Source organism: Bradyrhizobium neotropicale (assembly GCF_001641695.1).
In the GTDB taxonomy this organism is placed as follows: Bacteria; Pseudomonadota; Alphaproteobacteria; order Rhizobiales; family Xanthobacteraceae; genus Bradyrhizobium; species Bradyrhizobium neotropicale.
This window is the reverse complement of record NZ_LSEF01000042.1, coordinates 1-54,463: the sequence shown is the minus strand read 5'-3', so window position 1 is coordinate 54,463 and position 54,463 is coordinate 1. Positions and strand designations below refer to the sequence as shown.

Here is a 54,463-nt window from a genome sequence, read left to right as displayed (position 1 = left end):
CGGTGTCATAGCCGATCTGCCATGTGATGGCGCCGATCCACATCACGATGGCGCCGGGCGGGATGTGACCGGCCGCCTCGGCCCAAACCATCAGCATTCCCCAATTGAAGGCCGCGCCCAGCACGGCCTGCGGCCAGTAGGTGAAGCGCTTGCAGAGCGGATAGATGAACACGAGCGGCAGCACGCCTATTGCCATCTGGCGCGTGTAGGAGTTCAAGAAGATCAGGAGTGACGCCGCAAGCCCGAGTTCGGCAATCAGGAAAGCGATGGCTTGATGGAGTTCGAGCTGACTGCTGGCGAGCGGTCGAAAGCGCGTCCGCTCGACATGCGCATCAAACTTGCGATCCGCGATATCGTTGACAGTCGAACCCGCGCTCCTCATCAAAAGCGCACCGAGCGAGAAGACGATCAATTGCCAGACCGCAGGAAATCCATGCGAGGCCTGGATCAGCGCGGCGAGGCACGGAAACAGCGTGAGCCATATCCCGACGGGCCGGTCGAGGCGCGCAAGCCTTGCGTAGGGGCGCCATGCCAGTGGTAAGCGCCGGTCCACCCAGTCGCCGGGATGGATGTCACTGAGATCGGGGCGGCTCAATGCGGTCATGGGACGAATTCCGTAATACGGACGCAAATCAGGGCGCATGCGATGCCCGCCATGCCGACGTGACACGGCGCTTGGTCTCGGGGACGAGCTTACAGCGCAGCAGCACGATCGCCAAACGCTCGGCATGACGCCAGACAGGCATGCACAGTGGCCGTCGCGCGGCGGTGCACGGTAATGGGTTGCGGGTGGAGATTGGGGAGCGCATCGCCGCTAACAATGCGCTGTCCCTGAAGCTTTCAAGGGCGTTTGGCACGCAAGCACTCGATCCGTATCAACGATCAATGGCAGATCGCGTTCAGATGGACCGACGCAGGTGCCGACGTTGAGATCGTGGATTACCCACTAGCGAGGCGCCACCTTTGGCCAGCAAATAAGGAGTTCGCAGAAGGCAAGGAAACTTCCGCCGTTTCATCCCGGCGCAAGCCTGAGTTGACTGCGCCGTCAACGTAATTTCACCTCTGCCGAATGCCAGGTAGAAAGACGTCTTGAAATCGCTATAAGGTAGTGGCCAGGGCAGGTCGCGCTCGCTATTGATGGAAAGCACTTGCTGCTCCTGTGCCATGTTGACCAGGTCGCCCATCGGCCAGTTTTTGGTGGACACATCACCATTGTCGTAATCATTGGCTAGATGTCGCGCGAGGGGACGAAAATGTTTGCAGCTTCAACTCCAAGCTTACGCCGCGGCTGCAAAGCGATCCTTACAACCGCCTCTGTCGTCCTCTCGACGGTGGGCGCCTCCGCGGTCGATCCGCAAGACTTAAGAACCTGTCAAGATAGCGCCGACGTACCGCGGATGATCGCTGCCTGCACCAATCTCTCGCAGGACGCTGGATTGCCGCCCGGTGCGCGATCCATGGCTTTGCTGAAACGTGGCTTTGGAAACTATGCGCTTGGTAATATCGATGCGGCCCAAGCCGACCTCTCGGACGCAGTCAGACTCAACCCAAAGAACAATTACGCTCATCACGAACTGGGGCTTACCTTTTTCAAGAAGGGCGACCTTACCCGCGCAATTGCGTCGTTGACCGAAGCCATCAATCTCGATCCTTCCAGTGCCGCAAGCCGGTTCAGTCGCGGACAAATCTATTTGTCCGAGAACAGGCTGGACGAAGCGATCCAGGATTTCTCCGACGCCATCAAGCTCGGTGCCGACAAGAACACCGCCTTCACCAAAGACCAAGGCGTAGATCGTCCAGAGGCAAATCGCGTCGCGGCGGACTATTACGCTGCCCGGGCAGATGCTTACTATCTGAGAGGCAATTTCAAAGATGCTGCCTCGGGCTATGACCGGGCGGCGGGATTCTCCGATCCGGAGGGCTACACTCTGATTTGGGGATCGGTGGCCCGGACTCAGGGAGGATCTGCCGACGCTGACATTGTGCTGTCCGCTGCGCTCGACAAAGGTCAACTCAAGGATTGGCCCAAATCCATTGGAGAGCTGCTTGTCGGTCGGATCACTCCCGCCGCAGCCTTGGCTGTGGCCAAAAATGCAGATCAAATCTGCGAGGCGCACTATTACAGTGGAATAGTTCAGCTCAAGGCCAAGGACTCAATCTCGGCCCAAAAAGAACTTGCGGCTGCCCGTGATGGATGCCCAAGCTCGTTTCGGGAGTCTCGTGCCGCCGTTGCCGACCTGAAGCGACTACAATCGCAGTAATCGTATGAACGATACGGCGGCGAGTAACGACCAATTGCCGTGCGAGCTCGATCCCTCCGGTGGGACTTCACGCTCTTCGCGGTTTGCCGGGTCAAGGCAAAACACGGGCGCCATCAGACTGATTGCGAGCCGCTGGCGCGCCATTCGGAACAAAACTGCGAACTCCTACGTCATTGAAATTCCTACATAGTTTCAAGAAAAACTTCGCGCTTATCGGCATTAGGACCGTTTGGACGAAGCCGTCCTGGCAGGCGCAGTTCAGCCCTTCGATCAGCGTGCATCTGCCAGGACCTGCGGCTCAACCAGCAGACCCTGTCGTTCGTAGCGGCGGCGGGTGCGGCTGAAGCGCACGACGACCGCATAGCGCGCGCTGGCCGCCTTGACGCGCCGCGTCAGCGTGGCATCGCCCGTCGGCAGGAAGGCGAGATCATCAAGGCCAACGCAGCGCAGGCACGTCGGCCCCGGAGTCTCCATCATCAAGAGATCGCCGGCGCCGCCGCAACGATGGCATTTCCATTCGGCATTCAGGGACTGGACCACCACCAGTTCCGGGGCGCGGCTTGTCTTTTCCGTCAGGCGTTCGCGCTTCTTCTCAGAAAGCTCAGGCGATACCCAGTGCGTCCGGTATGACGTCTCGATCGCGGGATTTCCGCTTCGGCTGAAGCGCAGTGTCTGGCGTCGCGGCGTACGAGCGACATACGCGGTCTCGCTTGCAAGCAATCCTCGCGCGGACGCCCAAGACCGGAATAGCCGCATGGCTTCCGAGATGCGCGGCAGATTGGTCCGGACGACTGCCTCAAGGCATTCGATCTGCCCGCGGTGCCAGCGCGCCAGCTCTGTGGCGTCAAGCCACCCAATCCCGACGAGGACGTCGATAGCGCTCACATAGTGCCGGGCGGCAAGTGCCGCCTCAGCCGCTTTGGCGACGCGATCGGCAAGTGGGACGCGATTTTTCCGGCTCATTTCGTCGATCCCGCTGTTCCGTGCGGTGCAGGGCCAACATCATCCGCCCAGCACCGATACATGCTCCAGATCCTGCTGCCGCTGTTTTGCGCATCGTTCGTAGCTGGCCTGGTTCTTGGTGGCGATCAGCGTGTGGGGGCTGCCGCGTCTTTCTGTCGTCAGGTCAAGGTCACACCCTGCGCTCCGAACACTTTGCTCGACATGGGTCCTCCGATCCTGGACCGCCTTCAGGCGCCATTGCTGTTGATCAGAGGCAACCAGGAACGCGCCCAGTCCACGGCAATCGGCACAGGTGCATTTGAGCGGGTTGATCCTGGTCCAGTCTCGCGGCGCTTCCAGCGGGAGCGCGATGCGCCTGCGCAGGTGATCGAGACACGCTTCTCGGAGCCGCCCCACCGCCAGCCAAGCCCTGCTCTCCGCCAGCTTGGCAATCGCGAGAGCAGCGGGGACCAGAACGTCGTCCGGCTGGTATGTCTTCGGCCAGGAGAGCAGGTGCTCGATCGCACGCGCCGCAAGCGCCGAATCGATCCGGCTCGTCGCTGTCAAAAGGTCGACGACGAAGCCAGACTTGACGGGCTTTGGCCGCTGCCAAGCGTCGACCTGCCAGGTATCGACCTGCTTCGGCCGCGCCGGATCGCCCGGCAAGACGTCGATCAAAGCTGAGCCGATCTGTATGAGATCGCAGCTCGTTTCGGCCAGCGCCGCGATGCAGCGCAGCAGCAGATCGCCGCAGGCGCTGAGATGGGCAGCCGCGTTTCGTCTGACAATTCTGACGAGGAGCTCGGTCGCGCGCGAGGCCGGAAGCAAGGCGACCGCAGACAGGATCGCGGCGTTGTCGCGCGCGACATAGTGGCCTTGGGCGGACAGTTCGGCGAGAAACGCATCGATGTGAGCGACGTTACCAAGACGGACCTGCACATCGAGCATCCGGCCGACTTCGGCGTCGTCGTCACTTCGCCAAGACGAACGGGGCCACGAGCGCAGCATATGCCCCGAAAGCTCATCGGCCTCATCCCACAATGGCGACTGCATCGATGCCTTGCTTGCCACCCAACGCGCCGTCACTTCTTCGAGGTAGGGCAGTGTCGTGCGGAGGCCGGCCTGGTTCAGCACCGCGAGCCTGCGCGCGGTCGGCCACAGCACGAAGCCGGCACGGCGGTAGGTGCGCTCGAAGGACGCGCCTTCATTGCCCGTCGCCTCGTGAAAGTGCTGCTCGTCCGGCGTCAGATCCTCGAAAGCGTCGGGCGGGCACAGCTCGTCCTCGGCGAACGGAAATTCGTCGAATCCCGCCTCGCCGCCGTCGGGACGCCGCCACTCGGACAGGATCAGCGCCCGGTCGATAACCTCGGCGACCTCGAACTCCTCGTCTTCGTCCTCTTCGTCGTCTCGGCTCCAACGGCGACGACGGCCGTAATAGGGGATATGTTCGGCGCTGCCGCTCTCCTCGATCGACACCAGCGCGAGGTGAAGATCGCAATCCGCCTCTGCGGCGGCCTTGACCAGCACGGACGCCACGCCCGCATCGGCCCCTTTGAGCGCACTGAACGACAGCTCCGCCGGCGTGTAGGCATGCTCCAAAGACACAATCAGCTTGTCAGGCTCGTCCTCAGCGCTGGCCCAGCTGCGCAGCAATTCCACCACGCGCCCTTGCACTGCGCGATAATCCGGCGCCTTCAGCGAGCGCCTCTTGCCGGAAAAACGCAGATTATAGACGAGGGCCAGGCGACATCCCGTCTTAACAGGACGCACCTCATGCACACAGTCGGCATAGAAGCCCGCGAAGCCGATCTCCGACGATTCCTCCGGACGCAGGTCGAGCACCATCTCCCGGCCGAGATGCTTTACGACCAACTCGCCGCCACTATGGGCCGAGGGCAGTACGAGCACCAATGTCGCGAACATCCCCGGGACCTTCTCGGTATCGCGGTGGTCGACGAAAAAGCTGCCGGTGTCGTAGACAAGAAGCTTATAGAAGTCGGCCGCCACCGGCTCGCTCACACCGAGCCCGAGGGCTACGTCGGCCACGAGTCCGGCAAGGGTCTTGTTACAGTGACGTCCTCCGATCCGAACCTTGGCCGAATCGACCTGCCAAGTTCTCCGGACTTCGCGATCGACCACCGTCTCCTCGCCCCCTCCATAGGGGGCTGCCTCGGCGATTGCGACGAGCTGCTCGGCCTGGACGGGCAGGATCGGAAAGGCGATCCTGCCCACGCCGTCGACATCGATCGTCGGCATGAAGATCTCCCGAATTCCGCTGACGCAAAAGTCGCCCGGACGCTCAACCGAACGAAGGCTGTTGAGCAGTGAGACACCGATCGACGACATGGCAACTCCCGGCAATGATAGCGGAACAACGAGTCGCTGGGCCTTTCAGGAAATTATACGCAGCGAACGCACGCGTGAGAAATCACGGTCATGCGTCACGAGTGCGGCCGCGTTGATCGCCAATGCGCTAGCCGCTTGAACGGCGTCTGCCAGCTTGAGACGGAGCGACGCCCGCAGTCTCGCAGCGCTTTCCGCAATGTCGACGTCAAGCGCGACCGGTTGCCACGACTCCAGGATCGCCCGGTAACGTCGCGCAAGCACGTCGTCACCGGCCTGCAGAGGCCCGGTCAGCACCTCGGCAATGGTGATGGTCGTCACGGCAAAGCGCAGGCGCCCTGTTTCGTGAGCTTCGAACAGCGGCTTGAAGCGCGGTCCGAATTTCGGATGCCCCTCAAGAAAATAGATGACGGGTGCCGAGTCGATCAAAACCAGCGCGTCCTGCGGCAGATCCGAAAGAGCTAGCGGCTCCATTCGTCACGCAGCTTTCGAAGCGTGCGGGCACTGTTCTTTCCCCAGAGCCCACGACCGGATCCTGCAACGGGCGTCAACGGCTGCTGGCGAACGGCCGCGCCATACGCCTCGATCGGCACCAACGCGGCAACGGGGCGGCCATGCCTGGTAATGATCGTCGAACGGCCCTTCTCAGCGGCCTCAAGAAGATCCGGGAGCTGATTGCGAGCTTCTTCCGCGCCTTTACGCAAGATGAGGTCCACCATTTTGCCTCCGAGAGAACCGTACAGTACCGTACAGTTCAAGTCAACGGCGTCCGGCTGCCGCGCCTCTCGACCCCTCATGCCGACCGGAGGACGACGGCGAAGGGCGGCATCGACGGCAGCGATCAAACCGGCACGATCTCGATGATTGGGCAGAAGACAAAAGGCCGGCTGGCTTTCGCCGCCAAAGCACCATCCCGAGCGGAAGGTCGTCAGTCTTCGGCCGGCGCCCGCAGAGTTCGCAGTTTTGTTCTGACCGGTGGCAAAATGGCGCTCCCTAGGGGAATCGAACCCCTGTTTCAGCCTTGAGAGGGCCGCGTCCTAACCGCTAGACGAAGGGAGCGTGAGGGCTAGCCAATAGCCTCGAAATTTGTCCGCCGCAAGGACCGAACCAGCCTTTTATGGCTCATTGGCAAATTTCAGCTTGCCGGCCGGTTTCAACGTGTGGGCGTCGAAGGTGCGGATCTCGGTTGCCCCGCCGACGTCGAGGGTCACCACGAGGCGGTCGCCCGCGACCGCGGTCGAGACGATCCTCGCGCCCCTCGGCAGGGTGGCGGTGACGTCGCTCAGGGCCTCGGCCGCCCTTCCCTCCGACTTGAAAAGGCGGTAGCCCACCGCGATCAGGACGGCGCAGATTGCCAGCGCCGTGGTCAACCCCGCGATCAGCATCATCCGCCGCACCCGCGCGAACAGCGCGGCCTGCTCGGGGGTCGGTTCGGGAACAGCGGTTTCGGTCGTCATGCAGGGCTCTGGGTCAGCGCAAAGGTTGGAGGTTGTCGTTGCCGGCGACGAGGGCTCGGCCCGGCTCGACCGGGTGCTGGCCGCGCGCCTGCCGGACCTGTCGCGATCAAGGCTGAAAGCCCTGATTCTGGCGGGCGCGGTGAGCCTGAAGGGCGCCGCGGTCCGCGACCCCGCTTATCACGTCGCCGCCGGCGATACGATCATAATCGACGTGCCGGAGGCAGCCCCGGCGGAGCCGAAGGGCGAGGACATCGCCCTCGATATCGTGTTCGAGGACGACGACATCATCGTCATCAACAAGCCGAAGGGGCTGGTCGTGCACCCGGCGGCCGGCCACGAGACCGGCACGCTGGTGAATGCGCTGATCGCTCATTGCGGCTCTTCGCTGTCGGGCATTGGCGGGGTGCGCCGGCCCGGCATCGTGCACCGGCTGGACAAGGACACGACGGGGCTGATGGTGGTCGCCAAGAACGACCTCGCCCACCAATCGCTGACCGCGCAATTCGCCGATCACGGCCGGACGGGCGCGATGCGGCGCGGCTACATGGCCTTCGCTTGGGGGCTGCCGAACCGCCAGCGCGGGACGGTCGACGCGCCGATCGACCGCCATCCGCACGCGAGGGAGAAGATGGCGGTGCGCCAGACCGGCCGCGAGGCGGTGACGCATTGGGAGATCCTTCAGAGCTTTGCCGGGCGCGACGGCAAGGGCGTCGCGGCGCTGCTCGCCTGCGAGCTCGAGACCGGACGCACCCACCAGATCCGCGTCCACCTCGCCCATATCGGCCACCCCCTGATGGGAGACGCCGTCTATGGCCCGCATTTCAAGACCAAGGCAAACCAGCTCGGCCTCCAGTCGCAGGCGGCTTTGGCCGCCCTTGGACGGCAGGCCCTGCATGCCTATCTGCTGGTATTGGAGCACCCGAGGACGGGAGAATTACTCCACTGGGAGGCGCCCCTGCCGGAGGATTTGCTTCTCCTTGAAGGTGCTCTGAAAGCGGCGCTATGACGCAGGGTCCTTCAGAAAAGCCTTACCTTACAAAAAGTTATAGCTGCCACACGGGGACGTGACGTCAGCAATCCTTCCCTAAACGACCCTCGATGGGGTATATTGCGCCTGCGTTGAAAGACCAACGCGGAACATCGCAGTCCGGCCGGCTTTAACCAAGCGGTCGTCTGCCTGGCCCGCCGCTATCGGGGGCCTGAACCTTTGGAGGGCGCACTATGGCCCGTACCGCTGCTTTGCCGGTCCTCAATGGAGAATCCGGCCTTTCCCGCTACCTCGCCGAGATCCGCAAGTTTCCGATGCTGGAACCCCAGCAGGAATACATGCTCGCCAAGCGTTGGCGCGAGCACGACGATCGCGACGCGGCACATCAACTCGTCACCAGCCACCTCCGGCTCGTGGCCAAGATCGCCATGGGCTATCGCGGCTACGGCCTGCCGATCTCCGAGGTCGTCTCGGAAGGCAACGTCGGCTTGATGCAGGCGGTGAAGCGCTTCGAGCCCGAGAAGGGCTTCCGTCTTGCCACCTACGCCATGTGGTGGATCAAGGCGTCGATTCAAGAGTACATCCTGCGTTCCTGGTCGCTCGTGAAGATGGGCACCACCGCGAACCAGAAGAAGCTGTTCTTCAACCTGCGCAAGGCGAAGAGCAAGATCAACGCTCTGGACGAGGGTGATCTCCGCCCCGACCAGGTAAAGATCATTGCGAAGCGCCTCGGCGTCACCGATCAGGACGTGATCGACATGAATCGCCGCCTCGGTGGCGACGCGTCGCTCAACGCGCCGATCCGCGACGACGGCGAGGCCGGCGAATGGCAGGACTGGCTGGTCGACAATACGCCCAACCAGGAAGCCATGATGGCCGAGCACGAGGAGTATGATCACCGCCGTGACGCCCTGAACGGCGCCATGGGCGTGCTCAACCCGCGCGAGCGCCGCATTTTCGAGGCGCGCCGCCTCGCCGATGAGCCGATGACGCTGGAAGACCTTGCCGCCGAGTTCGGCGTGTCGCGCGAGCGCGTCCGCCAGATCGAAGTCCGCGCCTTCGAGAAGGTGCAGGCCGCGGTCAAGGGCACGATCGCAAGGCAGGAACAGGCTGCGCTGGAAGCCGCGCACTAAGCGCAACTTCCCTGCGCCAGAGATTGGCGGATCGAAAAGACGGAAAAGCCGGCGGCAACGCCGGCTTTTTTTGTTGGTGGCCCTCCCCCTGCGCCAAACCGGCCGAGCTTGCCTTGAACCGCGTTCGCCGCTCAACCGACCAAAAAGGCGTCAGCATCAAGCGGACCGAGCTCGCGCCGTGTCGATCATCCTGCAGTCCACCGTCGGCGGCTTCTCCGCCCAGTTCATGCGCAAGCTGCCGCTGGTCGAGCAGGCGATGCGCGAGCACGGGCTGGATCCGGCGGAGTTCGTGGTCTCGAAGGACTATGCCAGCACCGCGACGATTCCGTTCGTCGGGCCGTTCTTCTACGATTACAGCGTCTTCTTCGGCGACGATCAGTTCACCGTCACCGAGCCGAACGACATGGTGTTCCTGGACTATTTCTTCAAGCGAGTGCTCGCCGCCGACGGGCCGCCAGAATTGCCCGAGCGGCCGGGGCTGATGCGGCGCTTGTTCGGGTGGATGACGGCGGCGACATAACCTCCTTCGTCATTCCGGGGCGCGACGAAGTCGCGAGCCCGGAATCCATTCATCCACCAACTCTGCGGCGCGATGGATTCCGGGCTCGCGCTACGCGCGCCCCGGAATGACGAGAGGCCCTCACTCCCCCCACGTCCGCGCCAGCGTCGCGAGCCAGCAGCCTTCGCAATAGCGCGCGTCCTTGTAGTCGATCCAGTTGTGCGCATAGACGTGGTCGAGCGGGATGTCGTAGCGCGCGCGCAGCACGCGGACGAGGATCCGCCACGCCGCGACCTGCGCCTCGGTCGGTCCCGCTGTGACGTCCGGATAGTTGCCGGCGAACTCGACGCCGATCGAATTGTCGCGCACGACCTGGCGATAGGTCGTCTTGTTGTCGATGTACTTGTTGTCGTTGCGGTTGGCGCCGTCGCCATGGGTCGGCACCAGATTTTCCGCAACCGCCCAATAGACCGTGCCGTCAGTCTCGACCCAGACCGTGACGCCGCGGCGGGTCGGGTTCTTCGACTGCTCCTGCGCGCCGCCCCGCGCCGAGCCCGCCGGCCCTTCGGTCTGATGCACGATGATGTTGCGCCAGGCATGAGCCTGAGCGACATCGCCCCACGGTGCGAGCCAGACGATCTTCAAGCCGGGAATGTCGGGCGTGCCGGAGCCGCGCGCGACCTTGGCAAGGTCGGCCTCCATTGCAGCGGCGGGAGCGATCAGGGCATAGGCGGCGAGAACAGCCGCGAGCAGGCGAGACATCATCATGCGGGTCCAATGCGGACTCGAGCCTAGCATCTTACGCGAATTTGCGCGCGGCCGCGGCCAGATCAGTCAGCTCGGGCGAGAGCGACGGCGCCGGATCATAGACAGCAAAATCGTTCTTGCCGTTCTTCTTGGCCGCGTAGAGCGCGTCGTCGGCATGGGCCATCAGGCGGTCCGGAAATTGGCCGATGGCCCGATCCCATTGCGCCACGCCGATCGAGATCGCGATCGGGATGTCGTTGCCGGTGCAGGCGGCGGCGTCCTGGCGGCAGACCTCGAGCACGCGGCGGGCGATCAACGCGCCTTCGTGGAGCGACGAGGACGGCAGCACGACGCAGAACTCGTCGCCGCCGGTGCGGGCCAGCATGTCGCCCGGCCGAAGCCGCGTCTGCGCCATCAGGGTGAAGTGCTGCAGGCAGGCGTCGCCCGCAGCATGTCCATGGGTGTCGTTGATGGTCTTGAAACCGTCGAGATCGATCACCAGCAGCGAGAACGGCTCGCCGCTGCGCTCCGAGCGGGCGCACTCCTCGGTAAGCCGCTGCAACAGATGCCGCCGGTTGGCGACGCCGGTGAGGTCGTCGAGCAGCGCGAGGTCGGCGACCTCGTTGCGCAACCGGTCCATCGCCATCAACAGGAAGCCGAAGTTGAGCGTCATCGACAGGAACAGGAGTCCGAGCACCATGACGGCATGGGCCTGGCTTCCGGCGACCGCCGAAAAATCGCCGCCCAGCACATTGCCCGCCGTACGGGCCACGAAGATGGCGATGATCGTGATGATGACGATGCTGGACAGCCAGGCGCCGGGGCTGACGCGGCCTTCCTGCGGCGACAGCAGGAGACGCAACGCCGACAGCAGGGGAAGAGCCTGACCGACCGTGTAGCAGAGCATACGCAGCTGCATGTGGTCGAAGACGATCCTGAAGAACACGACGCCGGCGAAGCTCAGGACGCCCGTCACGGCCATGGCGCGCCAGGACACCGGCCGGTCGTAGAAGCGCTGTATGCCCATGGCGGCGAGGCAACTCGCCGCCATGATGCCAGCAGCTCCAGCCAGAAGCGGCACGGGAGAGGTGACGAACAGGTGGACCAACGCCGCCATCGCGCCTGCCGCGCCGACGAAGGCCGATGCCATCCAGAACCGCGCGGCCTCGAATTTCGGATAGGAGCGCGTCACATAGGCCCAGATCAGGCCGAGCGCCAGGAAGTTGATGACGAAGACCGTCCAAAGTGTCGGTACGTTCAGCATGGCGGCCGCAGCACGCGCAGCGTCCCGCCTCCCGCCTTAGGCAACCGTCCGTCCATAACCGCCCCCGTGTTCTTGCGGACGACAATGCGCGTGGCGCGCTTAATGGAGTCTCACCGCGATCCTGCAAACACGGGCTTTGGTTTTGGATTGATGAATCCCGCAAACGGACTCCGGCATCGTTAAGCAAGACTTGATGCGCGAGAGCCGGCCACGTCCGGGCGAACCGGAGGCGGATTCGCGGGCAAAAATCACCCGAAAATGCGTCTGAGCTGTGGATAACGTGATGACGGAGATATGACAGCACGGGGCAGTTGCCCGCGAATCTGCTGAGTTTGTCATCGAGGATGTTGCGAGGCTGGCCCTCCGCCGAGCATCCCTCGTGTCGCGTTTCACCATTAACCCTTGAGAGGATACTATGGCTAAGAAAGCGAAGAAGGCGGCGAAGAAGAAGGCGAAAAAGGCCAAGAAGGCGAAGAAGAAGTAACGCGGCTTCTTTTTCTTTGCCCGGGTGGAGCCTCGCTCCGCCCGGGTGTCAGGTAAGGTTGAAACAGTTTGAAGATGGCGGGCGCGAGGCCCGCTTTTTTTTATTTGTCGCGTTATTGCTATCCGCTCCGCTCTCTCGCTCCCTCGCCCCGCTCTTCGCGGGGAGAGGGGGGTGAGGGGCGCTTCCACAAAGACGATAGCAGACGGACTAGCGGAGATTCCCCCTCACCCGGATCGCACATCTTTCGATGTAAATCCGGCCTCTCCCCGCGCGCGGGGAGAGGCGAAGAAAGCACCCTACCTCTCCGCGAACGCCAGCTTCGCTCCAAGCAACGCAAAGCCGGCGGCAAAGCTGCGGCGCAGCCAGGACATGACGCCCGGGCGGGAGATGATGCGCGCTCGCACCGAGGCGGCGCACAGGCCGTAGACGACGAACACCGCAAACGTCATCGCCATGAAGACGCCGCTCAATTCCAGCATCCGCGCCAGCACATGAGGCTCGTCCACCGCGATGAACTGCGGCAGGAAGGCGAGGAAGAAGATCGACAGTTTTGGATTGAGGATGTTGATCAGGAAGCCGGTCACGATGACGCGGCCGCTCGAGCGCTCCTTGATCTCACCCTCGACCGCCAGCGCCCCGGTCTCGCGCAGCGCCTGCCAGGACATGTAGAGCAAATAGGCCACGCCGCACCATTTCAGCGCGGCGAAGGCGAGCGCGCTGGTGTGCAGCACGGCGGCAAGGCCGAGCATCGCCGCCGTCATGTGCGGCACGATCCCGAGCGTGCAGCCGAAAGCTGCTGCGATGCTGGCGCGCGAGCCGCGCGTCAGCGCCGCGGCCAGCGTGTAGAGCACGCCGGTACCGGGCGAAGCGACGACGATGAGCGAGGTGAGCAGGAAGGACAGGGTCATGGACAGACCTTATCACCGCCTCTCGCGGCAAGAAAGCAAGCTGCCAGGACGGTCCCTCAGGACAATTGCGCGAGCTCGGCCTCGCGCAGCACGTCGAGTGGCGCCCAGGGCTTGGCCCAGAATTTCGCGCCGTCAGGCAAAGGCTGCGCCAGCGGACGGCCCGAGGTGACGACGACGTCGAGCCTCGGATTGCGGTCCTTGGCAACATAGGCGAGCTCGACCCCGTTCATGCGGCCGGCGAGCTGCACGTCGGTCAGCATCAGGCATAGCGCGCCGGCATTGTTGTCCAGGACGCGTTCGGCCGCCTCGGCACTTTCGCACTGGATGACTTCGTAGCCGCTCTCCTCCAGGAGGAGACACAGCATCTCGCGCTGCATGGCGTCGTCCTCGACAATCAGCGCGGTCGCCCGATATGGCATAGCCTGTCGCATGTGGCCGCTCCAAAAATGATCGTCTTCACTGAACTAACGTATGTTAAGGGCGCGCCCGCGATATGGTTCGGTTCCAAACTGAAAAAATGTACATCCAAGTTCCCAAGGCCGGCGTGGCTGCAGCGGAAGCTGGAGAAGATAGCGAGGGACGGCGAACGTGATGCGAAAGCGCCGCCCGCCCTCAACCGTCGTCCTGGCGAGAGCCAGGACGACGATCGGGTGAGCTTCCGTAATCAATATCTCCGCTCTCATGCTGCGGCTTGACCGGGGCATCCAGTACTTCGCGGCTCCTCCGTATGACGTTACTGCCTCCGGAATACCGGATCACCCGCCTTCGCGGGTGATGACACGGAGTGTGTGGCGGGAGCGCTCCGTCTCTGAGCCGCGCGAACTCACTGCCCCATCAGCCGATCGGCGAAATAGCCGATCGTCTTGCGGTAGATCAGCGCCCTGTTCCACTCGCGCATGGCCTCGAAATTGGCGGTGCCTTCGCCATAGGGCTGGCCCATCTTGAAGCCGTTGGTGTGGAGCAGGTTCGCGGTCGAGGCGAGCACGTCGGCGGCGCTGTGGCGAAGGTCGACGCGGCCGTCGCCGTCGAAGTCGACGCCGTATTTGATGTAGGACGACGGCAGGAACTGGGTCTGGCCGATCTCGCCGGCATAGGCGCCGATGAGGTCGCGCAGCGGCAGGTCGCCGCGCTGGACGATCTTGAGCGCGGCGAGCAGCTCGCCCTGGAACAGCTCGGTACGGCGGCAGTCATGCGCCAGCGTTGCGAGGGTGCGGATCACCGGCAGCTTGCCCATGTCGCCCTTGCCGAAATCGCTCTCCAGGCCCCAGATCGCGACCAGGATCTGGCGGGGCACGCCGAACTGCTGCTCGATGCGCGACAGCAGCGCGGCGTGACGCTGGAGCAGCGCGCGGCCGCCGTTGATGCGGCCGGGCCCGACGCGCGTCGAGACGTACTGCTCAAAGCTCCTGTTGAAGGTGTAGCGCTGCCGGCGGTCGAAGGCGAGCACGGCGCCATCCTGGGTCACGCCACCGAACGCCGCGCTGGTCACGCTCGCCGAGACGCCGGCCGCCTGCGCCTCCGAGGTCATGCCGGCGACAAAACTGTTGAAGTCGCCGCCGCAGCGCGCGGCCTCAGCCGAGCCGCCGGCCAGACACACCATGGAAGCGACGGCCAGAACAAATCTCAGCATGTGGAATGATCCCCAAAATCCTTGCGCGAAGCGGCCGGCGATCATGCCCGGGAACCGGACTCCCGTCAAAGCGGCGAAACCCCGCCAGAGCCGATCGCAACGTGAGCGCGACTAACGAGTCGCGCTCCATCCCCATCCTCAACCGCATCGCGCAGCCAAGGCTGCGGACCGCCGGCGTAGGGCTGCTTGCTCCCGTCGGCTCCAACGCAACGGATGCCGGCCGCGCGCTCAACCGGCGGGTGGAGCTGGTCGCGCCGTGAGGGTCGCGCGCGCTGGATTTGATGCGCATCAAGGCCAGCGCGTCGGCGGCGTGAGATGAATTGGCTCGTGCGCTGCGCCTTGTCATTCCGGGGCGCGACGAAGTCGCGAGCCCGGAATCCATTGCGCCACCAATAATGCGGTTAAATGGATTCCGGGTTAGCGCTTGCGCGCCCCCCGGAATGACGAGCGGAAGAGTCACAACGATAAGATCGGGCTCCTGCGGCGCAGCCAGGCAAGAGACGTCCGGCAAATCCCAGGACGATCAGTCATGGCCGACGACAAGCCCACATCGAAACCCGTCGCTCTTCTGCGCCTACCGCTCTTCCGCCTGCTCGCCATTAACCTCGCGATCGGGGCCTGCGCCGCCGCGCTGCTCGTCGGCGGCCTGCTCTGGCTCAACCCCGGACATCTGCGCGAGCTGATCTTCGCCGATCACGCGCCTGGCGTAGCGCTCCTCCTTCTGCTCGGCTCCTTCCTCATCACCCTCGGCTCCGCAGCGATGGGCAGCGCGATCATGGCGCAAGGGCGCAACGCAGACGAATTCCACGATGGCGGCGGGCACGGCTCGCTTGTTGTTGAGAAGCTGGCTGCGCGATCATCCGACGTGATGCGCGCGCCGCGAGATGGAACTCGCCGTACGAGTTGATCCGGACGTCACCGTCGCTCGGGAAGACGTGCAGCTCTGCGCACTCCGGTACAGAGCGCACATCTCTCGTCGCGTTGCGAGAGTGGACAGCATGAATAGATTACTTCGAACATCCAAACATTTGATTCCGGAACTCGTTGGAACCAAAGCTCGCCATCGACGCATTTCTGATGCGCTTGATGCGACATCAACGCTGCAACGATTTGCCTTGCCATCGTATGGAGCTGGTTATAGCCTTCTATTCTAGGTTGTTGCCCCGCCAGCCCCGGGCGACGCTGAAGACCAAAAATAAACGGCGGGCTTTTGCGGCCCGCCGTTTATTGAGGGAAGGAGCGCAGCAAGCGCTTCGGGCCTCTCCGCGGCAAGCGAACTTTCATCATTAGTCGCGCAGCGAATTCGACAGCCTCCGGCGCAACCAGCGCCGCTGTTGACGAATGTCGAGGCCATTTGACTGCGGCGCGCTGATCGACGACAAGCGCGCCATGGCCAAAAAACCTGGAACCAATCCCAAGGGCGAGTTCGCCTTTTTCAACGTCGTCTATGAAGACGGCTCCCAACGCTCCAACCGGCGCGTGCCTGCCGAGCTCCTTGGCGGGCTCGACGGCGACGAGCCTGCGCGCAGCTTCATCATGGATCAGGACCGGGAGATCGCCGAGAAGTCCGGCCGTCCGCCGCTCGCGATCAAGAGCCTCGACCGGGTCGGCGCGAAGAAGAAATAGGCGAGCGCCCTCGCGACACGTGGAGCGTCAGCACAAACAAAAACGGCGGGCTTTCGGCCCGCCGTTTTCGTTTGGACGAGAGCCGGGTCGAATCCGGCACAACGTCAAATTAATTGTCGAGGAACGACCGCAGCTTCCGCGACCGTGACGGATGCTTCAGCTTGCGCAGCGCCTTGGCTTCGATCTGACGGATGCGCTCGCGGGTGACCGAGAACTGCTGGCCGACTTCTTCCAGCGTGTGGTCGGTGTTCATGCCGATGCCGAAGCGCATGCGCAGCACGCGCTCTTCGCGCGGCGTGAGCGAGGCGAGCACGCGCGTGGTGGTCTCGCGCAGGTTCGACTGGATCGCCGCATCGATCGGCAGGATCGCGTTCTTGTCCTCGATGAAATCGCCGAGGTGTGAGTCCTCTTCGTCGCCGACCGGCGTCTCGAGCGACAGCGGCTCCTTGGCGATCTTGAGAACCTTGCGCACCTTCTCGAGCGGCATGCCGAGCTTCTCGGCGAGCTCTTCGGGAGTCGGCTCGCGGCCGATCTCGTTGAGCATCTGACGCGAGGTGCGCACGATCTTGTTGATCGTCTCGATCATGTGCACGGGGATGCGGATGGTGCGCGCCTGGTCGGCGATCGAGCGGGTGATCGCCTGCCGGATCCACCAGGTGGCGTAGGTCGAGAACTTGTAGCCGCGGCGGTACTCGAACTTGTCGACCGCCTTCATCAGGCCGATGTTGCCTTCCTGGATCAGGTCGAGGAACTGCAGGCCGCGGTTGGTGTACTTCTTGGCGATCGAGATCACGAGGCGGAGGTTGGCTTCCACCATCTCCTTCTTGGCCTGGCGCGCTTCGCGCTCGCCCTTCTGCACGGAGTGCACGATCTTGCGGAACTCGCCGATCTCGAGACCGGTGAGGGCTGCGAGCTGATGCACCTCGTGGCGGAGGTCCTTGATGCGGTCCTTCTCGTGGTGGACGAAGTTCTTCCAGCCCTTGGCCGAAAGCTTCGACACCCGGTTGAGCCAGCGCGGATCGAGCTCCGAGCCGGTGTAGTTGCGCAGGAAGTCGTCGCGGGCGACGCCGTGGCTGTCGGCAAGACGCATCAGGCGGCCCTCGTGCGAGACGAGGCGCTTATTGATGTCGTAGAGCTGCTCGACCAGCGAGTCGATGCGGGCCTGGTTGAGGCGCAGCGACTTCACCTCGACGATGATCTCGTCCTTCAGCTTCTTGTACTTGCGCTCCTGGTGCGGCGAGAGCGACTCGTTCTGGAGCTGGTTGGCGATGTCCTGCTCCTGAAGCTTGCGCAGCTTCTTGTAGTTGTCGGCGATCTTGTCGAAGATCTCGACGACCTTCGGCTTGAGCTCGGCCTCGATCGCGGCGAGCGACATCTGGTTTTCGAACTCGTCGTCGTCCATGTCGGCTTCGGCGGCGGCCTCGCCCGGATCCTTCTCCTCGCCGCCTTCGCCATTACCGGCGGCAGGCGCGGGGCGGAACGGGGTCGGCGAAGGCGGCGCAGCGGGCGGCGCCATATGCGCGGGCGCGGCAGCAGCCGGCGCGGCCTCGCCACCCTCGGCCGGCGCTTCGCCGTTCTCCCCAGTGGGACCGCCGATCATCGCGGTGTTCATGCCGCCCTTGGCGTCGGGACCGGCATAGGTCGCTTCGAGATCGATGATGTCGCGGAGGAAGATCTTTCCTTCGTTGAGCTCGTCGCGCCAGATGATGATGGCCTGGAAGGTCAGCGGGCTTTCGCAGAGGCCCGCGATCATCGCCTCGCGGCCGGCCTCGATGCGCTTGGCGATCGCGATTTCGCCTTCGCGGGAGAGCAGCTCGACCGTGCCCATCTCGCGCAGGTACATGCGCACGGGATCATCGGTGCGCTCGCCCGGCTCGCTCTTCTTGACCTCGGTGACGGCCTTCTGGGTGACCTCGACGAGCTCGTTGTCGGTGTCGTCGTCACCGCCCTCGTCCTTCTCGTCCTCGCCTTCGCTGTCGTCGGCTTCGGTGACGTTGATGCCCATGTCCGAGAGCATCGACATGATGTCCTCGATCTGCTCGGGCGAGGTCTGGTCGGACGGCAAAACTTCGTTGAGCTGATCGAAGGTCACGAAGCCGCGCTTCTTGGCCTGCTTGATCATCTTCTTCACTGCCGCGTCGGACAGGTCGAGCAACGGCGAGGGCGCATCCTGGGAATCCTTCTCCGGAGCGTCCGCTGCCTTGTCGTCTTTTTCCTTGTCCTTCGCCTGCAGCGTCTTTGCCTTGGTGGCCATCCATTGCTCCTAAACGCGCTTCACACAGACGGTCGCCGCGCCTGCCTGAATTCACTTGAACCTGTTGCCCGACGCTCTCGCTTCGGCAGCTCTCGACACGGAAAGGGCGGCGCAATCCTCTCTCGCCACCCCAAGCTTTCTCTCGCCGGAATTGCCTAACGCTTCGTGAGCCTCTTTGTCGCAGCGGATGCAGGTGTAGTGCCAACAGCGATTGCGCGGATTCATTCCTGACGCGTCTGTTCTGCCTGCGGCCGCCTGGTGGCCAAAGTGCTACAAGACCGTTAAGCCTCGATTAACCCTGTTTTTGCCGCCAAACCTTGGATTTGGCGAGTCTTTTAGCGGTTCCGGCCCCGGCCGTCCGCATGTTTCTTCATCAAACGCTCTTCTGGAACCGGCCCGACAGCTCGCCAAAGCCCTCGATCAGGGCCTCGATGCCGTCGACCCCTCCCATCCGGGCCTTGACGTCACGCAGCCACGCCAAATTGGCCTCGCTGGGGTCTTTCCCCAAGGCCAGCTCGGCGTCTTTCAACTCCCTAAGTAGTGAATGCCACTGCCGATGCAAGGCAACGAGCTGGTGCCAGGTGGCAAGAACGTCATCCCGTGCCGCGCCCTCCCTTGCGCCCCACACCGCCTGGGTCGTGATGGCCCGTTCAACCCTTTGAAGTAATGGAATAAATCCGCCCTTCTCCAGGTCAGCCCGCATCTTCTCGGCCTGCTCACCAGGGTCCGGGCTGTGGTGATGGTCGTTGGCGAAGGCGGCGATGATGCCGGCCCGGAGCTTGTGGGCCTCGGGGTGGGCCAGCTCCAGGGCCGCCACCTCCTCGAGGTGCTCATGCAGCAGCCAGGGGTGGTTGATCAGGCATTGCAGGATCAGGGCCTCGCGGCGGGAGATGGCGCTGCGCTGGCCCCGCATGATCGGGCTTGCGGCGAGCTGCGGGCTCGCCGCCTGGTAGGGGCCGGAGGGGAGCAAGGTGGGACCGGGCGCGCCGCGCCGGCCGCCCCCGGCGAATCGATTCGCGCCCGCCGCCCCTCGCGGCTGGAATGGACGGCCCTGCCCACCCCGGAAATTGCCCCGGCCGGCGAAGCCGCCACCGCCGCCCTCGGGCGCAAAGGCGCGCTGCAGCCGCTGGACAAAATCGTCGCGATAGTACCGCCGCACCACCTCGTCGCGGATGCCGTTGGAGAGCTCCTTGATGCGCGCCTCCAGCGCGGCGCGGCGCTCGGGCGTGACGAAGCTGCCGCCTTCGAGCTCGCGCGACCAGATCATGTCGGCGAGCGGCTTCGCCGCGGCGATCACCTCCTCGATCGCGCCACGACCGCCGGAGCGGGCGAGATCATCGGGGTCCTGCCCCTCCGGCAGCAACGCGAAGCGCAGGCTCTTGCCCGGCGCGAGAAACGGCAAGGCAAGGTCGGCGGCACGATAGGCGGCCTTCTGTCCGGCACGGTCGCCGTCGAAGCAGAGGATCGGCTCGTCCGCCATCTTCCAGAGCAGCGCGAGCTGGCTTTCGGTGAGCGCGGTGCCGAGCGGCGCGACCGTGCCGGCAAAACCGGCGGTCACCATCGCGATGACGTCGACATAGCCTTCGACCACGATCAGCGGCGCGCCGTTATGGGACGCGGCGCGCGCGGTCTGGTGGTTGTAGAGATTGTCGCCCTTGTGGAAGAGCGGCGTCTCTGGAGAGTTCAGGTATTTTGCCGGAACGTCCTTCTCCAGCGCACGTCCGCCGAAGGCGATGACGCGGCCGCGCAAATCCGTGATCGGAAACATCACGCGGTCGCGGAAGCGGTCGTAGGGCACGGGAATGTCGTTGCCGGCAATCAAGAGACCGGTCTCGACCATGTCGTCGACGGAGACGCCCAGCTTGCCCAGATGCTCCTTCAGCGCAAAACGGTCAGGCGACGCATAGCCGAGGCGGAACTGCAATTGCGTCGCCGGCGAGATCGCACGATCGGCAAGATAGCCGCGCGCCTTCGCGCCGACGCGCGAGGCCAGCGTCTCCGCAAAGAATTTTGCGGCGAGGTCCATGACGTCATGCAGCGACTTGCGCCGCTGCTCGTGCCGCGCCGCATCGGGCGTCACCGTCGGCAGCGGCAGCCCCGCCATGTTGGCAAGCCGCTCCACCGCCTCGCCGAACGGCACGCCGTCGGTCTCCATCACGAAGGTGATGATGTCGCCGTGCTTGCCGGAGGAGAAATCGTGATAAAAACCCTTCTGGTCGTTGACGTAGAAGGACGGCGTCTTCTCCTGCTGGAATGGCGACAGCCCCTTCCACTCCTTGCCCGCCTTCTTCAGCTTGACGCGCTTGCCCACGACTTCGGAGACCGAAAGCCGGGCACGCAGTTCGTCGAGGAATTGGGGCGTGAAGCGCATGGCCTGTGTTTAGCGCGAAACCGTCTGAGTCGGGCGAAGGGTTAGGGATATAGGTGCGACTTGCCGAAAAGTCAGGATTGTCGGGCTTTTCCGAGTTATTCGACCTATTCACAGCCCCTTCCGTCATCTCCCTGTCATTCCGGGGCGATGCGAAGCATCGAGCCCGGAATCCATCGCGCCACAGGAAGGCTGGGAAAAACGGATTCCGGGCTCGCCCTTCGGGCGCCCCGGAATGACGTGGCGGAAAACCCCGAATGACGGCTGCGGAAAAAGCGCCTTGAACCCGGGCCAGTTCCACGCTTCCATAGCGCCATGTTCAGGACGTTTCGAGGCGGTCATAGCGGCGGTTGGCGCGTCACCTCGATGTCATCAGTGACGGGCGAGCCCCTGCCCTTCGTGCCGGCGCTGTCGGTGACGGACAGCGACGCCGTTTCATTGCCGCTGGTGCCCTCGCGCAATGCGTGGCGGCTGGTCGGGATCGCCAGCTACCCGCGCTACACGACGCGCGCCGAAAAGGAGCAGCTCACCGCCGTCCAGGCCGAGCTCGGCCGCCCCGAGGCCACCAGCGCGGCCTTGATCCCGATCCGCAAGTCGCAGGCCTGGTGGGAGCTTGCGCCCGAGGAGCGGCGCAAGATTTTTGAAGACAAGTCGCACCACATCGCGAGCAGCCTGCGCTTCCTCCCCGCGATCGCGCGGCAGCTCTATCACTGTCGCGACCTCGGCGAGCCCTTCGACTTCCTCACCTGGTTCGAATACACGCCCGCGGATGCCGCGCTGTTCGAGGAGCTGGTCGCGATGCTGCGGCAGACCGAGGAGTGGACCTACGTCGAGCACGAGATCGACATGCGCCTGGTGCGGGAGGTGCTCTCGGCCTAGTGATCCAGGAAGCGGCCGGACTCGATCAGCGGCAAGCCCGTGACGGGCCAATTGTAGATGTAGGTCCAGGCTTGCATGACCGCGCCATCTGCCGTCAGCACGGAGACCAGCTTGCGCAGATACTCGGTCGGCTCCGGAAAGCCCTCGCCGCAGGCCTCATACATGTCGAGCTCGCGCAGCAGCTCGTCTGGGGCGCGCATGCGAAACAGCTCGCCATGAACGAGATCGGACGGCGTATCCGACAGCAGCAGCCCCGGATAATGCTTCACGAGAACGAGCCGGCCGCGGCAGGTCGCCTCCCCCAGGAAATCGGCATGCATCGACAACAGCCGCGCCATCGGATGGTCGAAGCCGCGCATCAAGGTGCCGTAGACGAAGAGAAGATCGGAGGTCATCCGCGCTTGTTATCCTGCGAGCACGCGCCGATTCAAGTCGTCTTGCAAACGGCCCTGTAGTCCGTCTTCGCGGGTGGTGCTTTGAGCCCGCCTCCTCTATAGCCTTGTATGGTCACGACCACAGTGCTGCTTCGATAGGCAATCCGAATGGCTTCAGACGCGATAAGCGCGCCAGCTCAACTGCTGGGCACGGACGACGTTGATCCGGTTCATGAGGCCAATAGTGCGGGGCGATCGCCGTTCCTGCTCACGTCCGACCACTACGGGCGGCTTCTGCCGCGCGCGCTCGGCGATCTCGGCGTCGCCAACAGCGAGCTGACGCGGCACATCGCCTGGGACATCGGCATTGCCGGCGTTTCCGACCGCCTCGCAGAAATGCTCGACGCGCATCTGATCGCGCAGCGCTATTCGCGGCTCGTGATCGACTGCAACCGCCCGCCGAGCGTCGCAAGCTCGATCCCGGCAATCTCGGAGGCCACCGCAATCCCGCGCAATGACGGGATCTCGGCGGAGGAGCGCGAGACGCGGCGGCGCGAGATCTTCGATCCCTATCACGGCCGCATCAATGCCGTGATCGACGGCCGCATGCACGCGAAGCGGCCGACTGTGCTGGTGTCGCTGCACAGTTTCACGCCGGTCTATGCCGGCGTGACGCGACCCTTGCACATCGGCACGCTCTATCATCGCGACACGGTGCTGCCGCGCCTCTTGTTGAAGCATCTGCGCAGCGAGAGCGATCTCGTCGTCGGTGACAACCAGCCCTATGCGGTGAGCGACATCACCGACTACACCATCCCCGTGCACGGCGAAGCCCGCGGCCTGATCAACACCGGCATCGAAATCCGCCAGGACCTGATCGCGGATCAATCCGGCCAGCAGCAATGGGCCGAACGGCTGGCGCGCATCTTTGGCAAGATCGAAGCGGAGCTAAAGGTGGAGGCGCTGGTGTAACGCTTTGCGCCCCATCGCACACTGCATTCCCTCTCCCCTTGCGGGGGAGGGTTAGGGAGGGGGGTGCCACACGGCACACTCTCTCGATTGTACGAGAATTGTACTCGACGACGTCTAGACCTTTTCCTGGGCTACCCCCCTCCCCGGCCCTCCCCCGCAAGGGGGGAGGGAGCAGAGCGGCGCCAATGGAGAGGACGACAACCTATCGCGAACAGTTCTTCGACCAACCGTTCACTTCGCCCTGGTCAGCGCCAGCCAGATACCGCCGCCGATCATGAAGCCGCCGGAGACGCGCGACATCATCCGCGTCCGGCGCGCAGAGAAGAATTTTCGCGCGCGCCCGGCGGCTGTGGCGTAGAGCGCGTCGGTCATCGCTGCGGTGACCATGAAGGTCGCGCCGAGCAGCGCGACCTGCGGGAAGTGATCGCGGTTCATGTCCATGAACTGCGGAATGAAGGCGCCGAAGAACACCAGCACCTTCGGGTTCGACAGCAGCACGAGAAAACCCTGCAGGAAGAATCCGCCGCGCGGCGGTGCCGGCGGCTCGTCGACATTGACGCCCTCGACCGGCGCCCAGATCAGCTTGATGCCGAGCCAGATCAGATAGGCCGCACCGGCAAAGCGCACCCAGTCGAACCAGTAGCCCATCGTCGCCATCAGCGAGGTCAGGCCGATCGCGACGACGCCGATTACGATCGCAAGACCGGCCTGCGCGCCGGCGACATTGGTCAGCGCAGCGCGCGTCCCGTGGCGCAAGCCGTTGGCGATGACGAGGGTGACGATCGGACCAGGCAGCAGCGCCAGCGCGATACAGGCGGCGACGAAGGCGAGATAGGCTTGCATGGACATCATGGGGAGGACTCGCTGAGGGCGTTTTGCTGCATTAATGCATGGCGGAGGCGGAAACGGAAGCTCTTCTCCCTCTCCCCGTTCTTACGGGGAGAGGGCTGGGGTGAGGGGCCGCATACGCAATCACGGTAGCAGACGGACTCGGGGAGACTCCCCTCACCCGGATCCCCGCGCGCGGGGAGAGGCGAAGCCGCCATCACCTGCCATCCAGCGCAGCCGTCACCCATCGCTTCATCTCCTGCGTCTTCAGGAACTCCAACGCCGCGCGCTGCATCACATGCGCCTCGCCCGCCCCTTGCACGACCGCAACCAGCAGATCGCAGCGGCGCGAGAGGGCGATGCCGGTGGCTGCGTGGCGCGCGCCGTCGGCCAAGTCGAGATCGTATTGCCTGGCACGACCGTCAAGCCCGCCGAAGCTCACTGTCTCGCCCGCCGCCACCGGCGTGAAGCGCGGACTGATCAGATCAAGATCGGTGACGCGATCGACCTCATCGTCATCGGCGACGCCGCGGTCGCAATTGCAGAAGCCGAGTTTTGCGCGGACGTAAAGCCGCGCCCCTTCGCAAGCTCCATCGCAACGGAACGCGCGGCCCGCGGGCCAGCCGTCGCGCGGGTACGGCCAGGCGATCTCGCGCCAATGTGCGGGCCCATCCGCCGGCGACGGCGCAAGCTGATAGGCGCCGACACCCGAGGCACCGAGCGCGAGCACCGCGGCCATGATCGTCGCCGCGCGCCGCATCGTCAGTTCTTCGGCAGGCCGGCGACGGCGCGCGCGGGTCCGGTCAGCTCGAGGATATGCAGCCCCGTGTTGGCGCGATCGACGATGTAGATGTAGCCACGGTCATCGGTCTCGACATTGTTGGTCTGGATCGCGACCTTGCAGCGCTCGCCACCCTCGACCGGAATGCAGCGCTTGTCGGTCGCACTCGTGATCGATGGAATGAAGTACCCGACCTCCTTGGGGTGATAGGGATCGCGGATGTCGAGCGCCCGCACGCCGGCATTGAAGAAGGCGATGAAGGCCATCTTCTGGTAATAGACCGGCGCCATGCTCTCGTTCGAGGAATGCGAGCCGAAGCGGCCGCCGCGCTGGCAGAACTGCCCGCTCGCCTCCGGCACGGTGTAGCTCGAAATCATCATCGGCCGCGTCTCAGTGGTGACGTCGGCGAACCACACCATCTGCCGCGCCTCGCCGCACTCGTTCAGGATCGCCTCGTCCACGATCATGACGATGTCGCGGGTCTTGCCGTCCTTGTCCTCGGCGAACTCGGCGATGGGCATGTCGAGCATCGGGAACGTCGTGTGCGCGCCGTTGAAGGCCGACATCGGCATCCGCGCAATCTCGGGATAGCGCAGATTGTCCGGCGTCGGCTCCTTTGGCCCGTTCAAAAGTTTCTCGCGATCGACGATTTGCAATATGCCGCCCTTGTTGGTGCCGTAGCCGAAATAGACGCGGTTGCCGGTGGGCCCGGTCGAGATCGGCCCGTGCAATTCGGTCGGCACCGCACCGGTCGCGCCGGGCTCCTGACCGGGCAAGCCGAAGTCGCGGATCTTCTGCGGATGCGCGGGATCGGAGAGGTCATAGACCTGCGTCATGCGCCGCGTGCGCCAGTCCGGCGCGCCCGAGACGAGATAGGCAATGCCGGTGTCGCATTCCCACCAGTTCTTGTGCGTGTCCTTCAGTCCGGCAATGCGGGTGACGAGCACGGGATTGGCGGGATCGGCCACGTTCCAGATCTCGTGCGCCTCGCCGCCGAAGGTGCGGAGCATGTAGACCGCGTTGGGATCGCCCTTCGGCAGCGTCTTGCCGTCGCAGACCCGCACCATCTGCGCGCCGCCGGATTCATATTTGCCCTCCTGCCCCGGCAGGTGCCGCAGATATTTGGGATGCGCAGGGTCCGTGACGTCGACGATCGAGGTACCGTTCGGCTCGGCCTGTCCCGTCATCGGATTGACGGGGCTCGGCACGGCGTCGGTGCCGCCGTGATGGCCGATATAGGCGATCCAGCGATCGCCCTGGTGATGGATGGTCGGCTGATAGGCGCTGCGCGCCTGCAGGTCGCTGGTGCCGACCAGCTTCATGTTGGAAGCTTCCGGCGGCGCGCCGATCACCTGCTGCTTCTGCGCGTGAACGCATGTGCTGCCGGCAAAAAGGACGAGGCAGACAGCAAGTTGAGCGCGGCTGATCATTGATCCTCCCGGAACCAATCTGTGTTGGCTGAGATGTAAGGCTAGCACAGGCATTCGCGTGCGCCAAAAACACCATCTTGACATGCAACCATTTGGTTGCCTATTATCCCTGCCATGGATGAAGTCTTCAAAGCGCTGGCCGATGCATCGAGACGGTCGCTCCTGGACAGGCTTCACGCCAGAAACGGGCAGACGCTGAACGAACTCTGCGAGGGCCTGGAGATGACGCGCCAGGCCGTCACCAAGCACCTTGCCATTCTCGAAGAGGCCAATCTGGTCACGACCTTCAAGCATGGCCGCGAGAAGCTGCACTACCTCAACCCGGTGCCGATCCATCAGATCGGCGAGCGCTGGATCAAGAAATTCGAGCGCGGCAAGCTCGCCGCGCTCAGCGAGTTGAAACGTCAGTTGGAGAAACGCGATGAGTAAACCGGAATTCGTCTATGTCACCTACATCGAGACCACACCGGAAAAGCTGTGGGAGGCGCTCACCAACAGCGAGTTCACACGACGATACTGGTTCGACACCGAGGTCGAATCCGACTGGAAGGTCGGCTCCCCCTTCGCGCTGGTCATGAAAGGTGTGACCACCGATACCGGCGAGATCCTGGAAGCCGACCAACCGCGGCGGCTGTCATACACCTTCAAGCACGAAGTGAACGAGGACATGCGGAACGAACGGCCGACCAGGGTCGTTTTCACGCTCGAGCCCTGGGGCAACCTCGTGAAGCTGAGCGTGACCCACGAGGGCTTCGCCGCAGGCAGCAAGCTGCTCGACGGCATCTCCAAGGGCTGGCCGGCGATCCTGTCCGGGCTCAAGAGCCTCCTTGAAACCGGCAAGGCACCGACGATCCCGCCGGCTGCGCTTGGCATCGAAGGATTTGAATGATGAACGTCGATCAGTTCAAGCCGCTGACGGTCTACACCATCTACATCGCCTCCACGCCCGAAAGGGTGTGGCAGGCGCTGACCACGGCCGAGTTCAGCCGGATGTATTTCTTCGGCAATACGATCGAGGTCGAGCCGCGGCTCGGCGGCGCCTTCACGGTGCGCACGCCGGACGGCGCGCTGCACATCAGCGGCGAGGTCCTCGCCTACGACCCGCCGCGAAGACTCTCCGTCACCTTCAACGTCAACTGGCCCGAGCTGATCGAGAAGCTCGGACCGACGCGCGTGACCTACGAGATCGAACAGGTCGGCGACGCGGTCCGACTCACCATGAGCGAAGGCCACGATCGGCCGCTCAGCGACGACATCCTGGCCGGCGGCCGCTCGGGTTGGCCTGCGATCCTCTCAAGCCTCAAGAGTGTGCTCGAAACCGGCAAGCCGCTGGTCGTCAAGCTCAGCCCGCCGCAGCGGATGCTGGACGCGCTCAAGGCGATGGGGATCAGGACGCCCTGACGAGCATCCGGCTCGGATCGACGGGGCGCGCCTTGCGCCCCGTTGACAAGTGCCGCGCGATCCCTCATCGATTCAGTGTCGATTTCCGTCCCGCTTTCCTATGCTCGCCGTCTTCATGCAGATCGCCATGCTTGTGCTGGCCATCCGTTTCGGATGGCTGGCATTCGTGGGGTTGCAGTCAGGTGTGGTGAGCTCCCGTCCACGATACGGCGGCCCCACGCGGCAATTTTCGCGCGCAACAAAGCCCGGCGCCTTCTGGATCACGGTCGTCAGCTATCTGGTGTTCGCCGCTGCAGTCGTGGCAGGCGACATCATCCGACTGGCGATGATTTTCTAGGCCGGCACCGGCACCACCAAGCGCCGATAGAGATGCCAGGTCGCATGCCCGAGCACCGGCAGCGTCACGATCAGCCCGAGGAAGTACGGCAGCGCCGAAACGATCAGCAGCATCACGATCACGGCCGCCCAGCCGATCATCGGCAGGGGGCTCATCACGACCGCGCGCACGCTCGTCACCATCGCGGTGACGAAATCGACCTCGCGGTCGAGCAGGAGCGGAAACGACACCACGGTCAGCGAGAACAGGATCAGCGACAGCGCTGCGCCCATCGCGTTGCCGATGGCGAGGAACAGCAAGCCCTCATTCGTGGTCAGCACCACCGTCATGAATTCCTGCAGGCTCGAGAACGACGCGTGCAGGCCGAGCAGGAGCGCAATCAGGAGCCGCACCTGGTACATCCAGATCACGAACATGAACAGCGTGACGAACGCCATCCAGCCGATCTCGCTGCGTGAACGCACCGTCGCCCAGATCGCGCCGAATGAGACCGGCTCGCCGCGCTCGCGGCGGCGGCTGACCTCGTAAAGGCCGATCGCCACGAACGGCCCGATCAGCGCGAAACCGGCGGCGAGCGGATAGACGAGATAGACCATGCCGAAGGCAGTGAGGCACAGCATGATCGCGATGCCGCCGGCGGCATAGAGCGCGCCGAAGCAAAGACCATAGAGCGGCAGCGCCTGAAAGTCGCGCAGGCCCTCGACCAGCGCCTCGGCGATATCGGTCGCCGCCACGGGGCGTACCACCGGATCGACTTTGCCCGAGATGGACATCGGCTCCTCCTCATCTGCCGGCGCGATCTTGGTCGCGCGCGGCACTGTTGACGCCGATGTTAGCTTGCTCTCGCAATCCTTGCACGAAAGAGATGAGCGGTCAGCGGATACCGCGATTGCCTTCGCCTGATGCGCCGCGCTTAGCGCGACGTGAGCAGAAGGGCCACGCCGAGATTGGCCGCGAACAGAGCCGCGTCGATGACGAAGATCCTGAGCATCGGGCCCTTCAACACCGGCCAGTAAGCCACCCCGACACGTCCACCGCGCATCAGCACCGGAAGGTTGTATGCGAACTGGCTGAAGTGACAGGCGGCAAAGAACAGGAACAGCACGAGCTGCGCCTCGATCGGCTGGAAGAAGGGCGGACGAACGGCCAGCAGATAGAGCGACAGAAGCCCGATCGGCAGATTGATCCCGCCCAGGAACGCCACACTGGCCGCCAGGGTCGGCGCGATCGGATTGCTGCGCTCTTCCCGCGGCAGCAAGATCTTCAGCGTGTTGCGCTGGGCAATGCTGAACTGAATGAATGCGCCGCCGAACCAGAGCGCGTTGAGGAGCAGGACGAAATCCGAAAGGTGCATGTCTATTTTCCGTAAAAGGCCTCGCTGCGCACAACGCGGCCGGCATCATCAAAGTCCATGAATTCGCTGGCGCGCGTGTCGCCCAGTTGCCACCACACCGTCAGCCGCGCGATTACCTCGTCCCAGCTCCAGTTCAGGATCTTCAGGTCGGCGCTTTCGATATGGCCATAGGCCTTCCGCTAGTAGGCGCGGATGTTCTCGGCCCCAGTGACGATGGGGGAATCGGTCAGCTCCAGCGCCAGAGGGCTGCGCATCTCGGCATTGTCCGCAAAATGCGCGACGACCGCGTCGATGTCGACCCTGCACCAGTTGGCGCACCATGCCGCGACGAACCGTTCGGCCGCCGCGCGATTCATTGCCTGTCCGCTCATGACGCGGCCCTCCCCTGGCTCGTTGCCGGGAGAGTGGCAAAGTTCATTTCTCATGTCAACTATATTGACTTTAGAAAGTCAGTTGTTGTCGGCGATTGTCTCCATGACAGCCATCCATGCGGCTGCACCCGGCTCCCCGACACGATCAAATGCCGCGCGCAGGACCTTGCGCTCGTGATCCGATGCATTTTTCTCAATGCGTTGCCCCGCATCCGTCAGGCGCAGCAGTTTGGAGCGATGCTGCTCGGGCGACCGCTTCGACGTCAGGAGTTTGCGCTCCAGCAGCAGATTGAGCGGCCGGTTCAAGGCCTGCTTGGAAATGCCGAGGATCTCGAGCAGCGAGCCGATCGCGATGTCGGGCCGGCGCGCCACCACGTAGAGGATACGATGGTGCGGGCGCGACAGGCCGAGCTTCGCAAGATACTCGTCGGCCTCGAGCGTCATCCCGCGCCAGCCGTAATACATGAGCTCCAGCGCCGCATCGAGGTCGTGCAGCTTCTTGAGTGAGGCGCGGTGAAGCCCCGCGGCTTGAGACGTCTTTGGCATGACCTGACTGTATCGGATTGAAAGAACCTAGCCCCGCGCGCGCAGCTCGCGCCGCAGCACCTTGCCGGTGGCGGTCATCGGCAGCGTCTCCGCGAACTCGACGAAGCGCGGATATTCGTGGGCGGCGAGCTGCACCTTGACGAACTCCTGGATCTCGCGCGCGAGCGCATCACTTCCCGCAAAGCCGGGGCGCAGCACGATCCAGGCCTTGATCGATTCGGTACGGATCGGATCGGGAATGCCGACCACCGCCGCCATCGCCACCGAAGGATGCTTCATCAGCGTGTGCTCGATCTCCGAGGGACCGACGCGATAGCCCGCGGTGGTGATGACGTCGTCCTCGCGGCTGACGTACCAGAAATAGCCGTCCTCATCCTGCACTCCGAGATCGCCCGTGAGCAGGAATTCGCCGGCATATTTCTTCTTCGTCGCGTCCGGATTGCCCCAATATTCGATCATCGTGCACGGACACGGCTGTCGCACGCCGATGATGCCGCGCTGGCCGCGCGGCAATTCCTCGCCCTTGTCGTTGATGATGCGGACATCGAATCCTGGCGTCGCCTTGCCCATCGAGCCGGGCCGGATCGGAAACAGGTTCGAGTTGCTGCCGATCACGAGATTGCACTCGGTCTGGCCGAACACCTCATGGGCATCGATGCCGAAGGTTTCGCGCACCCAGCCCAGAAGCTCGCCGCCGAGCGATTCACCGCCGGTGAAGATGCTGCGCAGCTTCACGCCGGGATGCTTCACGCCGGCCTGCCGCATCAGCTTCAGCGCCGTCGGCGGCAGGAAGACGTTGCGTACACCAAGGTCAGCCATCATCTGCATCGCCGCCTGCGGCTCGAATTTGCGCGCGCGGTGACCGACCAGAGGAATACTGTGATACCAGAATGCGAACAGGCCGTTGATGAGGCCGCCGATCCAGGCCCAGTCCGCCGGCGTCCACATCAGGTCGCCGGGGCGCGGCAGGAAGTTGTGGCACATCTCCACATTCGGCAGATGGCCGAGCACGACGCGATGTGCATGCAGCGCGCCCTTCGGATTGCCGGTCGTGCCTGACGTATAGATGATCAGTGCGGGATCGTCGGCCGAGGTGTCGACGGTCGGAAAATCCTCGGACGCGGTTTCGATCGCTGACCAGAACGGTTTTGCGCCGGCGTGGACGGCGCCGCTCGTGACATAGATGTCCTGCAAATAGGGCAGCCGATCGCGGATCTTCGTAAGCTTCTCCCAGCCCGCCTCATCGGTGATGATGGCTCTTGCTTGCGAGTTCGACAGGCGGAATTCCAGCGCGTCCTCGCCGAACAGCGCGAACAGCGGGATCGAGATCAGCCCGGAGCGGAACGCGGCGATATGCGCGATCGGCAGTTCCAGCGACTGCGACAGAAACACCGCGACCCGGTCGCCACGCACAAGTCCGTCGGCCTTCAGCACGTTGGCGAAGCGGCGCGACATGTCCGCGACCTCGTCGAAGGAGGTGCGGCTCGTCACGCCGTTCTCGTCGACATAGATCAGCGCGAGCCGCCCCGTGCCGTCGGCGTGGCGATCGCAACAGGCCTCCGCCATGTTGAAGCGCGCCGGGATGTCCCAGCGGAAGTTGCGGTAGAGCTCGTCGTAGGTTGCGGCTTCGGTCAGCATGGCTGCGGGCGTATCCTTGTTGCGGCATGGCCGGGCAGAAGCGCGTCTTCGCGAAGAGCGGCCCGGCCATCCACGTTCTTCTTGCTTGGCCGCCAGTTTAAGCGCGTGGATGCCCGGGACAAGCCCGGACATGACGATGGGAAAGCATCTCGCCATTAGGCGTCATTCCGGGTTCGATGCCTCGCATCGCCCCGGAACGACAGCGAGAGTTACCGCACCGTCCGAAAGAACTCCCTGACCTCGCCGACGAACAGCTCCGGCTGCTCGAATGCGGCGAAATGGCCGCCCTTCTCCATCTCGCGCCAATGGGTGATGTTGTGAAAGTTGGGCTCCATCCAGCGCCTGACCGGCGTGATGATCTCCTTGGGGAACACGGCGACACCGGTCGGCACCTTCACGATCGGCCTCGTACGGCGCTTGCCAAAGCTTTCCCAATAGAGCCGCGCCGAGGAGGTCGCCGTCTCCGTCACCCAGTAGAGCATGACGTTGTCGAGCAGCTCGTCCCTGGTGAAGATGTTCTCGGGATGGCCATTGCAATCGGTCCAGGCCCAGAATTTTTCCAGGATCCACGCCGCCTGCCCGCTCGGCGAATCCGTCAGGCCGTAGCCGAGGGTCTGCGGCCGCGTCGATTGCTGCCTGGAGTAGCCGGAGTCGAGATCGACATAATGCTTGAGGCCGGCAAGCGCGCGCTTCTCCTCCGCCGTCGGTTCGCCCTCGACCTTCGGCACCGCGTTGAAGGCGAGCGTGATGTGGATGCCGGCGCAATGTTCAACGTCCTGCGCGCCGAGCGAGGTCGTCACCGCCGAGCCCCAATCGCCGCCTTGCGCGCCGTAACGCGCGTAGCCGAGCCGGTCCATCAGCCTGGCCCAGGTCGCGGCGATGCGATCCACGCCCCAGCCGGTGGTCTTCGGCTTGGCGGAGAAGCCGAAGCCGGGCAGCGACGGACACACGATGTGAAATGCATCGGCGGGATTGCCGCCATGGGCGGCGGGATCGACCAGCGGTGCGATCACTTTCTGGAATTCGACGATCGAGCCGGGCCAGCCATGGGTGATGATCAGCGGCAGCGCGGACGGCTCCTTCGAGCATGCATGCAGGAAGTGGATGTCGAGCCCGTCGATCTCGGTCGTGAACTGATCGAAGCGGTTCAGCTTCGCCTCGCGCGCCCGCCAGTCGTAGTCGTTCGCCCAATAGCGGCAGATGTCCTGGATCCATTGCAGCGGCGCGCCCTGGCTCCAGTCATCGACCAGTTCCGCCTCGGGCCAGCGCGTGCGCGCAAGGCGCGCCTTGAGGTCGGTGAGGATGTCGTCGCCGACCTCGATGCGAAACGGTTTTATGGCGCCGGTCATCGGTTGCCTCCCCCAGTTTCTTCGTCATTCCGGGGCGCGCGAAGCGCGAGCCCGGAATCCATTTCGCAACAGAGCTGGCGGCCCAATGGATTCTATGATGCGCAATTGCGCATCATAGCTCGACGCTGACGCGTCGCCCCGGAATGACGGCCTAGCCCGTCAGCGCGGCCTTCACTAATCCGCTGGCCTTGCCGAAATCCATCTGGCCGGCGTACTTCGCCCTCAAGACTGCGATCACCTTGCCCATGTCCTTCATGCCGGCCGCGCCGGTCTCGGCGATGGCGCCCGAGATCGCCTTGTTCACCTCGTCATCCGACATCTGCTTCGGCAGGTAAGCCGAGATCACCGCGATCTCCTCGCGCTCCTGCGCAGCGAGCTCGGCGCGGCCGCCCTTGTCGTAGAGCTCGACCGCCTCCTGGCGCTGCTTGATCATCTTCTGCAGCACGCTGAGGAGGTCGGCGTCGGACAGCGGCGGCTTGCCATTGCCGCGGGCCTCGATGTCGGCGTTCTTGATGGTCGAGTTGACCATGCGCAGCGTCGAGAGCTTGCGCTCGTCCTTGGCCTTCATGGCCTCCTTGACCGCATTGTTGATGTCGTCGCGCAGCATGGCCGTGATCCTCTCAATCTATCGCGCCTGATCTAAGCCGTTCGCGGGCAAGAGGCCATACCGGACCCCTGGCCGGCCCCGGTTCATTGTTTCCCCGTCGGCCGCGGAAATTGCTCAAAATTACCAGTTCCAGCCTAAGTGCCTGAGGGGGCCTGTCAAATATGCAAAAACGCATGTGAATCCGCTCTCTCCCGCTTTGACGGGCGCCACTTGCCAGACTATGAAGCGGGCTCATGACACAACATGACAACGATCCCGCCTGGCCGGACCACAAACCGACCGCGCTCCTCGTGCTCGCCGACGGCACGGTGCTCGAAGGCTTTGGTCTCGGCGCCGAAGGCCAAGCCGTCGGTGAAGTCTGCTTCAACACCGCGATGACCGGCTATGAGGAGATTTTGACCGATCCCTCCTATGCCGGGCAGATCATCACCTTCACCTTCCCGCATATCGGCAACGTCGGCACCAACGACGAAGACATCGAGACGGTGAACATGGCCGCGACGCCCGGCGCGCGCGGCGTGATCCTGCGCACCGCGATCACCGATCCCTCGAACTACCGCGCGACCCGGCACCTCGACCAGTGGCTGAAGGCGCGCGGCATCATCGGCCTCTCCGGCATCGACACCCGCGCGCTGACCGCGCTGATCCGCAGCAAGGGCATGCCCAACGCCGTGATCGCGCATGCGAAGAACGGCCAGTTCGACCTGCACGGCCTGAAGGAAGAGGCGCGCGAATGGCCGGGCCTCGAAGGCATGGACCTCGTGCCGATGGTCACCTCCGGCCAGCGCTTCACCTGGGACGAAACGCCCTGGGCATGGAACAACGGCTTCGGCCGGCAGGAGAATCCGGAGTTCAACGTCGTCGCCATCGACTACGGCATCAAGCGCAACATCCTCCGTCTGCTCGCGGGCGTCGGCTGCAGGGTGACGGTGGTGCCGGCGACGACCTCGGCCGAAGACATTCTGGCGCTGAAGCCGGACGGCGTATTCCTGTCCAACGGCCCGGGCGATCCGGCCGCGACCGGCAAATATGCGGTGCCGGTGATCCAGCAAGTGATCAAGTCGGGCACGCCGACCTTCGGCATCTGCCTCGGCCACCAGATGCTGGGCCTCGCCGTCGGCGCCAAGACCAAGAAGATGCATCAGGGCCATCACGGCGCCAACCATCCCGTGAAGGACGAGACCACCGGCAAGGTCGAGATCACCTCGATGAACCACGGCTTCGCCGTGGATCAGGCGACGCTGCCGAAGGGCGCGACGCAGACCCACATCTCGCTGTTCGACGGCTCCAATTGCGGCATCCAGCTCGACGGCAAGCCGGTGTTCTCGGTGCAGTATCACCCCGAGGCCTCGCCCGGTCCGCGCGACTCGCACTATCTGTTCCAGCGCTTCGCGGACCTGATGCGGCAGAAGAAGAGCGCGTAAGCGCTCTTCCGCAATTCCACGACATCATGCCCGGGCCTCGGCCCGGGCTTTTTGTCATTCCGGGGCGCGCGAAGCGCGAGCCCGGAGTCCATTGCGCAACGAACTCTGCGGCACGATGGATTCCGGGCTCGACGCTACGCGTCGCCCCGGATTGACGGGGAAGCAACGGAAGGAACGTCATCTCTCGCGATCGGTTGATCCCTGCTACTCTCGACGCAGGAGTCCCGCCATGTCCGTCGTCCGCAACAATGCCGAACCGCTCGCCATCGTCTTCGAGGACGACGGGCTCGTGCCGAACAGCATCCTTCCCTTCCTGGTCTACCAGGGTGCAGTCGCGCTCGACCCGAAGAACCCTGAGGAAACCATCGAGACTCTGTTCGGCGCCAACCGCTGGGGCGGCACGTGGCGCAACGGCGTCTACGACTATCTGCACTATCATTCGACCGTGCATGAGGCGCTCGGCGTTGCGCGCGGCCACGCCCGCGTTCGCTTCGGCGGCGATCACGGCCAGGAGCTCCAGATCAGGGCCGGCGACGTCGCGATCCTTCCCGCTGGCACCGGACATCAATGCATCAAGGCCAGCGACGATTTCTGCGTAATCGGCGCCTATCCGCCGGGCTCGAGGATGGAGATCACCCGCGCAACGCCGGAGAACCACGCCAAGGCGCTGAAGACGATTCCCAAGGTGAAGCTGCCGCCGGCCGATCCGGTGACCGGCGGGGATGGTGCGCTGATGCGGCTGTGGCGATAGCCGTCAACGCAGTGCTGTAGGTGGGCAAAGCGTAGCGTGCCCATCATCCGTCCGCGAGTGACGGCAGCAAATGGTGGGTACAGCGCGCAAAGCGCGCGCCTTTGCCCACCCTACGCCTACGGCTGTGCGCCTACGCCGCGTTGCTGCCTTCCTGGCGCGTAGCCTCGAACAGGAACCAGGTGCGGCGCTCGGTTTCGTCGATGAAGACTTCGAGGATGCTGGCGCTCGCGACATCGCCGGCCTCGTCGCAGACCTCGTGCGCCTTGCGCATCGCGCTGGCGACGTGCTTGTTGTCCTGCATCAGCTCGCGCAGCATCTCGCGCGGCGGGACGTAATCCTCGTTGTTGTCCTTGATGGTCTGGAGCTTGGCGACCTGGCCGATCGACTTCAGCGTCGTGCCACCGATCTTGCGGACGCGCTCGGCGAGCTGGTCGGTGGTGGCGAAGATCTGGTCCGACTGCTCATCGAGCAGCAGGTGGTAGTCGCGGAAGTGCCGCCCGCTGATGTGCCAGTGGAAGTTCTTGGTCTTGAGATAGAGCGCGAAAGCGTCGGCCAGAAGCACGTTGAGCGCCTCCGAAACCTTGTTGACTGCCTGTGACGACAGATCGGTGGGGGTGTCGAGGTCGGGCGAGACCTTGTTGTTGGCTTTGCTCACGGGAAACCTTCCTGTTAGGACGCGGACATTGACGGCGCGCCGTCGCACCCCTAACGCAAGGCGGGCTGCGCCGGTTCCTGCGCAGGAACCGCTTGGCCGGGACCCTCGAAAACCATGGACGATTGGATCGATTATTACGACTCCACGCATACGATCTATGTCAGCAAGCTGCATCGCGACTTGCATTTCCAGATCATCGCGCGGGACATCATTGCCTACATCTCGTCGCCCGACGCGACGGTACTGGACTATGCCTGCGGCGAGGCGCTGTCGGCGAGTCAGGTCGCAGCGGCCTGCGGCAAGCTGATCCTCGCCGAGCCCGCGCCCGGGGTCCGCGGCCGGCTGATTGCGCGGTTTGCCCCGAACACGAAAATCCGCGTCCGCTCGCTCGAGGACGTCAGGAAAATGCAGGAGCAGTCCGTCGATCTCGTCGTCATGAATTCGGTTGCGCAATACATGACGCCGGAGGAGCTCGATTCCGCGCTCCTCAACATTCGCCGGCTGCTCAAGCCGTCCGGCAAGCTGGTGCTCGGTGATGTCCTGCAGCCGAACGTCGGCATGGGCCGCGACGTGATGGCCCTGCTCAGCTTCGGCCTGCGTCACGGCTTCCTCAAGGACGCGCTGATCGGGCTGATCAGCACGGCGCTGTCGGACTACCGCCAGCTGCGCTCGCGCATCGGGCTGCAGCGCTACAGCGAGGATGACATCACTGCCAAGCTGACCGCGGCCGGGTTCGCGGTGCAGCGGGCCCACACCAATATCGGCCACAACCGCTGGCGCATGACCTTCATCGCGCGGCCGCCGTTAGCGCACGGTTAGGGTTAAAATTTAGCTGAGCTGGCTTGCGGTATCCGGATGAGCCATGATCGCGATGGCCCGGTGGCGGAAGCGTCTACGCGAGAGCAGTGCATCGCTCTTTATCCTGGTTCAAATCCAGGCCGGGTCTCCACGCTTCGCCCCGACGGGGCTACGCGTGGCGCAGCCACGCTAGGCCGGCTGGGCAAAGCGCGTCCCGCGTAGCTTAAGCGAAGCGAAAGCGTAGACGGACTGGATCCCACCTTAATCGTTGGCCGGACGCACGCACGCGTCTCATCTTCAATCCGCATCGACCACATCACACTCGGAAACAAGCTGCAGCCGATCGGCATCCCTGGCTGCGGAGTTGATCACGGCATCGAGCAGGCCGGGAAAACGCGCTTCCAGATCCTCGCGGCGCAGCCGCATGAAGCGGCTGGTCCCCGCCACACGCGTCTGCATCAGGCCGCATTCGCGCAGCTTGGCGAAGTGATAGGCGAGATTCGACTTGGCCCCGAGGCCGCTGAAATCGCCGCAGCGCAATTCGCTGCTGCCACGTTCTTGCTGGGCGAGCTGATAGACGATCGCCAGCCGGATCGGATCACTCAGGCAATCCAGGACCATCGGGAGTCCGATCTGCTCTCGGGTGGGATGCGGGGGCATGCGGCTCATATCCGCATGATAGCGAGCCGACCTCAATGTTCAATAGTTCTTGAACCAATTGACATGGGAAACCTGGGGAACAATAGTTCAATAAACATTGAACATAGGAATGTTTGGAATGAGTGTGTTCTGGCTGGCCTTAGCGGCCTTCGCGATCGGTACAGAAGGCTTTGTGATTGCAGGGCTTTTACCGGCGATCGCCACCGACCTTTCGATTTCGGTCTCGGCCGCCGGCCAATTGGTGACGGCCTATGCCCTCACCTATGCGGTGGGCTCGCCGATCCTGGCGATCACGCTGAACAACATCGACCGCCGCACCGCGCTGGCACTGGCGCTGTCGACCTTTATCGCGGGGAATCTCGTGGCGGTGATGGCCTCAGGCTATGTGCTGCTGCTGGCCTCACGCATGCTGATGGCGCTTGGCGCCGGGCTTTGCGTGCCGACGGCGCTGGCCGTCTCGGTGGCGGTTGCCTCGCCCGAGCGGCGCGGCCGCGCGGTGGCGCTGGTCACGTCGGGCATCACGGTCGCGACCGTCGTCGGTGTTCCCTTGGGCAACTTCATCGGCAGCCTGTTCGGCTGGCGCGCGACCTTTGCCATGGTCGCCCTGCTCGGTGCCGTCGCGCTCGCCGGCCTGCTGTTCGGCCTGCCCCGAGGCCTGCCGCGCAACACGGCTTCGCTTGCCCAGCGGCTCGCCGTGGCCCGTCACGGTAATGTCTTGATCGCGCTCGCCATCACCATCCTCTGGGCGCTCGGCGGCTTCACGGTCTTCACCTATTTCGCGGTTCCGCTGAAAAGCCTCGGTTTCGACGCCTCCAGGATCAGCCTTGCGCTTCTGGTCTTCGGCGGCGCAGCCGCGATCGGAAACATGCTCGGGGGCGTCCTCGCCGACCGGCTCGGCACGCTGACCACGGCGGCGCTTGGGCTCGCGGGCATGGCGACAGCCCTGATTCTGCATTCGCTGGTGCTGAAGCTGATGCCGGAACAGGCGCATTACGCCGTGCTGGGAGCGATCTTCCTCTGGGGCATCTCGGGCTGGGCGTTCTATCCGGCCCAGCTCGCCAGCATCATCCGGATCGAACCGCAGGCCTCGATGATCGCGCTCTCGCTCAACGCCTCGGCGATGTATCTCGGCTTCGCCATTGGCGGAGCGCTGGGCGGGGTGGTGCTGGCAACGCTCTCGCCGACGGACCTCGGCTGGATCGGCGGATCGAGCGTCACGGCCTCGCTTCTGGTGCACCTCGCCCGCGGCTGGCAGGCCCGGCCAAAACCCGTGAAAATTGCCGGTTGATGGGCATTTTTCGGGGTTTCGCCGCTCCAAAATCTGGTCTATGACCACCCGCGCGCGAGGGAAACCCGCGCGTGCGCATGATCCGCCAAAGTGTAGGCGGTTTGGCGCGAAGATCATGCGCCTTCTAATATTGGGAGCGCGATCGGACGCAAAACCGGGCGCCACTTTTGCTGATCGCGCTCCTGCTAAAGGGGACGCGCGGCGAGCGCGCCCTTTTTTTGTGCCCAAATTCCAGCCCGCGAGCGGTGATGCCCAAACGAACCGACATCTCGACCATCCTGATCATCGGCGCCGGTCCCATCGTGATCGGCCAGGCCTGCGAATTCGACTATTCCGGCACCCAGGCCTGCAAGACGCTGAAGGAAGAGGGCTATCGCATCGTCCTCGTCAATTCCAACCCGGCCACCATCATGACCGACCCGGAATTGGCCGATGCGACCTATATCGAGCCGATCACGCCGGAGATCGTCGCCAAGATCATCGAGAAGGAACGCCACGTCATCCCCGGTGGCTTCGCGCTGCTGCCGACCATGGGCGGCCAGACCGCGCTGAACTGCGCGCTGTCGCTGCGCAAGCAGGGCACGCTCGAAAAGTTCGACGTCGAGATGATCGGCGCGACTGCGGATGCGATCGACAAGGCCGAGGACCGGCAGCTTTTCCGCAACGCCATGGAGAAGATCGGCCTTCAGACCCCGAAGTCGCGGCTTGCCAACGCGTCCCAGCTGAAAAAATCCTTCCGCGACAAATACCTCGCCGAACGCGAGAAGCTCTCCGGCGCCGCGCAGGAGGACCTCGACCGGCAGTGGTCCCTCGGTGAGAACGAGCGTCGCAAGCGCTACCAGGAGTACGCGCTGGGCCAGGCGATGATGGCGCTGTCCGAGATCGGACTGCCGGCGATCATCCGTCCCTCCTTCACGCTCGGCGGCACCGGCGGCGGCATCGCCTACAACAAGGAAGAATTCCTCGACATCATCGAGCGCGGCCTGGACGCGTCCCCGACCAACGAAGTGCTGATCGAAGAATCCGTTCTCGGCTGGAAAGAGTTCGAGATGGAGGTGGTGCGCGACAAGAAGGACAATTGCATCATCATCTGCTCGATCGAGAATTTCGATCCGATGGGTGTGCACACCGGCGACTCCATCACGGTCGCGCCGGCGCTGACGCTGACCGACAAGGAATACCAGATCATGCGCGACGCCTCGCTGGCGGTGCTGCGCGAGATCGGGGTGGAGACCGGCGGCTCCAACGTGCAATTCGGCATCAATCCCGCCGACGGCCGCATGGTCGTGATCGAGATGAACCCGCGCGTTTCTCGTTCTTCGGCATTGGCTTCGAAAGCCACGGGCTTTCCGATCGCCAAGGTCGCGGCCAAGCTCGCGATCGGCTATACGCTGGACGAGATCGCCAACGACATCACCGGCGGCGCGACGCCTGCCTCGTTCGAGCCGACCATCGACTACGTGGTGACCAAGATCCCGCGTTTCGCTTTTGAGAAATTCCCGGGCGCCTCCTCGACCCTGACCACCTCGATGAAGTCGGTCGGCGAAGTCATGGCGATCGGCCGCACCTTCCAGGAGAGCCTTCAGAAGGCCCTGCGCGGGCTCGAGACCGGGCTCACCGGCCTCGACGAAATCGAGATCGATGGCCTCGGCCAGGGCGACGACAAGAACGCGATCCGCGCTGCGCTGGGCACGCCGACCCCGAACCGGCTGTTGCAGGTCGCCCAGGCGATGCGCCTCGGCTGGTCCAACGAGGACATCTTCAACTCCTGCAAGATCGATCCGTGGTTCCTCGCCGAGATGCGCGGCATCGTCGACATGGAGGAGAAGATCAAGAAGAATGGTCTTCCGTCCAACGCGTTCGGCATGCGCACCCTGAAGGCGATGGGCTTCTCCGACGCACGGCTCGCCGTGCTCTCGCACACGACGGAGGCCGAGATCACGGCCAAGCGGCATGCGCTGGGCGTCCGTCCCGTGTTCAAGCGTATCGACACCTGCGCCGCCGAATTCGCCTCGCCGACCGCTTACATGTACTCGACCTATGAGGCACCGTTTGCCGGCAGCCTCGCGGACGAGAGCGCGCCGTCGGACAAGAAGAAGGTCATTATCCTCGGCGGCGGCCCGAACCGCATCGGCCAGGGCATCGAGTTCGACTATTGCTGCTGTCACGCCTGCTTCGCGCTCGCAGACGCCGGTTACGAGACCATCATGGTCAACTGCAATCCGGAGACGGTATCGACCGACTACGACACCGCGGACCGGCTCTATTTCGAGCCGCTGACGGCCGAAGACGTGCTGGAGATCATCGCGACCGAGCGCACGAACGGCACGCTGCATGGCGTGATCGTGCAGTTCGGCGGCCAGACCCCGCTGAAGCTCGCGCGCGCGCTCGAGGCTGCCGAAGTGCCGATCCTCGGCACCTCGCCCGACGCCATCGATCTTGCGGAAGATCGCGACCGCTTCAAGCGCGTGCTCGACAAGCTGCGGCTGAAGCAGCCGAAGAACGGCATCGCCTACTCGGTCGAGCAGGCGCGCCTCGTTGCAGCCGATCTCGGCCTGCCGCTCGTGGTGCGTCCGTCCTACGTGCTCGGTGGCCGCGCGATGCAGATCATCCGCGAGGAGAACCAGCTCAACGACTATCTGCTCGGCACGTTGCCGGAGCTGGTGCCCGCCGACGTCAAGGCGCGCTATCCGAACGACAAGACCGGGCAGATCAACACCGTGCTCGGCAAGAACCCGTTGCTGTTCGACCGATATCTGTCCGATGCCACCGAAGTCGACGTCGACTGCCTCTCAGACGGCAAGGACGTCTTCATCGTCGGCATCATGGAGCATATCGAGGAAGCCGGCATTCACTCCGGCGACTCCGCCTGCTCGCTGCCGCCCTATTCGCTCGATGACAAGATGATCGACGAGCTGGAACGGCAGACGCGTGAGCTCGCGCTGGGCCTCGACGTCGTCGGCTTGATGAACGTGCAATACGCCATCAAGGACGGCGAGATCTATGTGCTCGAGGTCAACCCGCGCGCCTCGCGCACGGTGCCCTTCGTCGCCAAGGTGATCGGCACGCCGGTCGCAAAGATCGCCGCGCGCATCATGGCCGGCGAGAAGCTCGCCGACTTCAAGCTGAAGAAGGCGCAGCTCAAGCATGTCGGCGTCAAGGAATCGGTGTTCCCCTTCGCGCGCTTCCCCGGCGTCGACACGGTGCTCGGCCCCGAGATGCGCTCGACCGGCGAGGTCATGGGCATCGACCGCTCGTTCGAAGTGGCGTTCGCGAAGAGCCAGCTCGGCGGCGGCACGCGGGTGCCGGCCAATGGCACGGTGTTCGTCTCGGTGCGCGAGAGCGACAAGATGCGCATCGCCGATGCCGTGCGCCAGCTGCACTCGCTCGGCTTCAAGGTGCTGGCGACGTCGGGCACGCAGCGCTTCCTGACCGACCAGGGCATCCCGACCGAGAAGGTGAACAAGGTGCTCGAGGGCCGGCCGCACATCGTCGACGCCATCACCAATGGCGACGTCCAGCTCGTCTTCAACACCACCGAAGGCCCGCAGGCGCTCGCCGACAGCCGTTCGCTGCGGCGCGCGGCCCTCTTGCATAAAGTGCCGTATTACACCACTCTTTCCGGGGCCGTGGCGGCCGCGCAGGGCATCCGCGCCTATCTGGGCGGGGACCTTGAGGTTCGTACCCTGCAGAGCTATTTTTCGGAAACCTGATCTTTGGCGGAGCCGAAGCCTCCGCTAAGTGATTGGCAATGCTGCCACAATGGCCGGAGGAACTGTCCGGCCATGTGGTTGTTCTGTTCCGGCGCCAGACCCACATAACGTTCCGGTGGCCGTGTGTTCCGCCCCTGGAAACAGCGACGAATCAAGGTCGCCCACGCCCTCCTGTTTTCGAGGACGTGCGACCGGAGAACGAGAGAAGCGATGGAAAAGGTTCCGATGACTCTGGCCGGTTTTACCGCGCTCGGGGAAGAATTGAAGCAGCGCCAGTCCGTGGACCGTCCGCGGATCATCGAGCATATCGCGGAGGCGCGCTCGCACGGAGACCTGTCGGAAAACGCGGAGTATCACGCCGCGAAGGAAGAGCAGTCCCACAATGAGGGCCGCATCGCCGAGCTCGAGGACAAGCTCGCGCGCGCCGACATCATCGACATCTCGAAGCTGTCCGGCGACACCATCAAGTTCGGCGCCACGGTGACGCTGGTCGACGAGGACACCGAGAAGAAGACGGTGTGGCAGCTCGTCGGCGAGGTCGAGGCCGACGCCAAGAAGGGCCGCATCTCCATCACCTCCCCGCTCGCACGCGCGCTGATCGGCAAGAAGAAGGGTTCAACCGTCGAGGTCAATGCACCCGGCGGCGCCAAGGCGTACGAGATCACCAAGGTGGAGTGGCGGTAACCATTTGCCGCTATGTCTGACGATTTGAAAAGGCCGCGCATCGCGCGGCCTTTTTGTTTCGGCGTGTGTTGCTCGGCGTGAGTGACTGGGGCTCCCACCTCATTGCGAGCGCAGCGAAGCAATCCAGACTGTCGCCGCGGAAAGATGCTGGATTGCTTCGCTGCGCTCGCAATGACGGAGAAGACTGACAGTTCCGAGAAAAGTCAGCGCAAGGCCTATCGCCTTCCCTTCACATCCAGCGGCACGGCCGCCTCGTATTTCGAATTGTGCAGCACCAGCGAGGTCCGCACGTTGCGCACATGAGGCGCTGCGGTGAGGTGCGTGACGAAATCCTGGAAGGTCGCCATGTCGGGCGCGACGCATTTCAGGATGAAATCGACTTCGCCCGACAGCATCCAGCATTCCCGCACCAGGGGCTCGGCGCGGACGAACTGCTCGAAGGCGCGCAAGTCCGCTTCGGCCTGGCTGGAGAGGTGCACGGCGGCGAACACTGTGACATCGAAGCCGAGCTTTCGCGCATCAAGGAGCCCGCGATAGCCGTGAATGTAGCCTTCCTCCTCCAGCGCCCGGACGCGGCGCAGGCAAGGTGGCGGGGAAATGCCCACGCGCTTGGCCAGCTCGACATTGGTGATTCGACCGTCGGCCTGAATCTCGGCGAGAATTTTGAGATCGATCTCGTCTAGGTTCCGCGACACGTGATTGGAACTCCTGGCCTTGCGGCGGTATCGGGTGGGTCTGTCGCAATCCTCATAGCCGAGTCCGCACCGGGTGCGCAATTTTATTGCGCGTGCAGCGCAATCGACTTTTGTTCCTTGTTGGAAAAATCCGCCGAGAGGGAATGCAATTCTTGCATAGCTCACCAGAAGGCTTAGATTAGCTCTGATATTTCAGCGCCTCCGCGATGCTCACCTGGCACTTTCCGCGCCCGCGCTGCAATTCCCCCGAGAAAGGCAGTCCAAGAAAATGCCAGCTCCCGTCCATGCAAAGGTCGTCATCATCGGCTCCGGCCCCGCCGGCTACACCGCGGCCATCTATGCCGCGCGCGCGATGCTCGAGCCGATCCTGATCCAGGGCATCCAGCCGGGCGGCCAGCTCACCATCACCACCGACGTCGAGAACTATCCGGGCTTCGCCGACGTGATCCAGGGCCCCTGGCTGATGGAGCAGATGGAGAAGCAGGCGCTGCACATGGGCACCCAGATCAAGACCGATCTGGTGACCAAGCTGGAGACCTCGCACCGCCCCTTTCGCCTCACCTGCGACTCCGGCGACGTCTATCTCGCTGACACCGTCATTCTCGCCACCGGCGCCCAGGCACGCTGGCTCGGAATTCCCTCGGAAGAGACCTTCAAGGGTTTCGGCGTCTCGGCCTGCGCCACCTGCGACGGCTTCTTCTACCGCAGCAAGGAAGTGATGGTGGTCGGCGGCGGCAACACCGCGGTCGAGGAGGCATTGTTCCTGACCAACTTCGCTTCGCAGGTGACGATCGTTCACCGCCGCGACCATTTCCGCGCCGAGCGCATTCTCCAGGAACGCCTGTTCAAGAACCCCAAGATCAAGGTGATCTGGGACAGCGCCATCGACGAGGTCTGCGGCGAGGCGAACCCCAGCAAGGTCACGCATGTCCGCCTCAAGAACGTCAAGACCGGTGCGCTCACCAAGGTGAAAGCCGACGGCGTGTTCATCGCCATCGGACATGCGCCGGCAACCGACCTCGTGAAGGATCAGGTCAAGCTCAAACAGTCGGGCTATGTCGAGGTCGCCCCGAACTCGACCGCCACCTCGGTGCCCGGCCTGTTCGCCGCCGGCGACGTCGCCGACGAGACCTATCGCCAGGCCGTCACGGCCGCTGGCCTCGGCTGCATGGCAGCACTCGAAGCCGAACGTTTCTTGGCCCTGCGCGCCAGCGAGCGCGCGGCAGCGGAATGATGACCATGGCTCGAACACGCGACGGATTCACGGATATGGACTGGGACAAGCTGAAGGTGTTTCACGCAGCGGCGGAAGCGGGCAGCTTCACGCATGCGGGTGAACAGCTCGGCCTGTCGCAGTCGGCGGTCTCACGCCAGGTCAGTGCGCTGGAGCAGGAGCTGTCGGTCTCGCTGTTCCACCGCCACGCCCGCGGCCTGATCCTCACCGAGCAGGGCGACCTGCTCTTCCGCACCGCGCATGACGTGTTCATGCAGCTGCAGGCGGCGCGCGCGAAACTGACCGACAGCCGCGAGCGGCCGAGCGGCGATCTCAAGATCACCACCACGCCCGGCGTCGGCATCAACTGGCTGATCCCGCGGCTCGGCGAATTCACCGCGCTCTATCCGGAGATCCGCATCTCGCTGATCGTCACCGACGAGGAGCTGGATCTTTCGATGCGCGAGGCCGACGTCGCGATCCGCACCCGCAAGCCGACGCAGCCCGATCTCATCCAGCGCAAGCTCTTCGCGATGGGCTTTCACGCCTATTGCTCGCCGGAATACATCAAGCGCTTCGGCACGCCGCGCACGCTGGAGGAGCTCGACTCCCACCGCATCATCACGCTCTCCGACGGCAACTTCGCGCCGCATCTGCAGAACCGCAACTGGCTGATCGAAGCCGGGCGCAACGGCTCGGGTCCGCGCGAAGCCTACTTCAAGGTCAACAACATCCTTGGCCTTGTACGCGCCTGTCAGCAGGGCCTCGGCATCGCAGCGCTGCCCGACTACCTCGTCGAGGAAAACAGCCGCCTGGTGCAGCTCTTCGGCGAATCGGATTCGATCCAACTCGATACGTATTTCGTCTATCCCGAGGAGTTGAAGACGGTCGCGCGCGTGCAGGTGTTCCGCGACTTCGTGGTGAGCAAGGCGCAGCGCTGGCCGTCCTGATTTCCGCATGTCTGACATGCGACCCCGACGGTTGCTGCATGGCGCAGGGCGAGCCCATAATGTTTCCACGCTGAGCCTTCGCGTTGCGCATTTGTCCCCCTCCTCCAGTGGCGCGGGAGTTCAGTAATCCCTCTTGGAAGGTGATTGTGTCGGCCTCACGTGGCCAATACCTAAGCCGGGCTCTTTGGGCCCGGCTTTTTTTCGTCGATTCTGGCTTTCGCCCTCCGCGTGTATTGACAGTTCCACGCCTACCCCGCATCATTTGCCCATGATCACGAAGTCGTGCGCAATCTCGTTCAAGGCAATCGCCTCGAAAAAAGGCCCCCATCCGGGGACCAGGGATATGTGCGCGCGCTAGAAGCAGACTTCGTCGTCGCAATCCCGAAAACCCCGCCACCTGGACGGGGTTTTTTCATGTGCCCTCCGTCTCAGGTCGAATCTAGACAAGGAGATGGAACATGACCGACCTGCGATCACATCTGCACGGGCTCTGGCTGCCGCTGGTGACACCGTTTCGCGATGACCGCCTCGACGAGACGTCGCTGCGGCGGCTGACGCGGCACTACGCGGCGCAAGCGATCGACGGCTTCATCCTGGGGGCGACCTCCGGCGAAGGCATGACGCTGCGGGACGCCGAGCTCGAACGCCTCGTCGCCACCGTGCGCGACGAGATGGCGGCTGGCCCCCGCACCGTTCCGATCTGCCTTGGATTGTCCGGTGCGGACACCTCGCGGCTTAAGGATCGTCTCGACGAGACCGCGGACTGGCCGATCGATGGCTACCTGATCGCAAGCCCTTACTATGTGCGGCCGTCGCAGCGCGGAATGCTGGCGCATTTCGAGGCGCTCGCCGATCACGCCGCCTGGCCGCTCGCGCTCTACAACATCCCCTATCGCACCTCGGTCAACATTACCAACCAGACGCTGCTGCGGCTCGCCGAGCATCCGAACATCGTCGGCCTGAAGGATTGCGGCGCGAGCCGCGAGCAATCGATCGCACTGCTGCGCGACCGGCCCAAGAGGTTTCGTGTGCTCACCGGTGAGGATGCCAATTATCACGAAGCGCTCGCAGATGGCGCCGACGGCGGCATCCTGCTCTCCGCCCATATCGAGACCGCGACCTTCGCCGCCGTCTACGCGGAGCTGAAGCGCGGCAACGCCGGCGCAGCGCTGGCGCGCTGGCAGGAGGTAAAGGAGCTGACGCGCCTGTTGTTCACCGAGCCGAGCCCCGCGCCGGCGAAGTACTGGCTGTGGCGCAGCGGCCTGATCGACAGCCCCGAAGTGCGCCTGCCGATGGTGGAAGTGAGCAGCGAGCTCGCCGCCACCCTCGATCGCGAGATCGAGCAGCGGGCGAAAGTCGCGGCGTAGACGATCTCATCTCATCTCATCTCATCTCGCCCCGCGCTCGCTGCCTCCCCTTCTCCCCTTGCAAGGGGAGAAGGGGAGAGCGCATCTGTGGTTGACCGCGCCCGAACTTCCTTCGCGGCCGCGGCACGACGCATCCACGGCTCCTTTACGCAATCGCGCCTATCGTGGTCCTCCAAGATCAGAGGGGGAGAACCATGGGGCATCGAACTCAGCCTACGGCCGCGCGCCAATTCGCGCCCGCCGATCTTTTGCAGGGAATTCTGGTGGTATCGTCGTTCGGCCTCTGGGCCGTGATGCTCGGCCTGATGCCGGTCCTCCTGTTTCGGGTCTGGCTGGTCGGCTGACGTGCGGATGGTTAATCCGTGGTAGCGCCCGCGCTCAAATGCGAGCGGAGTTGCGATCCCGATCTTAAAACATCGCGCTTATCGTCAAGCCCGTAAGCGAAGAAATCGCGGGGGCGTTTGTGAATAATCAGAATGAGATGGCGTCGCATTACGACGCCGGACGGCAAGCACTTGCCAACCAAAAACTTGCCAACCAAAACCTTGCCAACCAAGGCTTCACCACCGAAGACATTCTCTGGTCCGTCGGCATCTGGTCGGTGATCCTGACCCTGTCGCCGGTCATCGTGTTCTACATGCTGATGGTGGCGTAGGGCGCACGACCAGGTCCCGGAAACGCAAAACGCGCGGCTGGCCCGCGCGTTTTTCGTAACCCGAGAATGAACAAAGAAACTAAGCCGCCTGCTTGTGCATTGCGCCGGATGCCGACGCCGTGCCGCGAATAGCTTTCACTGAACGCTCGATCGCCGCCCACAGCCTTGCAATTTCCTGAGCCGCACGGCTCTCGGCCTGATATTCCCGCGCGCCCTCGCCATGGCTCAGCGCCATCAGCAGATCGGAACGGTTGGTGATCTGGCCGCCCCACACCGGCGCACGGAACTTCGCCAGCGCCTCGCGGGCGATGGTGACGATCGGGCTTTCGGACTCGTCACGACGGGCCGGCGCACCGTTCAGCACGACCGCGTAGGGCTTGCGCGCCGCGCGGCACATCTGGATGGTTTCCTGCACCGCGTTGACGTCGAACACGCCGGGCCGCGCCGGAATGACCACCATGGTTGCGTTCTTGATGGCATCGTCGACGACGGCCGACAGGTTCGGCGGCGTGTCGATCAACACCCATTCATATCCGTCGCGCTTGGCAGCGGAGACGATGCCGCTGACAGAATTCACTGCCGCCTTGATCGGCGGCTCGTTGGTGCCACGCAGCTTGTGCCACAGCGTGAGCGACCCCTGCGGATCCGCATCGACGAGCAGAATAGGCTTGGTCGCCTTGATCTGCGCGGCGAGATGTGCGGCCAGGGTACTCTTGCCCGAGCCGCCTTTACGCGATGCAAAAACAATAACGTTCATACCTCTGGCCTCCAGATTGACCCCAGGTACCGAAAATGAATCACCGCGCTGATTCGTGAAAGAAAAATTTACCGGGAGTTGCGTCGCCGCCACGAAATAACAAGGCGTGTTGGCTTTTGAGTCACACTGCTTCGCGCGACGCCGATACGAACTGTAATAAAACGCGTGCTCCGCAAGCATTCCGTGCGCTTTTTGAGCAGCGATGAGGCAAGAGGCGGGATGCAACCTCGCCGCGCAAATCCTGTTCCGACTCTTTTCCTATCATCGCGCTCGTCATCGCTGCAGCGCCGCGCGCGAAGCGCGTGAACAAAAGGAGTCCCTGGGCTTTCGCGAGGCCGATGCTGGGTCATTTTGACAGAGGTGCATCCGCGCGAAGGAGCCAAAACGCGAATGCCCGGGGCGGGCCCGGGCATGACGGCGGTTGCGAAAAGAGCGTGACGGGCGTTCAGCCCTCGTCGGTCTTTTTCTTCTTGCTCGCCTTCGAGGTTGGCTTGGAGGTCGGTTTGGTGCTCTTCTTCGCGGTACGCGGCTTGAGGTCGCTCGGCCGCCCGGCGCGCTCCTCGCCCGCCTCCGGCCCCCGCCGGAAGAACACCCGGCATTGCGGCGAGAGCTGCGACTTCTTCTGGACCATGCAGGCGGTGATGGCATCGACGTTCGGCACGAACTCGCCGCACAGCCGCATCGCATCCGGCGTGCAGGCCTGCTGCTCCTCCGGGGTGTAGGCGAAGCCAGCGCCAGGCTGGACCAGGACGGCGAGGGCAATCCCACAGATTGCGGCAGCCAAGGACTTCTCGAAGCGAAACGCCGGCATCGATCCCCCCAATTGTCGTGTCGGGGGATAGTGGGTGAACGTCCCTTCGTTGGCAACCGAGCCGCGATACGAAAACCGCGAGCTGTGCGCTCTCGGCAACAGGGCGGTCAGCCCGGCACCAGCCAGGCCAGCGGCAGCAAATGGCCGAGGCTGCCGGCTTAACCCTTTGGCAGCGCTGACGAGATCGGGCTCGGCGTGAAGCTTCCGCTCCGCTCCGACAAAAATCGCGAAAACAACCCCATGCAAAGTAGCCGACGGGGGCTGAAGCACATTTTGCGGATTTTACGAAGCCCCTTTGACATGTCGGGCAAAACACCGGCATGATGCCATGATCGAGGGCGCGTGGGGTGGCCAGCGAAATATCCCCGTGAAGTGAGGACCGCATGGCCACCGTGTTGATCGTCGCGCCGGTCTTTGCCCTGATCGCGGCCGGCTATGCGGCGGTGCTGTTTCGCTTCGTCTCCGAGACCGCGCACAAGGGCATCTCCGAATTCGCCTTCAGCATCGCCATCCCCGCCCTGCTGTTCCGCACCATCGTCGTCTCGGAATTCCCGCAGCTCAGCGCCTTCCGGATGTGGGGCGCCTATTACGGGGCGCTGGCCATCACCTGGATCGCGGCGCTGGCGCTGTCGGCCCTGCTGCGCGAGAACCGCGAGGACAGCGAGGATGGCGTCGTGTTCGCGATCGGCTCGGTCTACGGCAACATCGTGATGCTCGGCATTCCGCTGACGCTCTCGGCGCTGGGGAACGAGGCCGCGGGGCCGATGGCGCTGATCCTGTCGGTGAACACGCCGCTGCTCTGGCTCTGCGGCACGCTGCAGATGGAATTGGTCGACCGCGAGCAGAAGGGCTCGGCCCTGTCGATCATCCTGCCGGTGCTGCTGGATCTTTCGCGCAACCCGATCATGCTGGCGATCGGCTTCGGCCTCGTCTGGCGCTTCACGGATCTCGGCCTCAATCCCGTCGTCGACCGGACGATCGAGCTGCTCGCGCAGGCGGGATCGCCGGCGGCCCTGATCGCGCTCGGCATCAATCTGTTCCGGTTCGAGGTCAAGGGCGAGAAGCTCGGCATCGTCGTCATGTGCGCGCTCAAACTGCTGGCGATGCCGGTGGCCGCCTTCCTGCTGGCAAAGCTGTTCGACCTGCCGCCGCTGGCGGCCGGCGTGGTCGTGCTGTTCGCAGCGATGCCGACCGGCGCGAACGCGTATATCTTTGCGGTTCAGTATCAGCGGCTGGTGAACCCGGTGTCGGGGGCGGTCGCGCTGGGCACGCTGCTGGCTGCGGTGACGCTGCCGGTGGTGGTGATCGTGGCGGGGTTGAAGTAGCTCCCCGAGCAATGTGCCTGCCGCCCTTTGATAAGCCTGATCTATTTGCTCCTCCATGAGCAGGTTTCGTATCGAGGGCAGCGTCCAAATTGGCAACCAGTGTCAGGATTTTGCCTTTGCACGCGAAGGTAGCTACTCTGTTCCGACGTGAGATGTGTTGCAGGGAGCCCGACATGGGACATCGCGAAGACATGCTCAAAGTCATCAGGGAGGCTTACGCGGCGCGCGGTAACGGCAATGCCGAGGGCCTCGTGGCAGCTTTTCATCCCGAAGGTGTATTCACGCTGGTAGGCGACAAAAGCGCACTCGAAATAGCCGGAAGTGTTCAGGGGCACCCGACCTTGCGAGAAGCTTTCGGTCAATTCATCGACAACTTCGGCTTCGTAGATCGCCAAATCCTAAGCGAGCTGGTTGAGGGGCAGCATGCTGCCGTGCGATCCCTCCTCGTCGTAGAACATCGCCCGACCGGGAAAACCTTCCGGACCGAAGTCCTGGACCTGTTCAGATTTCAGGACGGCAAAATCGTTGAGCTGACTGAATTTGCGGACACCGCGCAGATCAAAGCCATGATCTCCTAGGACCGGCGGATAACACCGCCGCCGCGCAGGCGGGATCGCCGGCAGCGCTGATCGCGCTCGGCATCAATCTGTTCCGGTTCGAGGTCAAGGGCGACAAGCTCGGCATCGTCGTCATGTGCGCGCTCAAACTGCTGGCGATGCCGGCCGCCGCCTTCCTGCTGGCAAAGCTGCTCGACCTGCCGCCGCTCGCGGCCGGCGTGGTCGTGCTGTTCGCAGCGATGCCGACCGGTGCGAACACGTACATCTTTGCGGTTCAGTATCAGCGGCTGGTAAATCCAGTGTCGGGAGCTGTGGCGCTGGGCACGCTGCTGGCTGCGGTGACGTTGCCGGTGGTGGTGGTGATCGTGGCGGGATTGAATTAGTGAGCCACGCCTTGAGCAAGAATGCGCGATCTTCTTGCCCTTGACGGGCCGCACCTTTATCCGGTTTGAAGACCTTGCTCTAATTTTCTTGTGCCGATCCATTGCTGAGCTGCACCACTTCTGCTGTTTTGTGGAGGTCGCCACGACATGAACTGGTCGGCACGGAAAACTTTGCGGCGGCGCTTTTTGGTGGCGCTTGGCCATGCGATTCACGTAACGTGGCCGGTGTTGTCTATACTTCTGGCAATTCAGCTTGCGTTGGGCTTGCTGGCTGGTTTTATTGAGGGCTGGTCTTTCGGGGATGCGGTCTATTTTACTTTCATCACCGGCCTCACGATTGGTTACGGTGACCTCGTCCCGAGGCAGGGGTTGACGCGCGCACTTGCGATCGGAATTGGCTTTTTCGGGCTCTTTGTCACGGGTGTCATAGCGGCAATTGCAGTCCACGCCATGCTCTCAGCGCTAACCGATGGCGGCAGTGGCGGTGAGCGATCCTAGTGTATCGACGAGGTAATCGAGTCAGGCTGTTTGCGCAATGCATAAGTCGGGTTGTTGGCCCATCGGCGACCTCCGGCGATGTCCGCTTCTCTAATCGGCCGTTTGAGGTCAAGCACTTTCAGACTATCCGCCACTGCAGTGTCGATGTCGCTCACGGGCTCGCGCTTCTCTTCGGAATCGGCACCAGGGCCCTTCCATCATGGGATTCGAGGACGAAGTAGAACAATCTTTTGCGCGGCCTTGTCGTTAGTTTGAACGACAGGTTCAAGCGGACATGCGAACTCACCTCATCCATCGTCCCGCGAGGGACATCTTTCCACTGCTGGGTGGATCTCGAGTTTCCTCCTATCGGCTTTGATCCTGAACGGTTTTCATGCTGCTGTCGCGGTTGGCTCCCGGGTCCACCGGAACTCGGTGCCATCGACCCATATGCGGTGCATGATGACGGCCAGCCGACGGGCCAGGGCCACGATCGCCTTCTTCATTCCGCGACGCCTGGCGATCTGCATGGCCCAGGCCTTGAGCCAGGACCATTTCTTCGAATGCAACATGCTCTGCGCTGCTTCGTAGAGCATCACCCGCATCATCTCATCCCCGCAGCGCGATATCCTGCCGCTCCAATCGATCTCGCCTGATTGATATCTGGAGCTCGTCAGCCCAAACACTGCCCCGACCGACTTGGATTTTCGGAATCGGGCTGGCACATCGACGGTCGCGCGATAGGTCAGCGCCACCACCGGGCCGACACCGGGGGTCGTCATCAGGCGCCGGCACACCTCGTCGTCGCGCACGATGGCCAGCAAGCGGCGGTGCAGGATGATGATCTGTTCGCGTAGCGCCCGCCGCACGACGAGCAGCGGTTCCACCAGGATCGCCAAGTCGGGAATAGTCTCGACAAGCTCCTGGATGCGGGCCTCGAACCTCACCATTCCGACTATGCCCACCTTGAGGCCGAAGTTACGCAAAGTCCCTCGCAGATCGTTCTCGATGGCGATGGCCTTCGACTGCAATAGCTTGCGATGGGTTAGCAGCATACGCAGTTTCTGGCTGCGTAGCGTCTTCACATGCACCGGGCGATACACTCCCACCCGCATCATCTGAGCGATGCCGCGCGCGTCATTGCGGTCGGTCTTGTTGATCTGCGCCTTCAGCACCGCCTGCATGTGCCGAGTCTCCACACAGATCACTGGTAACTCGGCTTCGGCGAGAGCGCTGAACAGCCATTGCGATAACGGCCCGGCTTCCAGTCCGATCCGCTTGAAGCGGTAGGCGGGATTCCCCAGAACCTTCAGAAGCGCTTGGGGCTCACTCGCCACCTTCACTTCCTTCAAGATCTTGCCCGTATCATCCAAAATGCAGACACTCGTCTCCTTGACCGATACGTCCAGTCCGGCAAAATGGTCCATGCTGCGCTTCTCCTGATGCTTGAGGCCGTCACCACGGACCTCGTTTTCACCATCAGCCTGAAGCGCAGCACCTTAAATATTCAGCTATCCACAAGCTGGGCC

57 protein-coding genes, 1 tRNA gene and 1 pseudogene (1 of these 59 cut by a window edge) are annotated in these 54,463 nt (G+C 63.6%); 28 read left to right on the top strand and 31 right to left on the bottom strand.

The annotated features are described in order from the left end of the window. Positions 1-604: the 5' portion of a 4-hydroxybenzoate octaprenyltransferase gene (gene ubiA / locus AXW67_RS13475; protein ID WP_063678274.1), read on the bottom strand. Its footprint begins 311 nt before the window's first position; only the first 604 of its 915 coding nucleotides appear in the window; the start codon lies at positions 602-604; the stop codon falls past the left edge of the window. Positions 605-1,253: 649 nt separating this feature from the next. Here ubiA and AXW67_RS13470 point away from each other — a divergent pair. Then, entirely contained in the window at positions 1,254-2,261 is a 1,008-nt protein-coding gene (locus AXW67_RS13470) for a tetratricopeptide repeat protein (RefSeq protein WP_161491253.1), read from the top strand. Between the two features lie 270 nt (positions 2,262-2,531). Here AXW67_RS13470 and AXW67_RS13465 read toward each other — a convergent pair whose 3' ends face one another. From AXW67_RS13465 to AXW67_RS13440, 6 genes are all read right to left on the bottom strand, one after another. Next, a complete protein-coding gene (locus AXW67_RS13465) occupies positions 2,532-3,224 on the bottom strand; it encodes a hypothetical protein (RefSeq protein ID WP_063678272.1) in 693 nt (230 codons plus the stop codon). A 39-nt stretch (positions 3,225-3,263) separates the two neighbouring features. Further along, entirely contained in the window at positions 3,264-5,549 is a 2,286-nt protein-coding gene (locus tag AXW67_RS13460; protein WP_063678271.1) for a 2OG-Fe(II) oxygenase, read from the bottom strand. 45 nt (positions 5,550-5,594) lie between these two features. Next, a complete protein-coding gene (locus tag AXW67_RS13455) occupies positions 5,595-6,020 on the bottom strand; it encodes a type II toxin-antitoxin system VapC family toxin (RefSeq protein WP_063678270.1) in 426 nt (141 codons plus the stop codon). Next, positions 6,008-6,265, bottom strand: coding sequence for a type II toxin-antitoxin system Phd/YefM family antitoxin (locus tag AXW67_RS13450; RefSeq protein WP_145927587.1), 258 nt, complete (start codon positions 6,263-6,265; stop codon positions 6,008-6,010). The genes AXW67_RS13455 and AXW67_RS13450 overlap by 13 nt, the downstream gene beginning before the upstream one ends. 265 nt (positions 6,266-6,530) lie before the next feature. Then, positions 6,531-6,605: transfer RNA gene (locus AXW67_RS13445), tRNA-Glu, on the bottom strand. Between the two features lie 56 nt (positions 6,606-6,661). After that, positions 6,662-7,003 carry a hypothetical protein gene (locus tag AXW67_RS13440; RefSeq protein ID WP_027551768.1) on the bottom strand — a complete coding sequence of 114 codons (342 nt, stop codon included), beginning with the start codon at positions 7,001-7,003 and terminating at the stop codon, positions 6,662-6,664. Between AXW67_RS13440 and AXW67_RS13435 the strand changes: the two genes are divergently transcribed. The 3 genes from AXW67_RS13435 to AXW67_RS13425 all read left to right on the top strand — a co-directional run bounded on the left by AXW67_RS13435 (position 7,002) and on the right by AXW67_RS13425 (position 9,644). Continuing rightward, a complete protein-coding gene (locus tag AXW67_RS13435; RefSeq protein ID WP_063678268.1) occupies positions 7,002-8,009 on the top strand; it encodes an RluA family pseudouridine synthase in 1,008 nt (335 codons plus the stop codon). The genes AXW67_RS13440 and AXW67_RS13435 overlap by 2 nt on opposite strands. A gap of 215 nt (positions 8,010-8,224) precedes the next feature. Then, the gene (gene rpoH / locus AXW67_RS13430; protein WP_027551770.1) at positions 8,225-9,124 is read left to right on the top strand and encodes an RNA polymerase sigma factor RpoH; all 900 of its coding nucleotides are present in this window, start codon (positions 8,225-8,227) and stop codon (positions 9,122-9,124) included. Positions 9,125-9,302: 178 nt separating this feature from the next. Beyond that, entirely contained in the window at positions 9,303-9,644 is a 342-nt protein-coding gene (locus AXW67_RS13425) for a hypothetical protein (protein WP_063678267.1), read from the top strand. A 120-nt stretch (positions 9,645-9,764) separates the two neighbouring features. Here the strand turns inward: AXW67_RS13425 and AXW67_RS13420 are convergent, their stop codons facing one another. From AXW67_RS13420 to AXW67_RS13400, 5 genes are all read right to left on the bottom strand, one after another. Further along, complete coding sequence (locus tag AXW67_RS13420; RefSeq protein WP_201723667.1) at positions 9,765-10,391, bottom strand: peptidoglycan recognition protein family protein; 627 nt, start codon at positions 10,389-10,391, stop codon at positions 9,765-9,767. A 31-nt stretch (positions 10,392-10,422) separates the two neighbouring features. Then, complete coding sequence (locus AXW67_RS13415) at positions 10,423-11,634, bottom strand: GGDEF domain-containing protein (RefSeq protein ID WP_063678266.1); 1,212 nt, start codon at positions 11,632-11,634, stop codon at positions 10,423-10,425. 780 nt (positions 11,635-12,414) lie between these two features. Beyond that, on the bottom strand, positions 12,415-13,026 hold the full coding sequence (locus tag AXW67_RS13410) for a LysE family translocator (protein WP_063678265.1): 612 nt from the start codon (positions 13,024-13,026) through the stop codon (positions 12,415-12,417). Between the two features lie 56 nt (positions 13,027-13,082). Further along, complete coding sequence (locus AXW67_RS13405; RefSeq protein WP_027551775.1) at positions 13,083-13,457, bottom strand: response regulator; 375 nt, start codon at positions 13,455-13,457, stop codon at positions 13,083-13,085. Between the two features lie 392 nt (positions 13,458-13,849). Beyond that, complete coding sequence (locus AXW67_RS13400) at positions 13,850-14,656, bottom strand: lytic murein transglycosylase (protein ID WP_063678332.1); 807 nt, start codon at positions 14,654-14,656, stop codon at positions 13,850-13,852. 143 nt (positions 14,657-14,799) lie between these two features. On the opposite strand from AXW67_RS13400, the pseudogene AXW67_RS41830 reads away from it, so the two are divergent. The 3 genes and pseudogenes from AXW67_RS41830 to AXW67_RS13390 form a co-directional block, all read left to right on the top strand. After that, a pseudogene (locus AXW67_RS41830) lies at positions 14,800-14,916 on the top strand (OmpA family protein); the annotation flags it as partial. A gap of 269 nt (positions 14,917-15,185) precedes the next feature. Continuing rightward, on the top strand, positions 15,186-15,563 hold the full coding sequence (locus AXW67_RS43160) for a hypothetical protein (RefSeq protein WP_051310559.1): 378 nt from the start codon (positions 15,186-15,188) through the stop codon (positions 15,561-15,563). A 482-nt stretch (positions 15,564-16,045) separates the two neighbouring features. Next, positions 16,046-16,282 carry a hypothetical protein gene (locus AXW67_RS13390; RefSeq protein ID WP_027551777.1) on the top strand — a complete coding sequence of 79 codons (237 nt, stop codon included), beginning with the start codon at positions 16,046-16,048 and terminating at the stop codon, positions 16,280-16,282. Between the two features lie 109 nt (positions 16,283-16,391). Here AXW67_RS13390 and rpoD read toward each other — a convergent pair whose 3' ends face one another. Both rpoD and dnaG read right to left on the bottom strand, forming a co-directional pair. After that, on the bottom strand, positions 16,392-18,536 hold the full coding sequence (gene rpoD / locus AXW67_RS13385) for an RNA polymerase sigma factor RpoD (protein WP_027551778.1): 2,145 nt from the start codon (positions 18,534-18,536) through the stop codon (positions 16,392-16,394). Between the two features lie 373 nt (positions 18,537-18,909). Further along, positions 18,910-20,907 (bottom strand): DNA primase, encoded by a 1,998-nt coding sequence (gene dnaG, locus AXW67_RS13380; RefSeq protein ID WP_063678264.1) that lies wholly within the window; start codon positions 20,905-20,907, stop codon positions 18,910-18,912. Between the two features lie 312 nt (positions 20,908-21,219). Between dnaG and AXW67_RS13375 the strand changes: the two genes are divergently transcribed. Continuing rightward, the gene (locus AXW67_RS13375) at positions 21,220-21,783 is read left to right on the top strand and encodes a chlorite dismutase family protein (protein ID WP_063678263.1); all 564 of its coding nucleotides are present in this window, start codon (positions 21,220-21,222) and stop codon (positions 21,781-21,783) included. On the opposite strand, the gene AXW67_RS13370 is transcribed toward AXW67_RS13375, so the two are convergent. Next, entirely contained in the window at positions 21,780-22,178 is a 399-nt protein-coding gene (locus tag AXW67_RS13370) for a gamma-glutamylcyclotransferase family protein (RefSeq protein ID WP_063678262.1), read from the bottom strand. The two genes, AXW67_RS13375 and AXW67_RS13370, sit on opposite strands and share 4 nt — an antisense overlap. A 147-nt stretch (positions 22,179-22,325) precedes the next feature. On the opposite strand from AXW67_RS13370, the gene AXW67_RS13365 reads away from it, so the two are divergent. After that, positions 22,326-23,129, top strand: a complete 804-nt coding sequence (locus AXW67_RS13365) for an N-formylglutamate amidohydrolase (protein ID WP_063678261.1) — start codon at positions 22,326-22,328, stop codon at positions 23,127-23,129. A gap of 231 nt (positions 23,130-23,360) precedes the next feature. Here AXW67_RS13365 and AXW67_RS13360 read toward each other — a convergent pair whose 3' ends face one another. From AXW67_RS13360 to AXW67_RS13350, 3 genes are all read right to left on the bottom strand, one after another. Next, positions 23,361-23,981, bottom strand: a complete 621-nt coding sequence (locus AXW67_RS13360) for a LysE family translocator (protein ID WP_082907875.1) — start codon at positions 23,979-23,981, stop codon at positions 23,361-23,363. A 193-nt stretch (positions 23,982-24,174) separates the two neighbouring features. Then, positions 24,175-24,717, bottom strand: a complete 543-nt coding sequence (locus AXW67_RS13355; protein ID WP_063678260.1) for a hypothetical protein — start codon at positions 24,715-24,717, stop codon at positions 24,175-24,177. Between the two features lie 2 nt (positions 24,718-24,719). Beyond that, entirely contained in the window at positions 24,720-26,168 is a 1,449-nt protein-coding gene (locus AXW67_RS13350) for an LVIVD repeat-containing protein (protein ID WP_063678259.1), read from the bottom strand. Between the two features lie 114 nt (positions 26,169-26,282). On the opposite strand from AXW67_RS13350, the gene AXW67_RS13345 reads away from it, so the two are divergent. The 4 genes from AXW67_RS13345 to AXW67_RS13330 all read left to right on the top strand — a co-directional run bounded on the left by AXW67_RS13345 (position 26,283) and on the right by AXW67_RS13330 (position 27,906). Further along, positions 26,283-26,597 carry an ArsR/SmtB family transcription factor gene (locus AXW67_RS13345; RefSeq protein WP_027525239.1) on the top strand — a complete coding sequence of 105 codons (315 nt, stop codon included), beginning with the start codon at positions 26,283-26,285 and terminating at the stop codon, positions 26,595-26,597. Beyond that, complete coding sequence (locus AXW67_RS13340) at positions 26,590-27,057, top strand: SRPBCC family protein (RefSeq protein WP_063678258.1); 468 nt, start codon at positions 26,590-26,592, stop codon at positions 27,055-27,057. Before AXW67_RS13345 ends, AXW67_RS13340 begins: the two co-directional genes overlap by 8 nt. Beyond that, complete coding sequence (locus tag AXW67_RS13335; RefSeq protein WP_063678331.1) at positions 27,057-27,569, top strand: SRPBCC family protein; 513 nt, start codon at positions 27,057-27,059, stop codon at positions 27,567-27,569. Before AXW67_RS13340 ends, AXW67_RS13335 begins: the two co-directional genes overlap by 1 nt. A 115-nt stretch (positions 27,570-27,684) precedes the next feature. Beyond that, entirely contained in the window at positions 27,685-27,906 is a 222-nt protein-coding gene (locus AXW67_RS13330; protein ID WP_145927586.1) for a hypothetical protein, read from the top strand. Here the strand turns inward: AXW67_RS13330 and AXW67_RS13325 are convergent. The 7 genes from AXW67_RS13325 to AXW67_RS13295 form a co-directional block, all read right to left on the bottom strand. Then, on the bottom strand, positions 27,903-28,679 hold the full coding sequence (locus AXW67_RS13325; protein ID WP_063678330.1) for a DUF2189 domain-containing protein: 777 nt from the start codon (positions 28,677-28,679) through the stop codon (positions 27,903-27,905). The two genes, AXW67_RS13330 and AXW67_RS13325, sit on opposite strands and share 4 nt — an antisense overlap. Before the next feature lie 140 nt (positions 28,680-28,819). Beyond that, positions 28,820-29,260 (bottom strand): hypothetical protein, encoded by a 441-nt coding sequence (locus AXW67_RS13320; protein WP_063678256.1) that lies wholly within the window; start codon positions 29,258-29,260, stop codon positions 28,820-28,822. Positions 29,261-29,439: 179 nt separating this feature from the next. Continuing rightward, positions 29,440-29,631 carry a Cif family virulence factor gene (locus AXW67_RS43980; protein WP_245315534.1) on the bottom strand — a complete coding sequence of 64 codons (192 nt, stop codon included), beginning with the start codon at positions 29,629-29,631 and terminating at the stop codon, positions 29,440-29,442. Positions 29,632-29,709: 78 nt separating this feature from the next. Further along, entirely contained in the window at positions 29,710-30,177 is a 468-nt protein-coding gene (locus AXW67_RS13310; RefSeq protein ID WP_063678255.1) for a MarR family winged helix-turn-helix transcriptional regulator, read from the bottom strand. Between the two features lie 27 nt (positions 30,178-30,204). Next, positions 30,205-31,815, bottom strand: a complete 1,611-nt coding sequence (locus tag AXW67_RS13305) for an acyl-CoA synthetase (RefSeq protein WP_063678254.1) — start codon at positions 31,813-31,815, stop codon at positions 30,205-30,207. Between the two features lie 209 nt (positions 31,816-32,024). Further along, positions 32,025-33,164 (bottom strand): epoxide hydrolase family protein, encoded by a 1,140-nt coding sequence (locus AXW67_RS13300; RefSeq protein ID WP_063678253.1) that lies wholly within the window; start codon positions 33,162-33,164, stop codon positions 32,025-32,027. 151 nt (positions 33,165-33,315) lie between these two features. Next, entirely contained in the window at positions 33,316-33,771 is a 456-nt protein-coding gene (locus tag AXW67_RS13295; RefSeq protein ID WP_027551794.1) for a GatB/YqeY domain-containing protein, read from the bottom strand. A gap of 233 nt (positions 33,772-34,004) precedes the next feature. Between AXW67_RS13295 and carA the strand changes: the two genes are divergently transcribed. Both carA and AXW67_RS13285 read left to right on the top strand, forming a co-directional pair. Further along, the gene (gene carA, locus AXW67_RS13290) at positions 34,005-35,195 is read left to right on the top strand and encodes a glutamine-hydrolyzing carbamoyl-phosphate synthase small subunit (RefSeq protein ID WP_063678252.1); all 1,191 of its coding nucleotides are present in this window, start codon (positions 34,005-34,007) and stop codon (positions 35,193-35,195) included. Between the two features lie 229 nt (positions 35,196-35,424). Continuing rightward, the gene (locus AXW67_RS13285) at positions 35,425-35,946 is read left to right on the top strand and encodes a cupin domain-containing protein (protein ID WP_063678251.1); all 522 of its coding nucleotides are present in this window, start codon (positions 35,425-35,427) and stop codon (positions 35,944-35,946) included. 130 nt (positions 35,947-36,076) lie between these two features. Here the strand turns inward: AXW67_RS13285 and AXW67_RS13280 are convergent, their stop codons facing one another. After that, positions 36,077-36,601 (bottom strand): Dps family protein, encoded by a 525-nt coding sequence (locus AXW67_RS13280; RefSeq protein WP_063678250.1) that lies wholly within the window; start codon positions 36,599-36,601, stop codon positions 36,077-36,079. Positions 36,602-36,715: 114 nt separating this feature from the next. On the opposite strand from AXW67_RS13280, the gene AXW67_RS13275 reads away from it, so the two are divergent. Further along, positions 36,716-37,420: a class I SAM-dependent methyltransferase gene (locus AXW67_RS13275; protein WP_063678249.1), complete on the top strand. Its 705-nt coding sequence runs from the start codon at positions 36,716-36,718 to the stop codon at positions 37,418-37,420. Positions 37,421-37,696: 276 nt separating this feature from the next. On the opposite strand, the gene AXW67_RS13270 is transcribed toward AXW67_RS13275, so the two are convergent. Further along, positions 37,697-38,068: an ArsR/SmtB family transcription factor gene (locus AXW67_RS13270; RefSeq protein ID WP_063678248.1), complete on the bottom strand. Its 372-nt coding sequence runs from the start codon at positions 38,066-38,068 to the stop codon at positions 37,697-37,699. 109 nt (positions 38,069-38,177) lie between these two features. Here AXW67_RS13270 and AXW67_RS13265 point away from each other — a divergent pair, with 109 nt between their 5' ends. The 3 genes from AXW67_RS13265 to greA all read left to right on the top strand — a co-directional run bounded on the left by AXW67_RS13265 (position 38,178) and on the right by greA (position 43,744). Continuing rightward, positions 38,178-39,347 (top strand): MFS transporter, encoded by a 1,170-nt coding sequence (locus AXW67_RS13265; RefSeq protein ID WP_063678247.1) that lies wholly within the window; start codon positions 38,178-38,180, stop codon positions 39,345-39,347. Between the two features lie 248 nt (positions 39,348-39,595). Continuing rightward, positions 39,596-43,060 carry a carbamoyl-phosphate synthase large subunit gene (carB, locus tag AXW67_RS13260; RefSeq protein ID WP_063678246.1) on the top strand — a complete coding sequence of 1,155 codons (3,465 nt, stop codon included), beginning with the start codon at positions 39,596-39,598 and terminating at the stop codon, positions 43,058-43,060. Between the two features lie 210 nt (positions 43,061-43,270). Next, positions 43,271-43,744 carry a transcription elongation factor GreA gene (gene greA / locus AXW67_RS13255; RefSeq protein ID WP_027551800.1) on the top strand — a complete coding sequence of 158 codons (474 nt, stop codon included), beginning with the start codon at positions 43,271-43,273 and terminating at the stop codon, positions 43,742-43,744. A 215-nt stretch (positions 43,745-43,959) separates the two neighbouring features. Here the strand turns inward: greA and AXW67_RS13250 are convergent, their stop codons facing one another. Further along, on the bottom strand, positions 43,960-44,439 hold the full coding sequence (locus AXW67_RS13250) for an Lrp/AsnC family transcriptional regulator (RefSeq protein ID WP_027551801.1): 480 nt from the start codon (positions 44,437-44,439) through the stop codon (positions 43,960-43,962). 268 nt (positions 44,440-44,707) lie between these two features. Between AXW67_RS13250 and trxB the strand changes: the two genes are divergently transcribed. The 5 genes from trxB (at position 44,708) to AXW67_RS41820 (ending at position 48,624) form a co-directional block, all read left to right on the top strand. After that, positions 44,708-45,673 (top strand): thioredoxin-disulfide reductase, encoded by a 966-nt coding sequence (gene trxB / locus AXW67_RS13245; RefSeq protein WP_063678245.1) that lies wholly within the window; start codon positions 44,708-44,710, stop codon positions 45,671-45,673. A gap of 5 nt (positions 45,674-45,678) precedes the next feature. After that, entirely contained in the window at positions 45,679-46,602 is a 924-nt protein-coding gene (locus AXW67_RS13240; protein ID WP_027551803.1) for a LysR family transcriptional regulator, read from the top strand. A gap of 458 nt (positions 46,603-47,060) precedes the next feature. Beyond that, a complete protein-coding gene (locus AXW67_RS13235; RefSeq protein WP_063678244.1) occupies positions 47,061-47,969 on the top strand; it encodes a 4-hydroxy-tetrahydrodipicolinate synthase family protein in 909 nt (302 codons plus the stop codon). 194 nt (positions 47,970-48,163) lie between these two features. Then, on the top strand, positions 48,164-48,313 hold the full coding sequence (locus AXW67_RS43155; protein ID WP_201723666.1) for a hypothetical protein: 150 nt from the start codon (positions 48,164-48,166) through the stop codon (positions 48,311-48,313). A 137-nt stretch (positions 48,314-48,450) separates the two neighbouring features. Beyond that, a complete protein-coding gene (locus tag AXW67_RS41820; protein WP_145927585.1) occupies positions 48,451-48,624 on the top strand; it encodes a hypothetical protein in 174 nt (57 codons plus the stop codon). Positions 48,625-48,703: 79 nt separating this feature from the next. Here the strand turns inward: AXW67_RS41820 and AXW67_RS13230 are convergent, their stop codons facing one another. Continuing rightward, positions 48,704-49,381, bottom strand: coding sequence for a ParA family protein (locus AXW67_RS13230; RefSeq protein ID WP_027551806.1), 678 nt, complete (start codon positions 49,379-49,381; stop codon positions 48,704-48,706). Positions 49,382-49,826: 445 nt separating this feature from the next. After that, on the bottom strand, positions 49,827-50,192 hold the full coding sequence (locus tag AXW67_RS13225) for a hypothetical protein (RefSeq protein WP_063678243.1): 366 nt from the start codon (positions 50,190-50,192) through the stop codon (positions 49,827-49,829). 383 nt (positions 50,193-50,575) lie between these two features. On the opposite strand from AXW67_RS13225, the gene AXW67_RS13220 reads away from it, so the two are divergent. From AXW67_RS13220 to AXW67_RS13205, 4 genes are all read left to right on the top strand, one after another. After that, a complete protein-coding gene (locus AXW67_RS13220; protein ID WP_063678242.1) occupies positions 50,576-51,517 on the top strand; it encodes an AEC family transporter in 942 nt (313 codons plus the stop codon). 173 nt (positions 51,518-51,690) lie between these two features. Then, positions 51,691-52,095: a nuclear transport factor 2 family protein gene (locus tag AXW67_RS13215; RefSeq protein WP_027551813.1), complete on the top strand. Its 405-nt coding sequence runs from the start codon at positions 51,691-51,693 to the stop codon at positions 52,093-52,095. Then, positions 52,056-52,457 carry an AEC family transporter gene (locus tag AXW67_RS13210; RefSeq protein ID WP_283806461.1) on the top strand — a complete coding sequence of 134 codons (402 nt, stop codon included), beginning with the start codon at positions 52,056-52,058 and terminating at the stop codon, positions 52,455-52,457. Before AXW67_RS13215 ends, AXW67_RS13210 begins: the two co-directional genes overlap by 40 nt. A 147-nt stretch (positions 52,458-52,604) precedes the next feature. Then, the gene (locus AXW67_RS13205; RefSeq protein WP_245315533.1) at positions 52,605-52,955 is read left to right on the top strand and encodes a potassium channel family protein; all 351 of its coding nucleotides are present in this window, start codon (positions 52,605-52,607) and stop codon (positions 52,953-52,955) included. A gap of 371 nt (positions 52,956-53,326) precedes the next feature. On the opposite strand, the gene AXW67_RS13200 is transcribed toward AXW67_RS13205, so the two are convergent. After that, complete coding sequence (locus tag AXW67_RS13200) at positions 53,327-54,361, bottom strand: IS110 family RNA-guided transposase (protein ID WP_063676386.1); 1,035 nt, start codon at positions 54,359-54,361, stop codon at positions 53,327-53,329. Positions 54,362-54,463: the final 102 nt, after the last annotated feature.

Excerpts from the sequence above, each read along its gene's own strand:
- AXW67_RS41820 (WP_145927585.1), top strand. The coding sequence starts at position 48,451 with ATGGCGTCGCATTACGACGCCGGACGGCAAGCACTTGCCAACCAAAAA.
- AXW67_RS13470 (WP_161491253.1), top strand. The coding sequence starts at position 1,254 with ATGTTTGCAGCTTCAACTCCAAGCTTACGCCGCGGCTGCAAAGCGATC.
- AXW67_RS13465 (WP_063678272.1), bottom strand. The coding sequence starts at position 3,224 with ATGAGCCGGAAAAATCGCGTCCCACTTGCCGATCGCGTCGCCAAAGCG.
- AXW67_RS13240 (WP_027551803.1), top strand. The coding sequence starts at position 45,679 with ATGGCTCGAACACGCGACGGATTCACGGATATGGACTGGGACAAGCTG.
- AXW67_RS13340 (WP_063678258.1), top strand. The coding sequence starts at position 26,590 with ATGAGTAAACCGGAATTCGTCTATGTCACCTACATCGAGACCACACCG.
- AXW67_RS13435 (WP_063678268.1), top strand. The coding sequence starts at position 7,002 with ATGCAGGGCTCTGGGTCAGCGCAAAGGTTGGAGGTTGTCGTTGCCGGC.
- AXW67_RS13390 (WP_027551777.1), top strand. The coding sequence starts at position 16,046 with ATGGCCAAAAAACCTGGAACCAATCCCAAGGGCGAGTTCGCCTTTTTC.
- AXW67_RS13375 (WP_063678263.1), top strand. The coding sequence starts at position 21,220 with ATGTTCAGGACGTTTCGAGGCGGTCATAGCGGCGGTTGGCGCGTCACC.
- AXW67_RS43980 (WP_245315534.1), bottom strand. The coding sequence starts at position 29,631 with ATGAGCGGACAGGCAATGAATCGCGCGGCGGCCGAACGGTTCGTCGCG.
- AXW67_RS13215 (WP_027551813.1), top strand. The coding sequence starts at position 51,691 with ATGGGACATCGCGAAGACATGCTCAAAGTCATCAGGGAGGCTTACGCG.
- AXW67_RS13405 (WP_027551775.1), bottom strand. The coding sequence starts at position 13,457 with ATGCGACAGGCTATGCCATATCGGGCGACCGCGCTGATTGTCGAGGAC.
- AXW67_RS13335 (WP_063678331.1), top strand. The coding sequence starts at position 27,057 with ATGAACGTCGATCAGTTCAAGCCGCTGACGGTCTACACCATCTACATC.
- AXW67_RS13415 (WP_063678266.1), bottom strand. The coding sequence starts at position 11,634 with ATGCTGAACGTACCGACACTTTGGACGGTCTTCGTCATCAACTTCCTG.
- AXW67_RS13295 (WP_027551794.1), bottom strand. The coding sequence starts at position 33,771 with ATGCTGCGCGACGACATCAACAATGCGGTCAAGGAGGCCATGAAGGCC.
- dnaG (WP_063678264.1), bottom strand. The coding sequence starts at position 20,907 with ATGCGCTTCACGCCCCAATTCCTCGACGAACTGCGTGCCCGGCTTTCG.
- AXW67_RS13205 (WP_245315533.1), top strand. The coding sequence starts at position 52,605 with ATGAACTGGTCGGCACGGAAAACTTTGCGGCGGCGCTTTTTGGTGGCG.
- rpoD (WP_027551778.1), bottom strand. The coding sequence starts at position 18,536 with ATGGCCACCAAGGCAAAGACGCTGCAGGCGAAGGACAAGGAAAAAGAC.
- AXW67_RS13325 (WP_063678330.1), bottom strand. The coding sequence starts at position 28,679 with ATGTCCATCTCGGGCAAAGTCGATCCGGTGGTACGCCCCGTGGCGGCG.
- AXW67_RS13320 (WP_063678256.1), bottom strand. The coding sequence starts at position 29,260 with ATGCACCTTTCGGATTTCGTCCTGCTCCTCAACGCGCTCTGGTTCGGC.
- AXW67_RS43155 (WP_201723666.1), top strand. The coding sequence starts at position 48,164 with ATGGGGCATCGAACTCAGCCTACGGCCGCGCGCCAATTCGCGCCCGCC.
- carA (WP_063678252.1), top strand. The coding sequence starts at position 34,005 with ATGACACAACATGACAACGATCCCGCCTGGCCGGACCACAAACCGACC.
- AXW67_RS13450 (WP_145927587.1), bottom strand. The coding sequence starts at position 6,265 with ATGGTGGACCTCATCTTGCGTAAAGGCGCGGAAGAAGCTCGCAATCAG.
- AXW67_RS13400 (WP_063678332.1), bottom strand. The coding sequence starts at position 14,656 with ATGCTGAGATTTGTTCTGGCCGTCGCTTCCATGGTGTGTCTGGCCGGC.
- AXW67_RS13200 (WP_063676386.1), bottom strand. The coding sequence starts at position 54,361 with ATGGACCATTTTGCCGGACTGGACGTATCGGTCAAGGAGACGAGTGTC.
- AXW67_RS13225 (WP_063678243.1), bottom strand. The coding sequence starts at position 50,192 with ATGCCGGCGTTTCGCTTCGAGAAGTCCTTGGCTGCCGCAATCTGTGGG.
- rpoH (WP_027551770.1), top strand. The coding sequence starts at position 8,225 with ATGGCCCGTACCGCTGCTTTGCCGGTCCTCAATGGAGAATCCGGCCTT.
- AXW67_RS13265 (WP_063678247.1), top strand. The coding sequence starts at position 38,178 with ATGAGTGTGTTCTGGCTGGCCTTAGCGGCCTTCGCGATCGGTACAGAA.
- AXW67_RS13305 (WP_063678254.1), bottom strand. The coding sequence starts at position 31,815 with ATGCTGACCGAAGCCGCAACCTACGACGAGCTCTACCGCAACTTCCGC.
- carB (WP_063678246.1), top strand. The coding sequence starts at position 39,596 with ATGCCCAAACGAACCGACATCTCGACCATCCTGATCATCGGCGCCGGT.
- trxB (WP_063678245.1), top strand. The coding sequence starts at position 44,708 with ATGCCAGCTCCCGTCCATGCAAAGGTCGTCATCATCGGCTCCGGCCCC.
- AXW67_RS43160 (WP_051310559.1), top strand. The coding sequence starts at position 15,186 with ATGGCCGACGACAAGCCCACATCGAAACCCGTCGCTCTTCTGCGCCTA.
- AXW67_RS13235 (WP_063678244.1), top strand. The coding sequence starts at position 47,061 with ATGACCGACCTGCGATCACATCTGCACGGGCTCTGGCTGCCGCTGGTG.
- AXW67_RS13270 (WP_063678248.1), bottom strand. The coding sequence starts at position 38,068 with ATGAGCCGCATGCCCCCGCATCCCACCCGAGAGCAGATCGGACTCCCG.
- AXW67_RS13455 (WP_063678270.1), bottom strand. The coding sequence starts at position 6,020 with ATGGAGCCGCTAGCTCTTTCGGATCTGCCGCAGGACGCGCTGGTTTTG.
- AXW67_RS13285 (WP_063678251.1), top strand. The coding sequence starts at position 35,425 with ATGTCCGTCGTCCGCAACAATGCCGAACCGCTCGCCATCGTCTTCGAG.
- AXW67_RS13230 (WP_027551806.1), bottom strand. The coding sequence starts at position 49,381 with ATGAACGTTATTGTTTTTGCATCGCGTAAAGGCGGCTCGGGCAAGAGT.
- AXW67_RS13440 (WP_027551768.1), bottom strand. The coding sequence starts at position 7,003 with ATGACGACCGAAACCGCTGTTCCCGAACCGACCCCCGAGCAGGCCGCG.
- AXW67_RS13360 (WP_082907875.1), bottom strand. The coding sequence starts at position 23,981 with ATGATGTCCATGCAAGCCTATCTCGCCTTCGTCGCCGCCTGTATCGCG.
- AXW67_RS13345 (WP_027525239.1), top strand. The coding sequence starts at position 26,283 with ATGGATGAAGTCTTCAAAGCGCTGGCCGATGCATCGAGACGGTCGCTC.
- AXW67_RS13275 (WP_063678249.1), top strand. The coding sequence starts at position 36,716 with ATGGACGATTGGATCGATTATTACGACTCCACGCATACGATCTATGTC.
- AXW67_RS13330 (WP_145927586.1), top strand. The coding sequence starts at position 27,685 with ATGCAGATCGCCATGCTTGTGCTGGCCATCCGTTTCGGATGGCTGGCA.
- AXW67_RS13355 (WP_063678260.1), bottom strand. The coding sequence starts at position 24,717 with ATGCGGCGCGCGGCGACGATCATGGCCGCGGTGCTCGCGCTCGGTGCC.
- AXW67_RS13420 (WP_201723667.1), bottom strand. The coding sequence starts at position 10,391 with ATGATGATGTCTCGCCTGCTCGCGGCTGTTCTCGCCGCCTATGCCCTG.
- AXW67_RS13365 (WP_063678261.1), top strand. The coding sequence starts at position 22,326 with ATGGCTTCAGACGCGATAAGCGCGCCAGCTCAACTGCTGGGCACGGAC.
- greA (WP_027551800.1), top strand. The coding sequence starts at position 43,271 with ATGGAAAAGGTTCCGATGACTCTGGCCGGTTTTACCGCGCTCGGGGAA.
- AXW67_RS13370 (WP_063678262.1), bottom strand. The coding sequence starts at position 22,178 with ATGACCTCCGATCTTCTCTTCGTCTACGGCACCTTGATGCGCGGCTTC.
- AXW67_RS13350 (WP_063678259.1), bottom strand. The coding sequence starts at position 26,168 with ATGATCAGCCGCGCTCAACTTGCTGTCTGCCTCGTCCTTTTTGCCGGC.
- AXW67_RS13410 (WP_063678265.1), bottom strand. The coding sequence starts at position 13,026 with ATGACCCTGTCCTTCCTGCTCACCTCGCTCATCGTCGTCGCTTCGCCC.
- AXW67_RS13310 (WP_063678255.1), bottom strand. The coding sequence starts at position 30,177 with ATGCCAAAGACGTCTCAAGCCGCGGGGCTTCACCGCGCCTCACTCAAG.
- AXW67_RS13300 (WP_063678253.1), bottom strand. The coding sequence starts at position 33,164 with ATGACCGGCGCCATAAAACCGTTTCGCATCGAGGTCGGCGACGACATC.
- AXW67_RS13220 (WP_063678242.1), top strand. The coding sequence starts at position 50,576 with ATGGCCACCGTGTTGATCGTCGCGCCGGTCTTTGCCCTGATCGCGGCC.
- AXW67_RS13460 (WP_063678271.1), bottom strand. The coding sequence starts at position 5,549 with ATGTCGTCGATCGGTGTCTCACTGCTCAACAGCCTTCGTTCGGTTGAG.